This is a genomic window from Actinokineospora diospyrosa (assembly GCF_024171925.1).
GTDB classification, from domain to species: Bacteria; Actinomycetota; Actinomycetes; order Mycobacteriales; family Pseudonocardiaceae; genus Actinokineospora; species Actinokineospora diospyrosa.
Genome location: NZ_JAMTCO010000002.1, coordinates 206,507 through 264,177, shown reverse-complemented (window position 1 = coordinate 264,177; position 57,671 = coordinate 206,507). Strand labels below are relative to the sequence as shown.

At 71.3% G+C, this 57,671-nt stretch carries 51 protein-coding genes and 1 riboswitch (1 of these 52 cut by a window edge); of the genes, 20 read left to right on the top strand and 31 right to left on the bottom strand.

The window, feature by feature from the left end; translation table 11 throughout:
* A protein-coding gene (locus LV75_RS03740) for a PadR family transcriptional regulator (RefSeq protein WP_253885198.1) crosses the window boundary here: on the bottom strand, positions 1-481 show its 5' portion. 137 nt of this gene lie to the left of the window's left edge; 481 of the gene's 618 nt are visible here — the first part of the coding sequence; it begins with the start codon at positions 479-481; its stop codon lies beyond the left edge, outside the window.
* 602 nt (positions 482-1,083) lie between these two features.
* On the opposite strand from LV75_RS03740, the gene ligD reads away from it, so the two are divergent.
* Positions 1,084-2,061: a non-homologous end-joining DNA ligase gene (ligD, locus tag LV75_RS03735; protein WP_253885197.1), complete on the top strand. Its 978-nt coding sequence runs from the start codon at positions 1,084-1,086 to the stop codon at positions 2,059-2,061.
* On the opposite strand, the gene LV75_RS03730 is transcribed toward ligD, so the two are convergent.
* From LV75_RS03730 to LV75_RS03720, 3 genes are all read right to left on the bottom strand, one after another.
* Positions 2,058-2,558: a GNAT family N-acetyltransferase gene (locus LV75_RS03730; protein ID WP_253885196.1), complete on the bottom strand. Its 501-nt coding sequence runs from the start codon at positions 2,556-2,558 to the stop codon at positions 2,058-2,060. The two genes, ligD and LV75_RS03730, sit on opposite strands and share 4 nt — an antisense overlap.
* Before the next feature lie 109 nt (positions 2,559-2,667).
* Positions 2,668-5,136: a PEP/pyruvate-binding domain-containing protein gene (locus LV75_RS03725; protein WP_253885195.1), complete on the bottom strand. Its 2,469-nt coding sequence runs from the start codon at positions 5,134-5,136 to the stop codon at positions 2,668-2,670.
* A gap of 1,398 nt (positions 5,137-6,534) precedes the next feature.
* A complete protein-coding gene (locus LV75_RS03720; RefSeq protein WP_253885194.1) occupies positions 6,535-6,954 on the bottom strand; it encodes a pyridoxamine 5'-phosphate oxidase family protein in 420 nt (139 codons plus the stop codon).
* 186 nt (positions 6,955-7,140) lie between these two features.
* On the opposite strand from LV75_RS03720, the gene LV75_RS03715 reads away from it, so the two are divergent.
* On the top strand, positions 7,141-9,162 hold the full coding sequence (locus LV75_RS03715) for a S9 family peptidase (protein ID WP_253885193.1): 2,022 nt from the start codon (positions 7,141-7,143) through the stop codon (positions 9,160-9,162).
* On the opposite strand, the gene LV75_RS03710 is transcribed toward LV75_RS03715, so the two are convergent.
* On the bottom strand, positions 9,163-9,720 hold the full coding sequence (locus LV75_RS03710) for a GrpB family protein (RefSeq protein WP_253885192.1): 558 nt from the start codon (positions 9,718-9,720) through the stop codon (positions 9,163-9,165).
* A gap of 137 nt (positions 9,721-9,857) precedes the next feature.
* On the opposite strand from LV75_RS03710, the gene LV75_RS03705 reads away from it, so the two are divergent.
* Complete coding sequence (locus LV75_RS03705; protein WP_253885191.1) at positions 9,858-10,058, top strand: hypothetical protein; 201 nt, start codon at positions 9,858-9,860, stop codon at positions 10,056-10,058.
* 157 nt (positions 10,059-10,215) lie between these two features.
* Here LV75_RS03705 and LV75_RS03700 read toward each other — a convergent pair whose 3' ends face one another.
* On the bottom strand, positions 10,216-11,112 hold the full coding sequence (locus LV75_RS03700; protein WP_253885190.1) for a MerR family transcriptional regulator: 897 nt from the start codon (positions 11,110-11,112) through the stop codon (positions 10,216-10,218).
* Positions 11,113-11,152: 40 nt separating this feature from the next.
* A complete protein-coding gene (locus LV75_RS03695; RefSeq protein ID WP_253885189.1) occupies positions 11,153-11,650 on the bottom strand; it encodes a MarR family winged helix-turn-helix transcriptional regulator in 498 nt (165 codons plus the stop codon).
* Between the two features lie 106 nt (positions 11,651-11,756).
* On the opposite strand from LV75_RS03695, the gene LV75_RS03690 reads away from it, so the two are divergent.
* The gene (locus tag LV75_RS03690; protein ID WP_253885188.1) at positions 11,757-12,131 is read left to right on the top strand and encodes a DoxX family protein; all 375 of its coding nucleotides are present in this window, start codon (positions 11,757-11,759) and stop codon (positions 12,129-12,131) included.
* Positions 12,132-12,141: 10 nt separating this feature from the next.
* Here the strand turns inward: LV75_RS03690 and LV75_RS03685 are convergent, their stop codons facing one another.
* On the bottom strand, positions 12,142-13,041 hold the full coding sequence (locus LV75_RS03685; RefSeq protein WP_253885187.1) for an RNA polymerase sigma-70 factor: 900 nt from the start codon (positions 13,039-13,041) through the stop codon (positions 12,142-12,144).
* A 149-nt stretch (positions 13,042-13,190) separates the two neighbouring features.
* Here LV75_RS03685 and LV75_RS03680 point away from each other — a divergent pair, with 149 nt between their 5' ends.
* On the top strand, positions 13,191-13,670 hold the full coding sequence (locus LV75_RS03680; RefSeq protein ID WP_253885186.1) for a carboxymuconolactone decarboxylase family protein: 480 nt from the start codon (positions 13,191-13,193) through the stop codon (positions 13,668-13,670).
* Positions 13,671-14,236: 566 nt separating this feature from the next.
* Here the strand turns inward: LV75_RS03680 and LV75_RS03675 are convergent.
* Together LV75_RS03675 and LV75_RS03670 are read right to left on the bottom strand one after the other, a co-directional pair.
* The gene (locus LV75_RS03675) at positions 14,237-15,439 is read right to left on the bottom strand and encodes a glycosyltransferase (protein WP_253885185.1); all 1,203 of its coding nucleotides are present in this window, start codon (positions 15,437-15,439) and stop codon (positions 14,237-14,239) included.
* 163 nt (positions 15,440-15,602) lie between these two features.
* A complete protein-coding gene (locus tag LV75_RS03670) occupies positions 15,603-16,892 on the bottom strand; it encodes an NlpC/P60 family protein (RefSeq protein ID WP_372504128.1) in 1,290 nt (429 codons plus the stop codon).
* Positions 16,893-17,123: 231 nt separating this feature from the next.
* On the opposite strand from LV75_RS03670, the gene LV75_RS03665 reads away from it, so the two are divergent.
* Positions 17,124-17,603: a hypothetical protein gene (locus LV75_RS03665; protein WP_253885184.1), complete on the top strand. Its 480-nt coding sequence runs from the start codon at positions 17,124-17,126 to the stop codon at positions 17,601-17,603.
* Entirely contained in the window at positions 17,600-19,036 is a 1,437-nt protein-coding gene (locus tag LV75_RS03660) for a flagellar basal body protein FliL (RefSeq protein ID WP_253885183.1), read from the top strand. Before LV75_RS03665 ends, LV75_RS03660 begins: the two co-directional genes overlap by 4 nt.
* A 570-nt stretch (positions 19,037-19,606) precedes the next feature.
* On the opposite strand, the gene LV75_RS03655 is transcribed toward LV75_RS03660, so the two are convergent.
* Positions 19,607-19,960 carry a VOC family protein gene (locus LV75_RS03655; RefSeq protein ID WP_253885182.1) on the bottom strand — a complete coding sequence of 118 codons (354 nt, stop codon included), beginning with the start codon at positions 19,958-19,960 and terminating at the stop codon, positions 19,607-19,609.
* 150 nt (positions 19,961-20,110) lie between these two features.
* Here LV75_RS03655 and LV75_RS03650 point away from each other — a divergent pair, with 150 nt between their 5' ends.
* Positions 20,111-22,957 (top strand): aconitate hydratase, encoded by a 2,847-nt coding sequence (locus tag LV75_RS03650; protein WP_253885181.1) that lies wholly within the window; start codon positions 20,111-20,113, stop codon positions 22,955-22,957.
* 1,554 nt (positions 22,958-24,511) lie between these two features.
* On the opposite strand, the gene egtD is transcribed toward LV75_RS03650, so the two are convergent.
* The 4 genes from egtD to egtA are packed head-to-tail and all read right to left on the bottom strand — an operon-like array spanning position 24,512 to position 28,799.
* Positions 24,512-25,492, bottom strand: a complete 981-nt coding sequence (egtD, locus tag LV75_RS03645; RefSeq protein ID WP_253885180.1) for an L-histidine N(alpha)-methyltransferase — start codon at positions 25,490-25,492, stop codon at positions 24,512-24,514.
* Positions 25,473-26,258: an ergothioneine biosynthesis protein EgtC gene (gene egtC / locus LV75_RS03640; RefSeq protein WP_253885179.1), complete on the bottom strand. Its 786-nt coding sequence runs from the start codon at positions 26,256-26,258 to the stop codon at positions 25,473-25,475. The genes egtD and egtC overlap by 20 nt, the downstream gene beginning before the upstream one ends.
* A 4-nt stretch (positions 26,259-26,262) precedes the next feature.
* Positions 26,263-27,606: an ergothioneine biosynthesis protein EgtB gene (gene egtB / locus LV75_RS03635; RefSeq protein WP_372504127.1), complete on the bottom strand. Its 1,344-nt coding sequence runs from the start codon at positions 27,604-27,606 to the stop codon at positions 26,263-26,265.
* Positions 27,603-28,799 (bottom strand): ergothioneine biosynthesis glutamate--cysteine ligase EgtA, encoded by a 1,197-nt coding sequence (gene egtA / locus LV75_RS03630; protein ID WP_253885178.1) that lies wholly within the window; start codon positions 28,797-28,799, stop codon positions 27,603-27,605. Before egtA ends, egtB begins: the two co-directional genes overlap by 4 nt.
* A 217-nt stretch (positions 28,800-29,016) precedes the next feature.
* Between egtA and LV75_RS03625 the strand changes: the two genes are divergently transcribed.
* From LV75_RS03625 to LV75_RS03590, 8 genes are all read left to right on the top strand, one after another.
* Positions 29,017-29,619 carry a TetR/AcrR family transcriptional regulator gene (locus tag LV75_RS03625; RefSeq protein WP_253885177.1) on the top strand — a complete coding sequence of 201 codons (603 nt, stop codon included), beginning with the start codon at positions 29,017-29,019 and terminating at the stop codon, positions 29,617-29,619.
* A gap of 11 nt (positions 29,620-29,630) precedes the next feature.
* The gene (locus LV75_RS03620; RefSeq protein WP_253885176.1) at positions 29,631-30,803 is read left to right on the top strand and encodes an MFS transporter; all 1,173 of its coding nucleotides are present in this window, start codon (positions 29,631-29,633) and stop codon (positions 30,801-30,803) included.
* Between the two features lie 10 nt (positions 30,804-30,813).
* Positions 30,814-31,386 carry a TIGR03086 family metal-binding protein gene (locus LV75_RS03615; RefSeq protein WP_253885175.1) on the top strand — a complete coding sequence of 191 codons (573 nt, stop codon included), beginning with the start codon at positions 30,814-30,816 and terminating at the stop codon, positions 31,384-31,386.
* A 182-nt stretch (positions 31,387-31,568) separates the two neighbouring features.
* Complete coding sequence (locus tag LV75_RS03610; RefSeq protein ID WP_253885174.1) at positions 31,569-32,891, top strand: hemolysin family protein; 1,323 nt, start codon at positions 31,569-31,571, stop codon at positions 32,889-32,891.
* Entirely contained in the window at positions 32,888-33,937 is a 1,050-nt protein-coding gene (locus tag LV75_RS03605) for a hemolysin family protein (RefSeq protein WP_253885173.1), read from the top strand. Before LV75_RS03610 ends, LV75_RS03605 begins: the two co-directional genes overlap by 4 nt.
* Entirely contained in the window at positions 33,924-34,814 is an 891-nt protein-coding gene (locus LV75_RS03600) for a 3-methyladenine DNA glycosylase (protein ID WP_253885172.1), read from the top strand. Before LV75_RS03605 ends, LV75_RS03600 begins: the two co-directional genes overlap by 14 nt.
* Positions 34,795-35,193, top strand: a complete 399-nt coding sequence (locus LV75_RS03595; RefSeq protein ID WP_253885171.1) for a DUF1801 domain-containing protein — start codon at positions 34,795-34,797, stop codon at positions 35,191-35,193. Before LV75_RS03600 ends, LV75_RS03595 begins: the two co-directional genes overlap by 20 nt.
* 136 nt (positions 35,194-35,329) lie before the next feature.
* Positions 35,330-37,225: a tachylectin-related carbohydrate-binding protein gene (locus tag LV75_RS03590; protein WP_253885170.1), complete on the top strand. Its 1,896-nt coding sequence runs from the start codon at positions 35,330-35,332 to the stop codon at positions 37,223-37,225.
* A 319-nt stretch (positions 37,226-37,544) separates the two neighbouring features.
* On the opposite strand, the gene helR is transcribed toward LV75_RS03590, so the two are convergent.
* From helR to gcvP, 6 genes are all read right to left on the bottom strand, one after another.
* Positions 37,545-39,722: an RNA polymerase recycling motor ATPase HelR gene (gene helR, locus LV75_RS03585; protein ID WP_253885169.1), complete on the bottom strand. Its 2,178-nt coding sequence runs from the start codon at positions 39,720-39,722 to the stop codon at positions 37,545-37,547.
* A 264-nt stretch (positions 39,723-39,986) separates the two neighbouring features.
* Positions 39,987-40,427 carry a ribonuclease HI gene (gene rnhA, locus LV75_RS03580; protein ID WP_253885168.1) on the bottom strand — a complete coding sequence of 147 codons (441 nt, stop codon included), beginning with the start codon at positions 40,425-40,427 and terminating at the stop codon, positions 39,987-39,989.
* Entirely contained in the window at positions 40,424-40,930 is a 507-nt protein-coding gene (locus LV75_RS03575) for a SecDF P1 head subdomain-containing protein (RefSeq protein ID WP_253885167.1), read from the bottom strand. The genes rnhA and LV75_RS03575 overlap by 4 nt, the downstream gene beginning before the upstream one ends.
* 216 nt (positions 40,931-41,146) lie before the next feature.
* Positions 41,147-42,880: a vWA domain-containing protein gene (locus tag LV75_RS03570; RefSeq protein ID WP_253885166.1), complete on the bottom strand. Its 1,734-nt coding sequence runs from the start codon at positions 42,878-42,880 to the stop codon at positions 41,147-41,149.
* A 138-nt stretch (positions 42,881-43,018) separates the two neighbouring features.
* A complete protein-coding gene (locus tag LV75_RS03565; RefSeq protein ID WP_253885165.1) occupies positions 43,019-43,846 on the bottom strand; it encodes an aldo/keto reductase in 828 nt (275 codons plus the stop codon).
* 130 nt (positions 43,847-43,976) lie between these two features.
* Entirely contained in the window at positions 43,977-46,850 is a 2,874-nt protein-coding gene (gene gcvP / locus LV75_RS03560; RefSeq protein WP_253885164.1) for an aminomethyl-transferring glycine dehydrogenase, read from the bottom strand.
* Positions 46,851-47,029: 179 nt separating this feature from the next.
* A riboswitch (glycine riboswitch) is annotated at positions 47,030-47,131 on the bottom strand.
* A 78-nt stretch (positions 47,132-47,209) separates the two neighbouring features.
* Between gcvP and LV75_RS03555 the strand changes: the two genes are divergently transcribed.
* The gene (locus tag LV75_RS03555; protein WP_253885163.1) at positions 47,210-47,989 is read left to right on the top strand and encodes a GNAT family N-acetyltransferase; all 780 of its coding nucleotides are present in this window, start codon (positions 47,210-47,212) and stop codon (positions 47,987-47,989) included.
* 14 nt (positions 47,990-48,003) lie between these two features.
* Here LV75_RS03555 and LV75_RS03550 read toward each other — a convergent pair whose 3' ends face one another.
* From LV75_RS03550 to LV75_RS03515, 8 genes are all read right to left on the bottom strand, one after another.
* The gene (locus tag LV75_RS03550; protein ID WP_308210845.1) at positions 48,004-48,573 is read right to left on the bottom strand and encodes a MerR family transcriptional regulator; all 570 of its coding nucleotides are present in this window, start codon (positions 48,571-48,573) and stop codon (positions 48,004-48,006) included.
* A gap of 306 nt (positions 48,574-48,879) precedes the next feature.
* Positions 48,880-49,353 carry a bifunctional nuclease family protein gene (locus tag LV75_RS03545; RefSeq protein ID WP_054046144.1) on the bottom strand — a complete coding sequence of 158 codons (474 nt, stop codon included), beginning with the start codon at positions 49,351-49,353 and terminating at the stop codon, positions 48,880-48,882.
* Positions 49,354-49,515: 162 nt separating this feature from the next.
* On the bottom strand, positions 49,516-50,229 hold the full coding sequence (gene ftsR, locus LV75_RS03540) for a transcriptional regulator FtsR (RefSeq protein ID WP_253885162.1): 714 nt from the start codon (positions 50,227-50,229) through the stop codon (positions 49,516-49,518).
* Positions 50,230-50,235: 6 nt separating this feature from the next.
* The gene (gene garA / locus LV75_RS03535) at positions 50,236-50,691 is read right to left on the bottom strand and encodes a glycogen accumulation regulator GarA (RefSeq protein WP_253885161.1); all 456 of its coding nucleotides are present in this window, start codon (positions 50,689-50,691) and stop codon (positions 50,236-50,238) included.
* A 143-nt stretch (positions 50,692-50,834) separates the two neighbouring features.
* Positions 50,835-51,215, bottom strand: coding sequence for a glycine cleavage system protein GcvH (gcvH, locus tag LV75_RS03530; RefSeq protein ID WP_253885160.1), 381 nt, complete (start codon positions 51,213-51,215; stop codon positions 50,835-50,837).
* A 104-nt stretch (positions 51,216-51,319) separates the two neighbouring features.
* Positions 51,320-51,937: a cardiolipin synthase ClsA gene (clsA, locus tag LV75_RS03525; RefSeq protein WP_301318593.1), complete on the bottom strand. Its 618-nt coding sequence runs from the start codon at positions 51,935-51,937 to the stop codon at positions 51,320-51,322.
* A 123-nt stretch (positions 51,938-52,060) separates the two neighbouring features.
* Positions 52,061-52,279 (bottom strand): hypothetical protein, encoded by a 219-nt coding sequence (locus tag LV75_RS03520; protein ID WP_253885159.1) that lies wholly within the window; start codon positions 52,277-52,279, stop codon positions 52,061-52,063.
* 136 nt (positions 52,280-52,415) lie between these two features.
* Positions 52,416-52,580 (bottom strand): hypothetical protein, encoded by a 165-nt coding sequence (locus LV75_RS03515; protein WP_253885158.1) that lies wholly within the window; start codon positions 52,578-52,580, stop codon positions 52,416-52,418.
* A 58-nt stretch (positions 52,581-52,638) separates the two neighbouring features.
* Between LV75_RS03515 and LV75_RS03510 the strand changes: the two genes are divergently transcribed.
* Positions 52,639-54,045, top strand: a complete 1,407-nt coding sequence (locus tag LV75_RS03510) for an FAD-binding oxidoreductase (RefSeq protein ID WP_253885157.1) — start codon at positions 52,639-52,641, stop codon at positions 54,043-54,045.
* 37 nt (positions 54,046-54,082) lie between these two features.
* Positions 54,083-54,739, top strand: a complete 657-nt coding sequence (locus LV75_RS03505; protein WP_253885156.1) for an SAM-dependent methyltransferase — start codon at positions 54,083-54,085, stop codon at positions 54,737-54,739.
* Here the strand turns inward: LV75_RS03505 and LV75_RS03500 are convergent.
* Positions 54,728-56,434: an AMP-binding protein gene (locus LV75_RS03500; protein WP_253885155.1), complete on the bottom strand. Its 1,707-nt coding sequence runs from the start codon at positions 56,432-56,434 to the stop codon at positions 54,728-54,730. The two genes, LV75_RS03505 and LV75_RS03500, sit on opposite strands and share 12 nt — an antisense overlap.
* Before the next feature lie 64 nt (positions 56,435-56,498).
* Positions 56,499-57,323, bottom strand: a complete 825-nt coding sequence (locus LV75_RS03495) for a crotonase/enoyl-CoA hydratase family protein (RefSeq protein ID WP_253885154.1) — start codon at positions 57,321-57,323, stop codon at positions 56,499-56,501.
* A 127-nt stretch (positions 57,324-57,450) separates the two neighbouring features.
* Here LV75_RS03495 and LV75_RS03490 point away from each other — a divergent pair, with 127 nt between their 5' ends.
* On the top strand, positions 57,451-57,618 hold the full coding sequence (locus tag LV75_RS03490) for a hypothetical protein (protein ID WP_253885153.1): 168 nt from the start codon (positions 57,451-57,453) through the stop codon (positions 57,616-57,618).
* Positions 57,619-57,671 lie beyond the last annotated feature (53 nt).

Here is a 57,671-nt window from a genome sequence, read left to right as displayed (position 1 = left end):
CCTCCTCGATCAGGAAGACCCACAGCACGCCCTGCGCCTTGGCCCCGGCGATGTCGGCGGTGATCCCCGCCGCCTCGTGCTCGAGCGCGACCAACCGCTGCCCGAGCAGCTCCACGGCCTCCCCCGGCTCGAGCACGCCGAGCAGCGACAGCGCGACGCCGAACTTCGGGTACTCGTGCTCCGGAACGGCGACCAGCTCCCGCATCCAGTCGTAGAGCTCGGCCCGACCGGTGTCGGTGAGCGCGTAAACGGTGCGCTCCGGTCGCGCGGTGTCGCGCACGGTCTCCTGTTCGGCGATGAACCCGGCTTTGCGCAGCTGCTCCACGACCATGTAGAGCGAGCCGCGGTTGTACTTGATGTTGCGGTCCTTGCCGGTCTCCTTGAGCCTGCGCCCCATCTCGTAGGGGTGCATGGGTTCGAGCAGCAGACCGGACAGCACCGCCAACGCCAGCGGATTACCCACCGCGCGTCGCTTGGCCACCACTTCCTCATCTCTAGCCGACACCAACTATCCCGACTCGACTAGTCAGTGTCAACTATTCGTTCCGGACCATGTTCCGCTCAGCCTGACACGCCCCGGCTGTCGAGCTGCTCAGCCCCTTGGTCGGCGCGAACTCCCAGGCGTTCAAGCAACCCCGCGCTGCGATCCGAACGCGACCGAGCCCAGCGGGTCCACCCAAGCTCGACTGCGACGGCAGGCCCTGCCGCGATCACTTCGCACCCAGCGCATCACCGCCACCACCCGCAGCCTTCGCCATAGCCGACCACCCTCACCCCAGGAGGACCCCGCCCGCGCGAACGCCTCGCCCAATCCCCCGACTCCCCCACCGCACCCGCGCTCCGCGCACCCGCGTCGGGGGCGCAGCCCCCACCCTGTCCCGGGGGGCGGCCCCGGTGCCAGTCTACCGGTTCTGGCCTGCGGAGGAAGGGGGTGCGGTTGTCGGTGGACAACGTGGGGGGTTGTGGATAACTCGATGCCCAGGTCGGGGGAATCCAGGGCGAGAAGTTCAGCCGACCGGGGCAGGGGCGCGCGCAAGGCCGAAGTACCTGGCAGGTGTCGCCGACGCTGGTTACGTTGTGGGCATGGCGGATTCCCCGGCGGTCGAGGTCGAGGCGGGTGGGCACGTGGTTCGGGTGTCCAATCCGGACCGGGTGTACTTCCCCGCGAGTGGGGTGACCAAGCTCGACCTGGTCAACTACTACCTCTCGGTCGGCGACGGCATCGTCCGGGCGCTCAGGGAGCGGCCGTGCATGCTGCACCGGTTCCCGAAGGGGGTCACCGGGGACAAGGTGCACCAGAAGCGGGTGCCGCACGGGGCGCCGCCGTGGTTGGAGACGGTGCGGGTGCACTTCCCGCGGTACAACCGGCACGCCGACGAGCTGTGCGTCACGAAGGTGGCGGACGTGGTGTGGGCGGTGCAGATGTCCACCGTGGAGTTCCACCCGTGGAACTCCCGGCGCGCCGACACCGAGCGGCCCGACGAGTGGCGGATCGACCTGGACCCGATGCCCGACTGCGGTTTCGACCGGGTCCGGCGGGTCGCGCACGTGGCCCACCAGGTGCTCGACGAGCTCGGCGCGGTCGGGTGGCCGAAGACCTCGGGCGGTCGGGGGTTGCACGTCTACGTGCGGATCGCTCCGGAGTGGACGTTCGGCGAGGTGCGCCGGGCCGCGCTGGCGTTCGCGCGGGAGGTGGAGCGGCGGGCACCGGACGAGGTGACGACGACGTGGTGGCGCAAGGACCGCGATCCGGCTGCGTTGTTCGTCGACTACAACCAGAACGCCCGCGACCACACGATCGCCTCCGCCTACTCGGTGCGCGGCGTCCCCGAGGCCACGGTGTCCACCCCGCTGCGCTGGGACGAGCTCGACAGCGTGGACCCGCGCGACTGCACCGTCGCCACCGTCCCCGCCCGGTTCGCCGAGCTGGGTGACCCGCACGCGGGCATCGACGACGCGGTCTTCCGGCTGGACACCCTGCTGGAGTGGGCCGACCGCGATGAGCGCGAAGGCGCCACCGACCCCGGCGAGGACGAGGGCGACTCGCAGGACAGCGCCTAGACCCCGAACGCGGCCGGGTACGCGATGACGCCGGTGGGCGTGGGACGCGCGGGGTCGAGGGACAGTGCCATGAGGGCCTCGTCGGGCACGTCGAACGGGGCCCGCACGCCGAACCCGGAGGCCGGGGTGAACCCGAACCGCGGGTAGTACTCGGCGTGCCCCAGGACCACGACGAGGTTCTCACCGAGGTCCCGGGCGGCGGCGAGCGCGAAGCGGATCATCGCGTCCCCTACCCCCTGCCGCTGCCGGTCGGGCCGAACCGAGCACGGTGCCAACGCGAGCGCCGGGTGACCGCCGACCTGGCAGCGGGTCAGCAGGGCGTGCCCGACGACCGCATCGCCTTCGGTCGCGACGATCGAGAGACCACCGATCCAGGCGTTCGGGTCGGCCCGCAGCGCGTCGACGAGATCGGCCTCGTCCGCCGTGGGAAAGGCAGCGGCGGTGACCGCGTGGATGGCCGCGCGATCGTCCGGCGTCTCCGGTCGGGTGATCCACACGGGAGTGCTCCTCGGGTCGAGCGCGGCTCTGACGGCACGACCCTAGGGCATTGCCGCAGTGATCCGGCATGGCAGAGCTTGGGACTCCGGAACGCCTACGATCTCGGCGTCAGTTGTTGTCCTCGGGTGCGTCGTGGCCGTCGCCGGGTTGCTCAGTTAGCTCTACCGTTCCCCGCGCTCCATCGACTCGCACGAGATCCCCGGTGCGCAGTCGAGAGGTAGCGTCGCCGCAGCCGACAACGGCCGGGATCCCCAACTCGCGAGCCACGACTGCCGCGTGCGATAGAGGCGCGCCGACGTCGGTGACGATCGCGGCGGCCCGAGGGAACATTGGCGTCCAGCCGACGTTGGTCGAAGGCGCGACCAGGACTTCCCCTTCCTGTAGGGCCTCGGCCGCTTCCAGCGTGGACACGACCCGCGCGATCCCGCTGATGACACCGGGCATGCCGGGGAACCCGGTGATCACCCCTTCTCCCACCGTCTCCCTCGCTGTCGCGGCCCAGGCAACCGGGTCGAACCGGCCACTGATCAGCGTTGGGTACGGCGGAAGCGACCTATAGAGCCTGTAGGCGGCCTTGCGTGCGGGGATGGCCTTGAGTGGGGCATCGTCACCGGTGAGAACGATGAGGATGTCTTCTATAGGCAGCATGAACAGGTCGTCGCCGTGGCCGGTTAGCTCACCCGCGCGAACGATGAACGCGCGGAACACCGAGAACGTCCGCACCATCTCCGACCGTGCCCGCTCACGACCGCGCCCCACCTCGGCGGCGCGGTCCAAAGCCCGACGAACACCGGGCGCGCGGCGCGGGTGGGCAGCGGCGAACCGCTCCCAGGCCCGCTCGCGTGCCTCGTCCTGCCGGTCCAGCAGCGCGAGCGGGTCGCCGGGGGCGGCCAAGGCGCGGTCGATCCACGCCGGGTCCTCCAGCGGCCGCGGCACCGACACCTCGTACTCGTCGGCACACCGGTGGCCCCATTGGCGCGCGTAGGTCTCCCGGTCGATCTCCCCCGCGCGTAACCGGGCCAAGCCCAGCAGCGGCCCGAGGCTGGCCAGGCCGTCCTCGGCGTTGTGGAGTCCGGTCGTCAGCAGGTCGGCGTCCTCAGGCGCGATCCGCCGCAGTCGAGCGGCGATCCGCTCCCCCGCCCGCGCGGTGCGCCCACCGGCGTCGAGGGTGGCGCAGTCGACCCGCAACAGGGTGTCCACATCGGACCGCCAGAGCGCCAGCAACTCCCCCGCGCTGCCCGTGCGGGCGATCCGCTCGCGCAGCGCCGCGCACCGGCCGGGGGTGCGGGCGAGCAGTTCGGGGAGCCGCCGCCGGAAGTCCCGCCCCTGCCGGGCGAACGGGATAGCGGCCCTGGCGGCGGCCCGCAGCACCTCCCACCGCCCCATCGGCAGTGGCGGGACCTCGACGTCACCCGGGATCCGGCCGAACAACCGCCCGACCGCGCGCCGCGCCGGTCGCCCCAGACCCAGCGCGGAGCCGACGGCCAACGGGACGCTCAGGTTCAGGTAGCCGCGGCCGCCGATGTTGCCCTTGCTCGGGTGCGGGCCCAGCGCGGGCGCGGGCATGCTCCGCACCAGCGACCAGGTGGCCGGGGTCATCACGCTCGGGATGGCCTCGCCCAGGTTCGCCGAGCTCCACAGGTAGTCGCCGCTCAGGGTGTCGTTCCAGACCTCGGCGGCCTGGGTGGTGATCGGCCGGGCCTGCAGCAGGGCGAACCCACCCGCGTGACGAGCCCACTCGATGTCGACGTCCACCCCGTACAACTCCCGCACGCGCGCACCGAGGTCGACGAGGTCGAGGACCTGCCCGGTGTCCAAGGCGGCCGCGCGCCGCAGCGGTTCCGGCACCGGGACGTCCTCAGCACCCGCCGCGGTCGGCACGGTCATGACCACCTTGTCCGCGATCTCCCTACGGACCTCGCCACCACCCGCGACCACATAGACATCCGGCGTGACCCGACCGCCAACAACAGCCTCCCCCAGCCCCCAGGCGGCGTTGACCACAGACTCCCCCGGGTCACCGGACAGCGGGTTGGCAGTGAACAACACCCCGGCCGCAGTGGCGCGAACCATGCGCTGGACAACAACCGCAAGCGCGAGCCCATCCTCGGAGACCCCGTGCCGAGCCCTATAGGCAACAGCCCGGTCGGTCCACAACGACGCCCAACACCGCCGCACCGCGTCGAGAACAGCAGCCGTGCCGACCACCCCGAGGAAGCTGTCGTGCTGCCCGGCGAAGGACAGATCTGCCAGATCCTCCGCAGTGGCCGACGACCGCACTGCGACCGCGCCACCACCGAGCGCTGCGTATGCCTGCTCAACAGCGGTGGCGACCGAAGGCGGCATAGCGGAACGGATGAACGCGGCAGGGTCGCCTAGGCGGGTGTCGGGAAACAGGAAGGCCCGGTAGGCAGCGGTGGTGATGTGGAAGCCGGGAGGCACAGGGAGCCCAGCCCTGGCCAGTCGAGCGAGCGCTGCGCCTTTGCCACCAACAGCGAGCAGATCGGCAGCGGGGTCGTCCAGTGCGAGCACCATGACCTCGGTGGTCGACCGCGTGTCCTGGATCGGGTCGGTCATGGCGACATCGTGGCAGTGCCGAGCCGACAGGTGAACCTTTGGCGGTGAACGGGTCGCTGACTGGTGTGCTCGTGGCTGGCGTGGTGGGCTATCCACAACGGGGCTGGCTGTTCACAGGCCACGATTGCTTGTGTCGTTGTGGTGGGGTGCGTCGGTAGGCTTTATATCGGGGGCTCTTGCGATAGTTGATCATCGGGATGCTTCGTTGTGGTTGGTTATCCACAATGGGTTCGGGTGTCCACAGGCCTCGGTCGGCGCTGCCGTTCTGTCGGTGCTGCTCGGTAGGCTGTGTATCGGGGGCTCTTGTGGTAGATGATCTTGTGGGGCTGGTTGTTGTTTGTCCACAACGGTTCTGGTTGTCCACAGGGCGTTGGTTGCTGGGCCTGATTTGTCGGTGCTGCGCGGTAGGCTGTGTATTTGGGGGCTTTCGGTCAGGTTGATCTTGGCGTAGGCCGGGGTTGGGTGTGCGGGGCAAGGGATTTGGGCCTCCGCCTTCGGCTCCGGTGGACGGCCTCGTCGCCTAGCGGCGACCTCGGCGTGCCGGATCGGACGCCTCGTTGCCTAGCGGCAACATCGGGCCCGATCCGCGACAATGCGACAAGCTCGATGGGGCGAACTTGTTTTGCGCGGGGCCCCTACAACACCCGCGGCAGGACCGCAAAGCAGGGGCCGAAAAGCATGGCCCTGCCGCGAGGCGACGCTACGGGTGTTGTCCCCCCACGCAAAACAAGTCCGCCCCATCGAGCATTTGGCACCAGCGAGTCCGACTGTCCAGGTGCTGGGTAGGTGGGGCAGCCGAGAGCGGGCTGGGTTGGCACCGCCGGGTCCGAGTGTCCAAGTGCTGAACAGGTGGGCTGAGGCGGACCTGACGGGGGGCAGGGTGGCACCGACGGATCCGAGTATCCAGGCGCTGAGCAGGTGGGTTGGGGCGGACCTGACGGCAGCTGGGGTGGCGCCGCCGGGTCAGAGTGTCCAGGGGCTGGGGTGGTGGGTTGGGGCCGGTCCTGACGGGGGCTGGGCCAATGCAGGCTTCCTGCAGTCGGGTGGCCGAATCAGGGTGCGGCCGGACCTCACGGAGGTTGGGCAGGCAGCAGCGAGTTCCTACAGCCGAATGGGTCGATCGGGTGGGCTTAGGCCAGTCTGCGGAGCTGGGCACGAGTGACCAGCGGCTGGGTAGGCCAGGTCCGCACGAGGAGCCAGCACCTCGGCTCGAAGTGTTCAGCGACCCGCAGCGACTTCCGAGTGTCCAGTGGAGGGGCGGGCAGACAACCTCTGGCTCTCAGGCGGTCGGAGTTGAGGTCCGGGGGGCCAGGATGGTCCAGGGACGTGGGCGGGGCGAGGTGGTCTGGGAGTGGAGCCGCGCGCGGCTGTGCGGGGACAGCCGCGCGCGAGGGGGAATCAGGCCGGGCCGAGGTCGGCGGAGGTCCAGTGTTCGGCTTTGAGGCGGAACACGGTTTGCTCGCCCTCCTTCTTCAGGTAGGCGATGTATGCCTCCAGCCGCTCCGGGGCGACGTAGCGGGAGGCCATTTCGCGCAGGTAGTCCTCGTTGCCCACCTCCGCCGTGACCGGGCCTTCGACCGAGACGTAGCGGATTGTGGGCTGTAGGCGCTCGACCAGCAGGGAGAACCGGCCCGCGGCGCGGATCAGGCGGGCCTTGCGCGAGGTGGCCTTGGTAGTGATCCACAGCGTGCCGCCGGGGACGTACTTGTACCAGATCGGGACCTGCAGCGGTGCCCGTCCGTCCTCGCCGGTGACGGCGAGGGAGCCGATGTGCGGTTCGAGGAGGAACTGCTCACGTTCTTCCAGAGTCAGTGGCATACCGCGAACACTACGGCAAATCACCGACAACCCCGGCACCGCAACACTTTCCGACCACGGCTGGACCGGCGTCCGCGCTGATCACCGCGCACAGGGGCACCCCTGAACCCCTCATTCGGGACGTCCCACCCGGTGAGCGGGGGACCTGGCGGGCGCGCGGGGGCGCCGGGTTCGGTATAAGAAGACGTGATCTTCGACGACGCCGGGACCCGGCTGCCCGCGGGGCCGCTGGCCGATCTGGACGCCTTCGTGCGGATGCCGCAACTGGCCGGGCTGTGGCTTTCCCACGACGGCCGCCGAGTGGTGGTCGGGGTGTCGCTGCCCGACGAGACCGGCACCCGGCACATCCGGTCGCTGTGGGAGGTCGATCCGCGCGGCGATCGGGCCGCGCGCAGGCTCACCAGGAGCACCGAGGGCGAGACCGGGGCCGGGTTCACGCCCTCGGGCGACCTGCTGTTCACCTCGGCCCGGCCCGAGCCGGGCGGTGCGGACGGTCCCGCGTTGTGGGCGCTGCCCGCGGCCGGGGGCGACCCCGAGCCGGTGGTGCGCCCCGGTGGCGGCGTGCGGGGGGTGTTGACCGCCGCCGACGGCACGACCGTGTTCGGGTCGGCGCTGCTGCCCTCCGCGCTGGACCTGGAGACCGACCGGGCCCTGCGCGGCAGGCGTGCCGACGCGTGCGTGTCCGCGGTGCTGCACGACGAGTTCCCGATCCGGCACTGGGACCGCGACCTGGGCCCGGAGCGCACCCGGCTGCTGGCGGCCGGGCCGGACGGGGTGCGCGACCTGACCGGGCACGTCGGTCGCGCGCTGGGCGAGGACTGCTCCTGGGACCTGAGCCCGGACGGCCGGACCGTGGTCACCATGTGGGCGGTCGGTGAGCCGGGCGGCTCGCAGCGGCACACCCTGGTCGCCATCGATGTGGCCACCGGCGAGCGGCGGGTGCTGGCCGACGACCCGGACCACGAGTACGACACGCCGCGGATCTCCCCGGACGGCACCCGGGTCGCGGTCGTGGTGCAGCGGCGCAAGAACCCCGACGACCCCGGCGATCGCTGGCTGGGCGTGGTGCCCGTCGCGGGTGGGCCGGTCGAGGCGCTGACCGCGGCGTGGGACCGCTGGCCGCACACCGCGCGGTGGACCCCGGACGGCACGGCGATCGTGGTCGCCGCCGACCACCTGGGCCGCTCCCCGCTCTGGCTCGTCGACGTGGCCACCGGCGAGCCCACCCGGTTGACCGGCGACGACGCCGCCTACACCGACGCCGCCGTCTCCCCCGACGGCCGGTGGGTCTACGCGCTGCGGTCCACCATCGACAGCCCGCCGATCCCGGTCCGGATCGGCCTGCCCGACGGCGAGGTCACCGCGCTGCCCGACCCGGCCGCGGCGCTGGGGATCACCACGGCGGTGCGCGGGCGGCTGGCCGAGGTCACCGCGACCGCCGAGGACGGCACCGCGCTGCGGGGGTGGCTCGTGCTGCCCGAGACCGCCGACGAGCAGTCGCCCGCCCCGCTGCTGCTGTGGGTCCACGGTGGACCGGTGCTCTCGCGCAACAACTGGTCGTGGCGCTGGAACCCGTGGATCGCCGCCGCCCGCGGGTACGCGGTCCTGATGCCCGACCCGGCGCTGTCGACCGGCTACGGCATCGAGTTCATCCGGCGCGGCTGGGGCGCGTGGGGCCAGGCCCCCTACACCGACCTGATGGCGATCACCGACGCCGCGCTGCGCAGACCGGACCTGGACCCGAGCCGGACCGCGGCGATGGGCGGCTCGTTCGGCGGCTACATGGCCAACTGGATCGCCGGGCACACCGACCGGTTCGCCGCGATCGTCACGCACGCCTCGGTGTGGGACCTCAACCAGTCCACCGACACCGCCGACATCGCGCACGACTTCCGCCGGGAGATGACCCCCGAGGTCGCCGAGGCCAACTCCCCGCACCACTTCGCCGACGCGATCCGCACGCCGATGCTGGTGATCCACGGCGCGCGCGACTTCCGGGTGCCGATCAACGAGGCGCTGCGGCTGTGGTGGGCGCTGTCGGCGCGCTGCGCGGACGGGACCGGGCCGCACCGGTTCCTGTACTTCCCGGACGAGAACCACTTCGTGCTGGCGCCCAACAACGTGCGGCTGTGGTACGCCACGGTGCTGGCCTTCCTCGCCGAGCACGTGCTCGGCGAGGAGTGGCACCGGCCAGCCCTGCTCGGGTAGTCAGCCGCCCGCGCGGGCCATGATCTCGGCGACGACCGCGGTCTTGGCCGCGGCGTAGTCCTGCACGTGCCGCCAGGTGCGGGTGGACAGTTCGCGCTTGGTCGCGGCGTAGTGGTCGCGGTCGGCGTCGTTGGCGCGCAGCCAGTCGCGGAAGCGGACCACGCGGTCGGCTTCCGCGCAGCCGTCGGTGAAGATGTGCAGGTTGATGTTGGTGTCCGGGCCCTTGCACAGCCGGTGCTCGAACCAGTCCGGTTCGCGCACGCGCAGGACGTACCCCGCGGCCTCCAGCGCGGGCAGGTAGGCGGGTTCGTCGGCGGAGTCGGGCACCTGCAGCAGCACGTCGATGATCGGTTTGGCCGGGAGCCCCGGCACGGAGGTCGACCCGACGTGCTCGACGCGGCGGGCCACCGGGCCGAGGGCGGCGCGGATGCGGCGCTCCTCCAGCGCGTGCAGCGCGGGCCAGCCGGGGTCGTAGTCGGCGAGGGTGATCGGGGCGTTGTGCGGGCGCAGTTCGCCGACGATCACGCGGCGCAGTTCGTCATCGGTGATGGGGGGCATGGTCGCTCCTTCAGCGGGTCGCTGCTCGAAGGCAGCCGACCAACCTACACGGTGACCCCCGAAAGACCGTCATGGCTTCGCGCGCCGGACGCGGTCTACTGGTGGGACCGGGACCCCCAGCCGCACGAGGAGCCGCCATGCGGCCACGCACCAGGGCCATCGGCGCCGTCGCCATCCTGCTCGCGACCCTGCCGATGTCGACGGCCACCCACGCCGCGAACCGCCCAGCCACCGCCACCCCGCAGGGCAGCACCCGCCCCGCGCCCCCGCCAGTGCCCCACCCCGTCCAGGTCCTCGCGCGCGACTGCCCGCTGCGCGACAGAGCGCCGCTGGGCTGACGCCCACCCGGTCCCGGGGTCAGCGCGGCCCGCGGACCGGTCTCCCAGCCCACGGGCCGCGCTGTTGTCATACCGCCGTCATACCGCGCTGGTCTCCAGCCGCGCCGCTGCTGCAGGCGCTTCTCGGCCTTCCCCGGAGTTCCCCCGGCGCTGTCCGCTAGCCCCGGAGCGCGGCGGCGAACCACTCGAAGGCGGGCACCCTCGGCTCGAACGGCTCCGATCCGTTGAGCACGCCCAGCAGTTGCCAGTACCGCTCGACCCGGCGGTCGCTGAAGACCTCGATCGTCTCCGCCAGCCGCACCCGGTCCTCAGTGGACAGATCAGGGGCGATCCGCCCCAGTACCTCCTGGCCCCGCGCCGACGCCGGGTCGATCCCGGCGGCCTCGGCGGGACCGGCGTGCTCGACCACCAGCGCCGGGTCGTGCGCGACGGCCGGTGCCCCGGTGGCGCCGGTGACCGCCATCTCGCGGACCCGCCGCTGGAAGTCCTCGTCGGCGACCAGCCCGGCCAGTTCGACCCAGGCGTCGACCTGCTGGTCGGTGGGATCGTCCGGCAGCTCGGCTGGCAACTGCCGCATCGCGGTCGCGATGCCCGCCCCCGGCGCGTTCCCCTCGACACCGGCGAAGGTGCGGTCCACGAACTCGTCGATCACGCGCTGCCGCTCGGCGGCGGACAGCCTGGCCATCTCGTGCATCAGTCTCATCTCCTCGGTGGTGCTCGCCCGGCGGGCGACCGAGCGCAGGACCGCCCGCCGCACCCGCAACGCCCGGATCTCGGCGTCGATGGCGCGCGCGTGCGCCGCCGCCACGTCGGCGACGGTGACCTGGCGGCGCAGCACCGCGCGCACCGTGTCCAGGTCCAGTCCCAGCTCCCGCAGCGTCCGCACCAGGTCCAGCCGCGCCACCGCCGCCACGTCGTAGAGCCGGTAGCCCCCGCCGGAGCGCGTGGTCGGCGGGATCACCCCGCTGTCGGACCAGAAGCGGATCGTGCGCACCGACAACCCGGTGCGCGCGGCCAGCTGCCCGATGGTGAACAGCTCGCTCGGATCACCCATGGCAGAAGCGTCCACCCTCCACCGACTGGAGACTCAAGTCCTATTTACCGGCCTGCGGACGGCCGGGCGCGTAGCAGTCCGGGTCGATGGCGCGCATGATCCGGCCGCCGATGCCGGTCAACTGCCGGACCTGGGCCTTGCTCAACGGGTCGAAGACGAACTCGCGCACCGCCCGCACGTGCCCCGGCGCGGCCTCGACGACCTTGTCCCAGCCGTCGTCGGTGAGCACGGCCAGCGTGTAGCGGCCGTCGGCGGGGTCGGGGGTGCGGCGCACCCACCCGCGCTTCTCCAGGCGCCCGACCACCTGGGACAGTCGCGAGAGCGACCCGTCGGCGGCCGAGGCGAGGTCGCTCATCCGCAGGGTGCGCTCGGGCGCCTCCGACAGCGCCGCCATCGCCGCGTACTCGAAGTGGCTGACGCCCGCGTCGCGCTGCAACCGGGCGTCGAGCACCGCGGGCAACCGCACCAGCACGCTGGCGAACGCGACCCACGCCCGCCACTCCCCCTCGTCGAGCCAAGGCGGCTCCTCCGTTGCCATGGCCACGAGTATAGCCGCGCGGCTACCGCCCGATGACTTGAAGCGTGAAGTCAACAGGGCTACGGTTCACTCAACAGTTGAAGTCATCTGAGAGGGTGCCACCGCCATGGACGTGCTGTTGTGGATCATCGCGAGCGTGCTCGCCGTCGCGTTCCTGGCCGCGGGGGCGTTCAAGCTCAGCCAGCCGAAGGCGAAGTTGGCCGCGGCGGGGATGGGCTGGACCGAGGACTACAGCGCCAGGACGATCAAACTCATCGCCGGGCTGGAGGTCCTCGCCGCGCTCGGGCTGGTCCTGCCGCCCGCACTCGACATCGCCCCGGTGCTGGCCCCGCTGGCCGCGATCGGACTGGTGCTGGTCATGGCGGGCGCGGCGGTCGTGCACGCGCGCCGCAAGGAGTCGCAGCTGCTGGTCGTGAACGTCGTGCTGCTGGCGCTGGCCGCCTTCGTGGCCTGGGGTCGACTCGGTCCGTACTCCTTTTAGGACCTTCGACTCAGAACCCTGGGAGAGCTCGACTCAAGGTCGTCTCGTGGTCCATGTGGGACAGTTTGCCGGGGTTGCGCACGGCGTAGAGCCCGGTGATGCGGCCGTCCGCCACGCGCACCGCGACGACCGTGTCGACCTGACCGTCGATGTGGAGGACCAGCGCCGGGAAACCGTTGACCTGGGCCGAGTTCAGCGATGTCGCGCCGATGACCTTGCGCAACCCGCCCACCAGCAGACGGGCGACCTTGTCCGCGCCCACGACCGGTCGCGCGATGGCCTGCTTGACTCCGCCGCCGTCGCCCAGCAGGACCACGTCCGGCGCTAGGACGTCGAGCAGGCCCTGCAGGTCGCCGGTCTCGGCCGCCCGCTTGAACGCCGCGAGCGCCGCGCGGGTCGCGTCGGCGGAGACGACCCCGCGCGGCCTGCGCGCCGCCACGTGCGCCCGCGCCCGGTGCGCGATCTGGCGGACCGCGGCCGGTGTCTTGTCGACCGCCGCGGCGACCTCGTCGTAGTCCACGGCGAACACCTCGCGCAGCACGAACACCGCCCGCTCGGTCGGCGTGAGGGTCTCCAGAACGAGCAGAACCGCCATCGACACGCTGTCGGCCAACTCGACGTCCTCGGCCACGTCCGGCGCGGTCAGCAGCGGCTCGGGCAACCACGACCCGATGTAGGTCTCCTTGCGGCGGCCGAGCACGCGCAACCGGGTGAGCGCCTGCCGGGTGGTGATCCGCACCAGGTACGCCCGCCGGTCCCGCACCTCGTCGAGGTCGACGCCCACCCACCGCAACCAGGTCTCCTGCAGCACGTCCTCCGCGTCCGCCGCCGAGCCGAGCATCTCGTAGGCGACGGTGAACAGCAGGTTCCGGTGCGCTGTGAACGCCTCGGTCGCGGGGTCTTCAGGCACGGGCCGCTCCTCTCGGGTCGCGCACTAGACGTCCGCGGCGGTGGTTCTGTGACTGTGCCGGTGCTCACGCGGGCGGGGTGTCACAGGCCCGGCGCCACCGGCATCCCATGGTCGTCCCGTTGCGGCTCGACGAGTGAGGAACCCACATCATGCGCTTCAACCTGTTCGAGAACGAGATCGCGGGCAAGTTCGCCAAGCGGTTCGCCAACGCGGCCCTGGTGGTCCACCAGTCACCGCTGCCACGGTCGACCCAGGAGTTGGTGTCCCTGCGCGCCAGCCAGATCAACGGCTGCGGCTGGTGCATCGACATGCACACCAAGGAAGCCACCGCCGCGGGCGAGACCCCGGTGCGGCTGAACCTGGTCGCCGCGTGGCGCGAGTCCACCGTGTTCACCGACGCGGAACGAGCGGCCCTCGCCCTGACCGAGGAAGGCACCCGCCTAGCCGACGCCAGCCCCGGCGTCTCCGACGAAACCTGGACCACTGCCCGCACCCACTACGACGACAACCAAATCGCCGCCCTGGTCTGCCTAATAGCCCTGATCAACGCAGCGAATCGCCTCGCCGTAATCGTGCACCAACGCGGCGGCTCCTACGAACCCGGCATGTTCACCGCGGCGGTCGGCTGAGCGGGCACTCGCCCCTAGTCCGCTGGGACTCATTGCGGCGCTCGTCCTCGGTGCCCGCTTCTGACGCACGGGACTCGGGACTCGGGACTCGGCGCTCCACGCTCCCGCGCTCGGGCTCGGGCACTCGGCGCGCGGGGCGCGGGGCGCGGGGCGCGGGGCGCGGCATTCGAGGCTCAGTTCAGGCTCGACACCCGGTCCTCGTCCCCTTCGAGGCTCAGTTCAGGCTCGACACCCGGTCCTCGTCCCCGACGCTTGCCCCTTCGCCAGGCGCCTGTTCCCAGCGCCTTCCTCCCCAACCGGGTGAATCTCCACCCAACGCCCCCGGTTTCCCCAGGTCGCACTTATCCACAACCCCCATCCCCGTCCACAGAAATCCGCCACCCCCCTTCCCACCCGCCACACCGGATAGACTGGCACCGGGGACGCCCCCCGTGGTGTGGTGGGGGGCGGGAGCGCACGGGGAGGGCCTCCGGAACGGCGGGGTGTCGTGACGGGGAGGGCCACCGGGAGTGGGCGGTTCTGAGTCGTGGGGGCGGGTGGTGCCCGCCCCCACGACAAAAGGCCAGCTACACGCCGTCGACGAGGAGTTGGGCGGCGATTGTCGCGCCGTCGGTTCGGATAGTTCGTGCTACGGCGGCTGCTCGGTCCCGGACGCCGGGTGCCAAGGCAGCGGCGAGTGCGGCCGACAACGACTCGACTGTCGGTGTTGGGCCGTCGTGTGCGACGCCGATGCCTAGCTCCGCTACTCGGGCCGCCCAGAACGGTTGGTCCGCGATCAGCGGGACCACCACCTGCGGCGCGCCTGCGACCGCGGCCGTGGTCGTGGTGCCCGCGCCCCCGTGGTGGACGACGGCGGCCACTCGGCGGAACAGGGCCTGGTGGTTGACCTCGCCGACCACGAAGCAGTCGTCGTCGATCGATGTCAGGCCCGCCCAGCCGCTGGCGAGGACGGTGCGGCGGCCTTGGGCGCGGCTGGCTTCGACGGCGATCCGGGCGATGTCCTTCGGGGCGTAGGCGGCCATGCTGCCGAAGCCGACGTACACCGGGGGTGGGCCCGCGGCCAGGAACGCCGCCAATCCCTCCGGCAGCGGACGGTCGTCGGGCAGGATCCACGGCCCCGTCTGCAGCAGGTCGAGATCCGTCATCCCCTCCGACGGGCACAGCGTCGCGTCCGCGGCCAGCCACGGCCGATCGGTGAAGACGTGGTCGCGGACGTTGTCGACCGCGGGCAAGCCGAGGGCGGCGCGATGGCTGTTGAGTGCCGGTCCGTACAAGTCGTTGACGCGTTGGGCGTCTTGTTGCCACAGGACGCGGTTGTCGGTTTCACCTTCCGGGGACGGCGTTCCCGGACGCATCCCCGGCGCGAAATGCCGCGACGGCAAGCCAAATGTGTGGAAGCACGCGTACACGTACCGGATTCCCAGGTTCTCGGCCACATCCCGCGCCCCGGCGGGCATCAACCCGGTCGCCACCACCACGTCACTCCCCTTGGCGACCGCGCCGAGCACCTCGAACCGGGCGGCCACCAGAGCGGGGGCGAGGTGGAACGCGTCCTTCGCCGTCGGGGGTTTCGGGTTTGCCACCACCGAGCGGACGGTCGGCCCCAACGGCACCAGCGGCACACCGATCCGCCCGAGCAACACCGAGAAATCCTCATCCGGCGGCGCGCACACCGACACCTCCGCCCCGAGTTCCCGCAGCGCCACCGCGAGCCCCACCAGCGGTTCGACGTCCCCGCGCGATCCCCACGTCGTCAACACCACACGCACTTTGTGAATCCCCATTTCCCCAGGTCCTGGCTTCAGGTGGGCAAGTGTGGGGTACACCGGGGGCCTTGCCGCAAGCCCCCCGGTCCGCTATAAGTTGAAGGGGGCGGGGAAATGGGGATTCCGCCCATCCACTCTGGACAAACAAGCAACCCGAGTGCGGGGATCAGATGAGGCGCGTCGCGTAAGAGACGATGCCGCCGTAGCGGACGGGCGCGATGCGCACGACGGAGCCGGAGTACGGGGCTTCCACCATCTGGCCGTCACCGATGTAGAGCGCCACGTGGTGGATGCGGCCGTCGGTGGACCAGAACAGCATGTCGCCGGGGGCCATTTGCGACAGCGGCACCTGACGACCCGCGCTGGCCTGGTAACCGCTGTAGTGCGGCAGGCTCACGCCGACCCCCGCGAAGGCGTAGATCATCAGGCCGGAGCAGTCGAAGCCGACTTTCGCGTAATCGCCGAAGGAGTCGGCGACGCCGCCGTCGCGGATGCCCCGGGTCGGACCCCTGCCGTTGCCGCCGCCCCACGCGTACTCCACGCCGAGTTGCGACAGTGCTCGTTCGATCACGGTGCGCGCACTTCCGGCCGCGGGCGCCGCGGCGGGACGGCCACTGGCGGCGCGGCGGGCGTTCTCCTCGTCCTCGCGCTGCTTGGCCGCCAACCACCGCTGGTAGCGGTCGCGCTGGCTCTCCAGACCGCCCACTTCGGCCTGTGCCGCTTCCAACTGCCGCTCGAAAGACGTCCGGTCCGCCAACAACTGCTGCGACCGGGCGAGTTGGTCCTGCTGGGCGCGTTGCGCGGCCGCGGTGGCCTCATCGGCGACGCGCTTGGCTTCCTCGGCCTCCGATTGCCGCTGGGTGGCGACCTTCAACGCCGCGCGAGCGCGCGAATCGGCGTTGGCCTTCTGGGTCCGGGCCCGCTCCATGTGTTCGAGCGCGTCGAGCTCGCTGCCACTGACGGCGTTGAGCAGGTGCGCGCGCTCCAACAGGTCCTCGGGGCTCTTGGCGCCCAGGTACGCGGTGAGCGAACCGACGGTCGTGCCCTGTTTGTAGCTACCGGCGGCGAAATCGTCGAGTTGCTGACGGGCGTCGCCGACGGCTTGGTCCGCACCGGATGCCTCGCGGCGGGCGGCGTCGGCGTCCGACCGGGCCTTGGTCGCCGCCTCCTCGGCCGCGGTCAGGTCGACCAGCGCCTTGTTGGCGTCCTCCAGTTTCGCCTCGACCTCGGCCTGCAACCGCATCAACCGCGATTCGGCCTCGGCGAGCTGGTTGGTCAGCCGACCGACCTCGCCCGCCTTGTCCTTGGCCACGGCGCGGCTCTGGTCCAGCTCGGCGTCGCTGGGGTTGGGCGGCGGGGGCGGGACGGCGGCCGCGACCGCCGTCGAGGTCATCGCCGAGACGAGGGCGACCGAGGTGACCACCAGCCCGAGCGAGAGCGTCCGTCGTACGGCCACCGTTGGATCCTCCCTGCCCGCGGGGCGGCGTCCCCCCGCCCGTGCTGCCCCCGACTGTGCCACTTGGGACACTCACCAACCAGCCGTACCAGCAGAAACATCGTCCTCGGGGACATCACCGCGGCCGGATTCCACGCTGTGTGCACGACGACGGTCGAAAGAGGACGGTCGCACCCACTCGAACGAGGGGGATGTAACCCGGCCGGGAGGTGGGGTGCGAGCATGGTGGGCGTGTCCGAACGGAACTCCCGCGCGCTGCGCACCGCGTTGCCCGCCGCGCTGACCGCGGTCGGGCTGGTGCTCGTGGCCGTCGGGATGTTCCTGCCGTGGTTCCGCTCCGGCGCCGTGCTGCGCGACAGCTTCCAGGCGATCGGTGTCATCACCACCCTGGGGTTCCTCGACGGGACGGCGCTGGAGCTGCTGCTCTACGCCTGGTACGGGGTCGTCCCGGCGATCACGCTGAGCATCGTGTTGTACGCGCTCGGTTTCCGCGTGGGCGCCGCAACGATCGGGGCCTTCCTGGCGATAGTCACTGGAACCGTTTCCGGTGGTGCGACCGTCGAAAGCGGTGGTGGTGGCAGCACACTCGGCATCGCGGCGACCGGACCGACGACAACGCTCATCGGCTCGGCGCTCGCCGTGCTGGGCGCGGTCGGCATCGTGGTGAACGTGCGCAGAGGCGCGAGCAGGATCGCAGGAGGGGAACCGTGACGTATCCACCCGGAGGCGGCGGCCAATGGCAGCCGAACGACCCGTACCAGCAGCAAGGGGGTCCGGGTAGCGGCGGCTTCCCAGCCCAGCAGCAGCCCGGTTACCCGCAGCAGGGGCAGCCGCAGCAGCCCCAGGGCGGCTTCCCGCAGACCAACCCGCAGGGGTTCCAGTTCCCGCAGCAGCCCTACGGCGGCGGGCAGTACGGCTACCCGGTGCCGCCGGAGGCGCCGAAGAAGCGCAAGGGTCTGATCATCGGCGTGGTCGTCGCCGTGCTCGCGGTCGCCGCGGGTGCCGGTGTGACGGTGTGGGCGCTCAACCGCGGCAGCACCCAGGCCGGCGCCGAGAGCCCGACCGCCGCGGCGACCAACCTGGTCAACGCGATCGGCAAGGGTGACGTCGCGGGTCTGCTCACCGGTTTAGCACCGGCCGAGCGCGACCTCATGACGACGCTGAACTCGGAGACGACCAAGGAACTGCAGCGGCTCAACGTCTACAAGAAGGACGTCGACCCGAACCAGATCAACGGCTTCGAGCTCAAGACCGAGAACCTGAAGTTCGACGAGGCGGGTGCGGAGAAGGTCAACGACCACCTGACCATCACCAAGCTGGTCGGCGGCAAGGTCACCATCAGCTCGGACTCCAGCAAGCTGCCGCTGACCGAGGAGTTCATCGACCTCGCGTTCCCGCGCGGGATGACCGACGCCCCGCAGACGCAGACCTTCGACGTGGCCGAGCTGGTCAAGGAGAACAAGGGCGAGCCGATCCGGATCGCCACCGTCAAGGTCGAGGACGAGTGGTACCCGAGCCTGTTCTACACCGTCGCGGACTACGCGCTGGCCAGCGAGAAGCTGGAGTGGCCGAAGCAGGGCATCCCGGCGCGCGGGGCGGCCTCGCCCGGTGACGCGGTGCGCGAGCTGGCCGAGGCCTCGGTCAACGCGGACCTGTCGCGGGTGATCGAGCTGCTGCCGCCGGACGAGATGGCCGTGCTGCACGACGTGGGCCCGGTGCTGGTGGACGCCGCGGGCAAGCAGAAGTCCACCGGCGTGAAGATCAAGAAGCTGGAGACCGAGACCCAGGACGTCGAGGGCGCGACCAAGGTCCTGCTCAAGGAGCTCGAGGTCCAGGCGGACGGCCAGACCGTCAAGGTCACCAAGGACGGCGAGTGCTACGCCGCCGAGGTCGAGGGCGAGCGCGAGCAGATCTGCGCCGACGACCTGGCCACCAAGATCGGCGGCAAGAAGATGGACGCCGGTGCCAAGCAGGCGCTGACCAACCTGGTCAAGGGCATGATCGCCAACACCGGCGTGGTCACCACCGAGGTCGACGGCAAGTGGTACGTCAGCCCGATCCGCTCGGTCACCGACCTGCAGATCACGGCGCTGAAGAGCTTGCAGCCTGAGGACATCAAGGCGCTGCTCAAGCTCGCCAAGTAGTTCCCCGCGCGTTTCCGAGGGCCCGCTCCCCGTGGTTCGGGGGCGGGCCCTCGGCATGTCCCCGCCTGGTCGTCGACGCCCTGACCAGGTACGACTCCGCGCCAGCGAGCCAGCGCGGTGGGCGCTCCTCCCCAGCTAGCCCCACCGCCTGCGAGCCCTCTCCGCCGCGACATGCAGCTCCTCGCGACGCACGAGTCCCCCCGCCACGTCCACCATGCGAGACGCCTCACCCGCGCGTCGCTCTCACTCACCGCCAGCACCTCACGACGCGCGGTTTCCGCCGCCCACTCGGCGCGCATTGCCCTGACCCCACGACGCGCGTTCCTCCGCCCAACACCAGGTCGCCCACCGCTCGCCGCACCCTGAGCGAGCCGCCCAGTGCCCGTCGCCCGCTCGCGAGTTATCCACAACGCCTGAGTTATCCACAGATTTTCGAGGCGGCCGTTTTCGCAGGCCAGAACCGGTAGACTGGCATCGGGGACGCCCCCCGGAGAGGGTGGGGGCTGGGGCGGCGCCGGGGGTGGTCGCCGTGGGGTGAGAAATGGGGGGTGACCTGCGGGTTTGCGGGGATCAGGGGGCTAGGAACTCCAGGCGGTTGCCGTGGGGGTCGGCGGTGTGGAAGCGGGGGCGGCCGGGGATTTCGGCTGGGTCGGCCCAGTGGACGGGGCTGCCCGCGGCGACGAGCACCGCGGCCAGGGCGGCGACGTCGGCGGTGAAGGCGGGGTGGGCTTTGCGGGCGGGGCGGAAGTCGGCTTCTACGCCGATGTGGAGTTCGCCGCCGTCGGGGATGGTGAACCAGCAGCCGCCCCGGGCCGCCAGCAGTGGGGGTTTGGGCAGCTCGGGCCAGCCCAGGACGCCGGCGTAGAAGGCCCGGGCCGCGGCCTCGCCGCCGGGTGGGCAGGCGAGCTGGACGTGATGGATCACATCGTCCTCCTTCGGTGCGCCCCCTTGAAGCGCTATACAGGACAAGCGTACTGTTTGAAGGGTGAGGCCGTCGCTGCGTCCCCCAGCGGGGTGCGCGAGACTCACCGTCGAGTAACCCGGACTGACTTTGCGCCGCCACTGGAGTTGGACGTGACCACACCGAGTAAGGACAGCTTCGGCGCCCGCGCCACGCTGAAGGTCGGGGACGCCTCGTACGAGGTGTTCCGGCTGGACGCGGTGGAGGGTGCCGAGCGCCTGCCGTACAGCCTGAAGATCCTGCTGGAGAACCTGCTGCGCACCGAGGACGGTGCGAACATCACCGCCGAGCACGTGCGCGCCCTCGCCTCGTGGGACCCCTCGGCCGAGCCGTCGACGGAGATCCAGTTCACCCCCGGCCGCGTCGTGATGCAGGACTTCACCGGCGTGCCCTGCGTGGTCGACCTGGCCACCATGCGCGAGGCCGTCACCCAGCTGGGCGGTGACCCGGACAAGGTCAACCCGCTCGCCCCGGCCGAGCTGGTCATCGACCACTCGGTGATCGCCGACATCTTCGGCCGCCCGGACGCCTTCGAGCGCAACGTGGACCTGGAGTACGAGCGCAACAAGGAGCGCTACCAGTTCCTGCGCTGGGGCCAGAGCGCGTTCGACGAGTTCAAGGTCGTCCCGCCGGGCACCGGCATCGTGCACCAGGTCAACATCGAGCACTTGGCGCGCGTGGTCATGGTCCGCGAGGTGCCCGCCGGCACGGGAGGCCGTGTCAGCCAGGCCTACCCGGACACCCTGGTCGGCACCGACTCGCACACCACCATGGTCAACGGCCTTGGCGTGCTGGGCTGGGGCGTCGGCGGCATCGAGGCCGAGGCCGCGATGCTGGGCCAGCCGGTGTCGATGCTGATCCCGCGCGTGGTCGGCTTCAAGCTGCACGGCGAGCTGCCCGCGGGCGCCACCGCGACCGACCTGGTGCTCACGATCACCGAGCTGCTGCGCAAGCAGGGCGTGGTCGGCAAGTTCGTCGAGTTCTACGGCTCGGGCGTCACCGCGGTCCCGCTGGCCAACCGGGCCACCATCGGCAACATGAGCCCGGAGTTCGGCTCGACCGCGGCGATCTTCCCGATCGACGCCGAGACGATCGACTACCTGCGCTTCACCGGTCGCTCCGAGGAGCAGGTGGCGCTGGTCGAGGCGTACGCCAAGGAGCAGGGCCTCTGGCACGACCCGTCCGTCGAGCCGGTCTACTCCGAGACCCTCGAGCTGGACCTGGCGACCGTGGTGCCCTCCATCGCGGGCCCCAAGCGCCCCCAGGACCGCATCGAGCTCACCGACGCCAAGAGCGCGTTCCGCGCGGCGCTGGGCACCTACACCACCGACGTGGCCACCTCCGCGGTCGACGAGGCGGGCGAGGAGTCCTTCCCGGCCAGCGACGCGCCCGCGGTCAGCGGCGGCAACGGCTCCGGCGAGCCCTTCGACTACCACTCGGCCGCGCGCGGCGCCGGGGGTCGGGCCAGCAGGCCGACCAAGGTCACCCTCGACGGCGTGGACTTCGAGCTCGACCACGGCGCGGTGGCCATCGCGGCGATCACCTCGTGCACCAACACGTCGAACCCGTCGGTGATGATCGGCGCGGCGCTGCTGGCGAAGAAGGCCGTCGAGCGCGGCCTGTCGCGCAAGCCGTGGGTGAAGACCACGCTGGCGCCGGGGTCCAAGGTCGTCATGGACTACTACGACCGCGCGGGCCTGACCCCGTACCTGGACAAGCTGGGCTTCAACCTGGTCGGCTACGGCTGCACCACCTGCATCGGCAACTCCGGTCCGCTGCAGGACGAGATCTCCGCGGGCGTGCAGTCCGCCGACCTGGCCGTGGTGTCGGTGCTCTCGGGCAACCGGAACTTCGAGGGCCGGATCAACCCGGACATCAAGATGAACTACCTGGCGTCGCCGCCGCTGGTGGTCGCCTACGCGCTGGCCGGGTCGATGGACATCGACATCACCACCGAGCCGCTGGGCACGGGTTCCGACGGTGAGCCGGTGTTCCTCACCGACATCTGGCCCTCGCCGCAGGAGATCGCCGACGTGATCGCCTCCGCGCTGTCGGCGGAGAGCTTCGCGGGCAGCTACGCCGACGTGTTCGCCGGTGACGAGCGGTGGCGCTCGCTGCCGACGCCGACCGGCAACGTGTTCGAGTGGGACCCGCAGTCCACCTACGTGCGCAAGCCCCCGTACTTCGAGGGCATGGCGATGGAGCCGTCGCCGGTCACCGACATCCGCGGTGCCCGCGTGCTGGCCCTGCTGGGCGACTCGGTCACCACCGACCACATCTCCCCCGCCGGTGCGATCAAGCAGGACACCCCCGCGGGCCAGTACCTCACCGAGCACGGTGTGGAGCGCAAGGACTTCAACTCCTACGGCTCCCGGCGCGGCAACCACGAGGTGATGATCCGCGGCACCTTCGCCAACATCCGGCTGCGCAACCTGCTGCTGGCGGCCGAGAACGACGGCCAGGGCGTGCAGGGCGGCTACACCCGCGACTTCACCCGCGGCGGCGAGCAGGCGTTCATCTACGACGCCGCGCAGAACTACGCTGCCGAGGACACCCCGCTGGTCGTGCTGGCGGGCAAGGAGTACGGCTCCGGCTCCTCGCGCGACTGGGCGGCCAAGGGCACCTCGCTGCTGGGCGTGCGGGCGGTCATCGCCGAGTCGTTCGAGCGCATCCACCGGTCGAACCTGATCGGCATGGGCGTGCTGCCGCTGCAGTTCCCCGAGGGCGAGACCGCGGAGTCGCTGGGCCTCAACGGCACCGAGCTGTTCCTGATCACCGGCGTCACCGCGCTCAACGACGGCAAGACGCCGCGCACGGTGAAGGTCTCCGCGGGCCGCGACGGCGAGGGCACCACGATCGACTTCGAGGCGGTCGTGCGCATCGACACCCCCGGCGAGGCCGACTACTACCGCAACGGCGGCATCATGCAGTACGTGCTGCGCAAGATGGTCAACAGCTGACCTGGTTCTCCTACAACGGGGGTCGCCTTCGGGCGGCCCCCGTTGTCGTCGGCAGGGCGCTCGAAGCCCGCCCGTGGCGTCGGCTATGGACCTTCATGACGCCGGAAGTGGCACAGCACCCTCGGCGGTAACCAGACTTCGCCGAATTCTTCGCGCACCAGCCGTTTTCCGCCGACGACGAAGCCGCTTCGCTTGCAGGCGAACAGCTAGAGCGGTCACTCCGAGCCGGGACTTGCCGTCCATCCTGGAAAGTTCCCGTTGGCGCGTCGGGTTTTCGCTGGCGTGCGGGAGTTCCCGGTGACGGAGTGAGAGTGGTCATACGGAGGTTAGCTCGATCGGCCCCTAAGTGACATCACGCTGTGTCAGGATGGTCTTGGGGGAACGAGGGATTGGGGGATCCTTTGCGAAACAGGAAAATCCATCTGGGTATCGCCGCGTTGGTCATCGCTGGATGCGTTGGCTCCATCACGGCGGGTGAGTCGACCGAGTGCGACCGGGAGTGGTTCAGTGTCGCGGGTGGCCTGTTGGCCGCGTGCCCCGACACCGGCCAGGCCGCCGAGGGGGTGTCGGCTCTGTCTTAAGTGGTCAGTAGGCCCAGGTGGGTCCGCCGGTAGTCGGGGCGGGCCCACCTGGGCTTTTCCAATATATCCAGGAAACCGCGCCGGGGCTCGGCCAAAGGTGGGGTGATCGGGAGTGTGGGTGCTACTCGGGTGGTCCGCGCCCGCGGTTGTCCACAACGTCTGCGGCTGTCCACAGGGCGCTGGTCGCCGCTCCCGGTTTGTCGGGCTGCGTCGATAGGCTGTATATCGGGGGCTCTTGATTCTGTTGATCTTGTAGGCCTGCCTGCGGTTGGTGGCCCACAACGGTTCTGAGACCGACCCCAGCCCACCCGGACACCTGGACGCAGCGGTGCCAACCCAACTGCCGTCAGGCCCGCCCCAACCCACCTGCTCAGCGCCTGGACACTCGAAACGGCCGGTGCCAACCCAGCCCGCCCTCGTCGACGCTGCCAACCCAGCGCCTGGACAGTCGGAGTCGCTGGTGCCAAGTGCTCGATGGGGTGGACCTGTTTTGTGTGGGGGGACGGCAGCCGTAGCGTTTGTGGGGGGCAGGGCCATTCTTTTCGGCCCCTGCTTTGCGGTCCTGCCACGGGTGTCGTAGGGGCCCCGCACAAAACAGGTCCACCCCATCGAGCAAAGCTCGAAAATCGCGGATCGGACGCCGAGGTCGCCGCCAGGCGACGAGGCCGTCCGAACCGGGTCGCGATGCCGCAGGCGAGCCGACCCGAAGGCACCGCACCCCCAGCCACGGCCTACGCCAAGATCAACCTGACCGAAAGCCCCCAAATACACAGCCTACCGAGACACACCGACAAACCGGGAGCAGCGAGCAGCAGCCTGTGGACAACCACCAGGGGGGCGGGCTGGCCCCGCCAGGTCCGAGTGGCCAGGGGCTGAGTCGACAAGGCCGACTCGGTGGGTAGGGCGGAGGGGAAAGGCCACGTCCTCGAAGGTGAGGGCGTGGCCTTTCCCGTTGGCCTTGGTCTGACCAGGGTTAGTCGGCGCGGGCCAAGGACAGGGCGAACCGGTTGGCTTCGTCGGTCCACCAGTGGGCTAGTTCGAAACCGGCGGCGCCCAGTTCGGTTGCTACCCGGTCTCGGCGGAACTTCGCCGAGATCTCGGTTCGGATCTCTTCCCCCTCGGCGAACTCGACGGCGAGTCCGAGCTCAGGAATGGTTGCCGTGAGGGCGCGGCGGGCGCGTAGCCGCATCTCGATCCACTCCTCGTCGGCGTTCCAGAGGGCTACGTGGGCGAAGTCGGCCGGGTCGAAGTTGGCGCCGAGTTCGCGGTTCAGCACGTGGAGCACGTTGCGGTTGAACTCCGCCGTCACGCCCTCGGCGTCGTCGTAGGCGCGGACCAGGGTGTTCTCGTCCTTCACCAGGTCGGTGCCCAGCAGCAGCCACTCCCCCGGCTTGAGCACCGCGCGGATCGCGTCGAGGAACTCCGCGCGCTCGGCGGGCAGGAAGTTGCCGATCGTGCCGCCGAGGAAGGCGACCAGGCGCGGGGGTTGGCCGGGGAGCAGGCCCAGGTGCTCGGTGAAGTCGCCGACCACACCGCTGACCTGGACGCCCCGGTACTCCACTGCCAGGGCTGATGCCGCGTCGCGCAGGGCGGTGGCGGAGACGTCCAGCGCGACGATGTGGGCGAGGGTGCCCGCCGAGCGCAGGGCGTCGAGCAGGAGCCGGGTCTTCTCCGAGGAGCCGGACCCGAGTTCCACCAGGGTGTGCGCGCCGGTGGCGGCGGCGATCTCGTCGGCGCGGGTGGCCAGGATCTCCCGCTCGGCCCTGGTCGGGTAGTACTCGGGCAGCCGGGTGATGCGCTCGAACAGCTCGCTGCCCCTGGCGTCGTAGAACCACTTGGGGGGCAGCGTCTTCGGGGTGGCGGTGAGCCCCTCGCGGGCGTCCTCGGCCAGCGCGCGGGCGGCGTGGTCCTCCGGCAGGTGCACTTCCACGGGATCAAGCCGGGAGTCGGTCATCTGCGTCCTTGTCTGCGCTGCCGAGCGCGCGCACGCGCACGGCGGGAGTCGGGGAGAGGGTGGCGGTGACCAGGCGGCGGTCCGCGACCTGGACCCACTCGGGGTCCGGCGACCACGGTTCCGAGGCCACCACGACGAAGTCGGGGCCGGTGAAGGTGGCCAGCGAGTGCCACCAGGTGGTGGCCGCGATGGTCACGCCGTCGGTGAGCATGAGGTTGAGCCGGGAGTCGGGGGCCGCGGCGGCCACGGCGGTGACCACCTCGGCGAGCGCGTCGTCCACCGGCGCGCCCGCGCGCAGCAGGCGGCGCACCATGGCCCACAGCACCGCGCTGTCGGTCGGCGCGTCCAGCGTCATCAGGTCCACTGTGGACAGATCGGCGGCGAGCGGGGCGATGCTGTCCGGCCAGCCGGTGACCCGACCGTTGTGGCTGAACAGCCAGCGCCCCTCGGCGAACGGCGCGCACGCGGTGTCCACGACCGGCATGCCGACCGTGGCCGAGCGCGCGGCCGCGAGCACCGCGCGGCTGCTGGTGCTCGCCGCGACCTGGGCGAACCCGGCGTCTGTCCACATCGGAACGGCCCGCCGGTAGCGCACCGGTGGGCCGTCGTCGTCGGGGTACCAGCCGACGCCGAAGCCGTCGGCGTTGACCGTGCCCCCGCCGCGCATGTCGGCGGGGGCCCAGGTTTGGCGCAGCAGCCCGCTCGGCCCGTCCAGCAGCCCGGCGATGGGCACGGCGGGACCCAGGTAGCCCAGGTGGCGGCACATGCGACTAGCGCGCCCCGGTCGCGTCGCGGGCGCACCGGAAGCCGGAGAAGATCTGCCGCCGGATCGGGTGGTCCCAGTTGCGGAAGGTGCCGCGCACGGCCGCCTTGTCCGTGCCGAAGGACCCGCCGCGCAGCATCTTGTAGTCGCCGCCGAAGAACACCTCGGAGTACTCCTGGTACGGGAACGCCGCGAACCCCGGGTACGGCTGGAAGTCCGAGTCGAGCCACTCCCAGACGTCCCCGATGAGCTGGCGCACCCCCAGCGGTGACGCGCCCCTGGGGTACGAGCCGACCGGCGCGGGCCGCAGGTGGCGCTGGCCGAGGTTGGCGTGCTCGACGCCGGGATCCTCGTCGCCCCAGGGGTAGCGGCGGGAGCGGCCGGTGGCCGGGTCGAACCTGGCCGCCTTCTCCCACTCCGGCTCGGTCGGCAACCGCTTGCCCGCCCACTTCGCGTACGCGGCCGCCTCGTGGAAGCACACGTGCACGACGGGCTCCTCGACCGGGACCTGTTCCACCACACCGAACCGCGTCCGGACCCACCGGTCGCCGTCCCGTTGCCAGAACCGGGGCGCGGTCAGGTTCGCCTTCTGCCGGTAGGCCCAACCGACCTCGCTCCACCAGGCGGGGTTGTCGTAGCCACCGGCGTCGATGAAGGTCAGGTAGTCGCCGTTGCTGACCGGGACGGTGTCGATGTAGTACGCGTCGACGTGCGTCTGGAACGCGGGGCGCTCGTTGTCCAGCGCCCACGGCTCGGTGGAGGTGCCCATGGTGAACTCCCCAGCGGGCACGAACACCTCACGAGCGCCTATAGGCGCGACTAAGGCGGGATCCGGGTCGGGCGCGTGCAGCACCGGGGCGCCTGTGCGCAGCTGGTGGGTGGCCAGCATGGTCTCGTCGTGCTGCTGCTCGTGCTGGACGATCATCCCGAAGGCGAACCCCTGGTCGACCAGCCGGGACCCGTGCAGCGGCACCCGCTCCAGCACGTCGAACACCTTGTCGCGCACCTCCCCCACGTAAGTGCGGGCCTCGGTGGGCGACAGCAGCGGCAGCGCGGGCCTGCTGGCCCTGGAGTGCTGGAAGGCGTCGTAGAGCTCGTCGATGTCGGAGCGGACCGGCTCGCGGCCGCCGACGTCGCGCACCAGCCAGAGCTCCTCCTGGTTGCCGATGTGCGCGAGGTCCCACACCAGCGGCGACATGAGCTTCGAGTGCTGGCGGACCAGGTCGTCGTCGTCGACCGCGTCGGTCAGCAGGGTGCTGCGGGCCCGTGAGCGCAGCAGCGCGTCGGCGACCCGTTCCCGGACGCGCTCGGTGTCGGTGTTGCTCCCCACGGGCAGATCTGTGCTGGTCACGACTTCCTCCCGTTCGTCGCTTCCGGTGCGTCCAGCGCCTCGCGCAGCGCCACCAGCCGGTCGGTGGCCTGCTCGGCGGGCAGGTGGAGTCCGGCCGCGGCCGGGATCCCCAGGTCGAGCACCCGCCGGGCGGCGAGCGCGAGGTCGGGGTCGGTCAGGCCGAGCCGGGCCGCGTCCAGCCACCGGTCGGCGACCGGCGCGCACACGTCCACCACGGCGTCCACCAGCGCCCGGTCGTCCATCAGCGCCACCAGCAGCGCGGCGGGGGCGATCCAGTCGTCGCCGTCCTGGGCGTCGAGGTAGCGGACCTCGAAGTAGCCGTGCGGGCGGATCGGCGGGAACAGCGTGGACATGTGGTAGTCGAGGTCGTCGAGCGAGGGCGGGTGCTCGAGCGCGCCGTCGACCCAGTCGGCGAAGGTGACCCCGTCCGGGGCGTCCCAGACCCCGTCCGGGCGCCGCACGCACAGCAGCGGGGCGTCGAGCACGTAGTCCGCCCAGGCCTGGGCGGGGTCGTCGGTGACCGGGACCGGTCGGGAGCGGCGCGGGTCGACGCCGAGCACGTGCAGCATCCGCGCCGACGCCCACCCGGTCGGCGCCCCGGCCAGGTCGGGCGAGTTGGCGAAGAGTCCGATCAGGACCGGGCCGAGCGCGTTGAGCGCGGCCCACCGGGTCGGCACGTCGGCCGCCTCGCCGACGTCGAGGCAGACCTGCAGGCCCGCGCTGGCGCACATCATGGTGATGCCGTGCGCGCCGATCGGGGCGAAGGCGCGCTCCATCGCCGCGTAGCGGGGGGTGTCGAGGACCCGGCGCGGGGAACGGTGGGCGTCGAGGCCGGTGCGGCCGAGGACGAGACCCGCGCGGTCGAGGAGTTCGGTGAGGTGGCGGTGGTCGGCCTGCACGGCGTCGACCACGGCGGCCAGGGTCGGTGCGGGGAGGGAGGAGATCTCCACCTGCCCGCCGGGTTCCAGGGTGACCGGGGAACCGGACGGCAGCGGCAGCCACGGGCTGTCCGCGCGCAGCGTGGTCGGGGCGTGGGGACCGAGCGCGGCGGCGAGGTGGTCGGGGTCGAGTCGCCGCCCGGGGTCGTCGCGGTGGTGCACGACCCACTCCAGCTCGACGCCCAGCAGACACGGCGGGCCGTGCTTGAAGCAGACCGAGGCGACGTAGGCCTCGGCCTCCACTCTGGCTCGCAACCGTCGGCGATCGGGCTCAACGGTGTGGCGCGAAGCGGACAAAGGGATCACTCCTTTCTTTCACGCCTTGCCGGAAAACGACGCTACACGCGGCCACCGACAGCCGCACGGACCCGCTGCGCCGAACGGGTCGGGCCGCGGCGGGCGTGATGTGCGCCGCGTACCCAAAACGTACGTACGGATTGCTTCGCCACCGGTCGACTGACACCATCGACGGGTGCCCAGGGTGAGCCAAGACCATCTCGACGCGCGACGGCGCCAGATCCTCGACGGGGCCCGGTCGTGCTTCGCCCGGCACGGGTACGAGGGGGCCACCGTTCGCAGGCTGGAAGAGGCTACCGGACTGTCCCGAGGAGCCATCTTCCACCACTTCCGCGACAAGGAGTCGCTTTTCCTCGCGTTGGCCGAGGACGACGTGCTGCGGATGACCGAGGTCGTCGCCGAACAGGGCCTGGTCCAGGTGATGCGGGAACTGCTCTCGACCACCCCCTCCGGTGGCGGCGGCGAGGCCCTCAACCCGGCCGACTGGCTGGGTACGAGGCTAGAGGTGTCGCGGCGGCTGCGCACCGACCTGGAATTCCGGTCCCGCTGGGCGGAACGGTCGCAGCAGTTGACCGTCGCCACGCGCGAGCGCCTGCTGCGCCAACGCGAGGCGGGCAACCTGCGTGACGATGTGGACGTCGAGGTGCTGACCGGCTTCCTGGAGCTGGTGCTGGAGGGCCTGGTGTCACACCTGGCCATGGGCCTGCCCGCCGACGACATGGACCCCGTGCTGGACCTGGTCGAAGAAACCGTTCGACGACACCGGCGCAGCAGCTAAAGAATCTCCCGATGCGCGCGTACGTGGCGTCAGCCGCTTTCGCCAGGATCGCCGACGAGATGGTCGCGGTGGCGGTCGTCCTGCTGGTCTTGGACCGGACGGGGAGTCCGGCGCTGGCGGGGGCGACGGTGACCGCGTACACGCTGCCCTCCATTGTGTCCGGACCGGTCGTGGGCGCGTGGCTGGACCGGATCGCGTACCGGCGGGCCGTGTTGGGGGCCGGTGGCGTCCTATTGGCGGCCACATGTGTCGGTTTGGTACTGACGGTCGGCAGGGTGCCGGTGCTGCCGTTCGTGCTCGCGGCTCTCACAGGACTCGCGTTGCCACTGACCAGCGGCGGGTACTCCAGCCTGATCCCCAAGTTGGTCCCGGCCGAACGACTGCCCAAGGCCAACGCGGTCGACGCGGCCACCTTCAACATCGGTGCCATCGCCGGGCCCGCGCTCGCCGGGACCGTGGCCGCGGTGGTCAACCCCGCGGCGGCGGTGTGGCTCATCGCGGTGTTGGCGCTGGCCGGTTCTGTGGGCACGTTGTTCCTGCCGTCGGTGCCCGGCGTGTCCCAGGTGGAACGCGCGTCGCTGCTGCGGACAGTCCGGGCGGGACTGGTCCACCTGGTCCAAACCCCTCCCCTGCGTGGCGCGACACTGACCACGGTGCTCGGGTACGGCTCGGTGGGGATCCTCGCGGTAGCCCTACCGCTGCGGATGCAGGAACTGGGCCAGGACCGCGCGGCGGCCGGGTACGTGTGGACCGCGATGGAGATCGGTTGCCTTATAGCGGTGGCCACCCTCGGCAGGTTCATCGCCGGTCCGCGCCCGGAGCTGACCGTTGTCGCCGCCACGGCCTCGTTCGGTGCCCTGATGTTCGCGTGGCCCGCCGTGGACAGTGTCACCTGGACGCTCATGCTCGCAGCGGTCGCCGGGCTCGCGGAGGGGTTGGCGCTACCGGCGATCATGGCGGTCCGGCAGCGGCACTCCCCCGCTGCTCTGCTCGCGCAGGTGTCGACGACGGGCGCCAGCCTCAAGATCGGCACCTACTCGCTCGGCGCAGCGGCGGGCGGCTGGCTCGTCCCGGCGGTCGGCCCGGGCACAGCGATCACCATCACCGCTGGGGCGCAGCTCGGCGCGGCGGCCTTGGGCGTGCTCGCCGGGGTGCGTCGAGCGCGGACCGCGCAAGTCCGCTGAACTGGGCTCCATGGATCTGCGCACCGCCCACGACCGGGCAAGGGACGTCTTCGACCGCGCCGCGCACCGGGTGACCGACTGGACCGCGCCCACACCGTGCGCCGACTGGTCGACCCGGGACCTGGTCAACCACCTGGTGTCCGAACAGCTGTGGGTACCGCACCTGGTCGGCGGCGAGACCGTCGAGCAGGTCGGCGACCGCTACGACGGCGACCTGCTCGGCGCCGACCCGCTCGACGCGTGGACCGCGGCCTCGGCGGTGTCCCGGCTGGCCTGGGACGGCGTGCCGGACGAACTGCCGGTCCACCTGAGCCACGCGACGGTCCCCGCGCGCGAGTACCGCTGGCAGATGACCCTCGACCTCGCCGTGCACGGCTGGGACCTGGCCACCGCGACCGGCCACGACCCGGGGATCGGGGATGACCTGGCCCAGGCCCTGCACGCCGAGTTCGCCGACCAGGTGGCGGACTGGGTCGAGGCGGGGATCTTCGCCCCGCCGGTGCCGGTCCCCGACGCCGCGGGCCCCCTGGCGCGGCTGGTCGCGCTGCTCGGCCGGGACCCCGGGTGGCGTCCGTCTCGTTGACCGGTCACCTTTGCGCGCGCCACGCGGGCCCGGATCGCTCTAGACTGGGCCGGTTCGTCAGGACGGATCCGAGGAGTACGGCTTCCCGTGCGCAAGGCGCAGAAGAAGAGACCGGGCCGCAGTAGCGGGCCGGGAGAGAGTCCCGGCTGCCATATCGGCCCGGAACCCGAGCGGGGTGCTCGGTGACCGGAGTCCTGCTCAGCGTCCTGGGCCTGCTGGCCGTGTGCGCGCTGACCCTCGGTACGGCGCTGTTCGTCACCGCCGAGTTCGCCCTCACCACGCTCGAGCGCAGCCAGGTCGACCGGCACGCCGAGCAGGTGGGCGACCGGCGGGCCCTGGCGATCCAGCGGGCGCACCGCACCCTGTCGTTCCAGCTCTCCGGCGCGCAGCTGGGCATCACCATCACCACGCTGATCACCGGCTACATCGCCGAGCCCGCACTCGCGGCGCTGGTGGAACCGGTGCTGCTGTGGACCGGCATGGGCCGCACCGCGGTGGACGCGGTCGCGCTGGTGATCGCGCTGCTGGTGGCCACGTCGCTGTCGATGGTGTTCGGCGAGCTGGTGCCCAAGAACCTGGCCATCGCCAGGCCGCTGGCCAGCGCGCGGGCGGTCGCGGGCAGCCAGGCGGTGTTCTCCTCGGTGCTGCGCTGGCTGATCCACGGCCTCAACGGGTCGGCGAACTGGATCGTGCGCGGCCTGGGCGTCGAGCCGCAGGAGGAGCTGCGCTCGGCGCGCTCGCCGCAGGAACTCGGCGGCCTGGTCCGCTCCAGCGCCGCGTCCGGGGCGATCGACACCGGCACCGCGACCCTGCTCAGCCGCTCGCTGCGCTTCGGCGACCGGACCGCCGACGAGCTGATGACGCCCCGGGTGCGGGTGCAGGCCCTGCGCGCGGACGCGACGGTGGCCGACCTGATCGACCTGGCCCGCAGCAGCGGCTTCTCCCGGTTCCCGGTGCACGGCGGCGACCTCGACGACGTGCGCGGGGTCGTGCACGTCAAGCAGGTGTTCGGGGTGCCGAGGCAGCTGCGGGCGAGCACGACGGTCGCCGAGCTGGCCCGGCCGGTGCCGACCGTGCCCGAGTCGCTCGACGGTGACGTGCTGCTGGACCGGCTGCGCGGCTCCGGCCTGCAGGTGGCCCTGGTCGTCGACGAGTACGGCGGCACCGCTGGCCTGGTCACCCTGGAGGACCTGATCGAGGAGATCGTCGGCGACGTGCGCGACGAGCACGACCGCGGCGAGGTCAACCCGGTCCGGCCGCTGGGCCGGGAGAGCTGGCTGGTGTCCGGGCTGCTGCGCGACGACGAGCTCGCCGAGGCCACCGGGTTCCGGATGCCCGCCGGGGAGTACGAGACGGTCGCGGGCCTGGTGCTGACCCGCCTGGGCCGCATCCCCGACGTCAACGACGAGATCCGGATCGACGGCTGGCGGGTGACGGTGCTGCGGATGGACCGGCACCGGGTGGCCGAGCTGCGGGTGGCCCGACTCCCGGGGGTGAGCACGTGAGCGACCTGCTGGCACTGGGCGCCACGCTGGTGCTGTTGCTGGGCAACGCGTTCTTCGTCGGCGCCGAGTTCGCGATCATCACCGCGCGCCGCGACCGGCTGGAGCTGCTGGCCAGGGCGGGCGACACCCGGGCGGCCGCGGCGATCGAGGCGGGCAGGCAGTTGCCGCTGCTGATCGCGGGCGCCCAGCTCGGCGTGACGGTCTGCTCGCTCGGCCTCGGCGCGCTCGCCGAACCCGCGATCGCGCACCTGCTGGAGGGCCCGTTCGGCGCGCTGGGCCTGCCGGAGGCGGTCGTGCACGGGGTGGCGTTCGCGCTGGCGCTGGGGGTCGTGGTCACGCTGCACACGGTGCTGGGCGAGATGGTGCCGAAGAACCTGGCGATCGCGGGCCCGGAGCGGGCCGCGACCACGCTGGTGCCGGTCCACCTGGCGTTCTGCAAGCTGGTGCGGCCGCTGCTGGGGATGTTCACCAAGATCTCGACCGCGGTGCTGCGCCGGTTCGGCGTGGAGCCGCGCGAGGAACTGGAGAACGCCTACACCCCCGACGAGCTGGCGACGCTGATCGCCGAGTCCCGCCGCGAGGGCCTGCTCGACGACTCCGAGCACCGCAGGCTCACCAACACGCTGTCCTCGGCGGGGCGCACGGTGGCCGAGGTGCTGGTGCCGCTGGCCGCGCTCAAGACCGTCCCGCACCCGCCGACGGTCGGCGCGGTGGCCGCGGCGGTCGCCGAGACCGGGTTCTCCCGGTTCCCGGTCCGGATGCCCGACGGCACCCTCAACGGCTACGTGCACGTGAAGGACGTCCTCGACCAGGTCGACTCCGACCCGGCGACTAGGGTGGCCTGGTCCCGGGTGCGCGGGTTGCCGGAACTGCCCGCCGACTCCCGGCTCGACGAGGCGCTCGCCGCCCTGCGGCGGACCCAGAGCCACCTCGCCAAGGCCGTGTCGGCCGACCGCGTGGTGCTCGGGGTGGTGGCGCTGGAGGACCTGGTGGAGGAATACGTGGGCACGGTGCGCGACGGGACACACATCGGTGACGGCTCCTGAGGTAGTCCTGCCCGAAGCCGACTGGCACGGGCTGCGCGACGCGCACGTGGCCCGGGTCCGGCGCTGGACCGACCCGCACCAGGAGCGCCGCGTCCGGCGGGAGAAGCACCCGGTGCTGGACTTCCTGTTCACCTACTACTCGCACCGCCCGGCGCACCTGGAGCGCTGGCACCCCGGCCCGGGTGTCGTGCTGGCCGGTCCCTCGGCGGCGGAGTACCTGCGGTGGCCCGCGTACGCCGCCACCGACGCCGGGGTGCGGTTGGGTCCGCTGACCCCCGGTCGGCGGGCGACGGCGGAGTTCGTGCTGTCGTTGCTGTCCGCGACCGCGAGCCGCCCCCCGCGCCTGGGGTGCTTCGGTCTGCACGAGTGGGCCATGGTCTACCGCACCGCCGAGGTGCGCCACGCCGCCTGGCCGCTGCGCCTGGGGTCGGCCGGGACCGACGCGGTGGTGGAGTCCTCGACGATCAAGTGCGGGCACTTCGACGCGTACCGGTTCTTCACCCCGCCCGCCCGGCCGCTGAACACGCTGCGGCCGACCAGGGAGGGGCAGGTCGAGCTGGAGCAGCCGGGCTGCCTGCACGCGACCATGGACCTGTTCAAGTGGGCCTACAAGCTCGACCCGCACACCCCGTCGGACCTCGTGGCCGACTGCTTCGCCCTGGCCGTCGACGTCCGCACGCTGGACATGCGCGCCAGCCCGTACGACCTGTCGGCCCTGGGCTACGCCCCCGTGCCGATCGAGACCGAACGCGGCCGCGCGGAGTACGTGCGGGCGCAGTCGGCGTTCACCGAGCGCGCGGCCCCGCTGCGCGCCCGGCTGATCTCCCTGTGCCGGACCCTGTTGAGCGAGGTGCCTGTTGGAACCGACCACCAGTGACGTCGCCGCGTTCGTCGCGGCCATCACCGACGACCGGCGGCGCGCGGACGCCGACCTGCTGGTGGCCTTGATGACCGAGGTGACCGGCCACCCCGCGGTGCTGTGGGGCACGTCCATCATCGGCTTCGGCTCCCGCCACTACCGCTACGAGTCCGGCCGCGAGGGCGACACCGTGACGGTCGGGTTCTCACCGCGCAAGGCGCAGACGGTGCTGTACTTGACGGGAGAGCTGGAGGACTACGCGGATCTGTTGGGAGCGTTGGGAAAGCACAGCACGGGCAAGAGCTGCCTGTACCTGAAGCGGGTCGACCAGGCGGATCCCGCTGCCCTGCGCGCGATCGTGCAACGGTCTTATGACGCGGCCCGCGCACACCCGTAGGCCCTCGGCGACAAGGCCATCGACGGCGAGTGACCGCTAACACAGGGTGATCACGGCACCGAACTGTCTACAGTGCACCCAGTAACTGGGGAGGACCGCGGCTGGGTTAGCGGTCCATTTGTCGACTGGGGTTGACGTGGCGTTCGTTCGACGTGGTGCTGTGCTGCTCGCTGCCCTCGCGGTGGTCCCGCTCGCGGTCGCGGTCCCCGCGTCCGCGGCGCCGGTCCCGACCTGCGCCCCGAGCGCGGCCGTGTTCGGGGTCGAGGAGAACGGCGACCTGTTCACCTACCCGCACAACGAGCCGGAGACCGGTCTCGCGAGCTGGGGCGCCAAGCGGGTGATCGGCACCGGCTGGAACGCCGGCAACACCCTGGCGGGCCCCAACGGCGTGTTCTACAGCGTGCGCGCGACTGGTCAGTTGCTCCGCTACCGGTGGAACGGTGTCGGCTGGGACAGCCAGAACGGCTCGCAGTCGCGGGCCATCCCCGGCGAGTACTGGGCGGAGCTCGCCCAACCCGGCAACCGGAACCGGATCACCATCGATTCCACGGGCACCATCTTCGCGCTCACCCCCTTCGGGTTGCGCGCGTGGAACTACGAGAAGGACCTCCCCGAAGGCAGGCAGGGCGCCCTCATCGGTGACGCCACCGGGGAGAGCTACGACCACATCGTCGCCACGGGCGAAGGGGTGTTCTACACCGTCGCGCACTGGGACGGGAGCCTGTACCGGTTCCACTACGACGTGACGACCAACCGGTGGCTGCAGTACGCGCAGAAGGTGGGCACCGGCTGGGGAATCTTCAGCCGCCTCTTCTCCGCGGGCGGTGACACGATCTACGCCGTCGCACCCTCGAACAACCCAGACCTGCTCTGGTACCACTACGACAGCGCTTCGGGGAAGTGGGCGAACAGCGGCGCGGCCAAGGCGATCGGCACGGGGTGGCGGTCCCTGCGCGAGGTGAGGGCCGATCCCGCGAAATGCGCTGCACCCGAGCGTCCCGCGCCACCGGCCCGCGTGTCCCTCCCGATGCCCAGCGGGCAGCGCCCGACGCTGCGCCTCAACACCCGGGAGGAGTTCGCCGTCGCCCGGGTCGACGACAACGGTCACGTGCTGGTCGGCACCCAGAACCCGCCCGGCAGCGATCAGATCTCCTGGACCTCGAGCCACAGCGCTGCCCGGCCGTTGACCGGCGCGGTGTCCATCGGCTCCAACGCCTCGGGTGCCCTGCTGGTCAGCGCCCTCGACATCGACGGGACCGTGCGGCAGGTGGTCATCCCGGCCGCGCCCAAACCCGCCACCGCGGTCAACCAGGGTGGCCCGTTCACCGCCGTGGTCAGCCCGGCCCGCAGCCGCTTCAGCGGCGAGGCCGCCGGCGGCACGTCGTTCGCCGTGGACGGCGAAGGTGTGCTGTGGACCGCGCGTCAGCACCCCGACGGTCGCAACGAGCCCTGGCTCAGCACAGGTGTCCAGGTGGGCACGGACTTCACCATCTCAGACACCCCGGCATCGGAGAACTCCTCCATCGTCGCCTACCGCACGCCGACCGGCGAGGTGGAGGTTCGCCGCTTCGTCCCCGGCGTCGGCCTGACAGCGGCACGGAAGGCACCTGGGTTCCTCGTCGTGGGCGCCCCGCAGATCGCCGCGACCAGCGGCTCCACCTATCGCGTCCACCTCACTGCGCGCGGAGTGGACGGAACGATCCGCACCCAGGTCGAGACCCCGACCGGCTTCGCCGGGTGGACCGACATCAGCGGCGGCCGAACGTTCACCGGCGAACCGGTCACGGTGGCCACGCGCGCGGGATTGCTGGAGGTGTTCGCCAGGACGGCCGGGGACGTGGTCGTGCGGACCGGTGAGGTGTCCACCCCGACCGGGTACACCTGGCGCCCGTGGCAAACCGGGGTCGGCACCTCGGTGGTCGACCCCCGGGTGGCGTTGTCCGAGAGCGGAACGATGCGCGTGCTGCTGGTCAGCGCCACGGGCAAGTACACCCTGCCCGCTCTCCCCGCCCTGCCCCCGCTGCCCCGCTAGCCGCGCCCGGGGTCTTGCGACTCAGCCCAAGTAGTCCTGTAGGCCCGCGAGCTGTACCGCGCGGTCCTGCTCGGTCCGGATGTCCTTGCTGTGCAACAGTTCCAGCACGGCCACGGCAAGTCCGACGACGGGTCGAAGCTGACCACCTCGGCCGCGCACAGCACCCAGGCGTCGTCCGGATGACCGCACTCGCGCAGCAGGAGCGCGGCCATCCGGATCGTGTCCGAGATCCTCCACACGGCGGCATGCATGCGGATCTCTTGTTGGAGCGCAGGCAACTCCTCCCGAACCGGGAGGTTCGCATCCACCCCGCCGCTGCTTACCCAGGTGTTCCAACGGGGACAAGCCCGCGCAGGGCCTGCGGCAGCGGCCCTTGGTGCAGCACACCGAGCCTTTGCGTCGCGCGGGTGAGCGCGACGTAGAGTTCGGCCGCGCCGCGGGGGCCGTCGGCGAGGATCTTGTCGGGGTCCACGACCAGGACGGCGTCGAACTCGAGGCCTTTGGTCTCCGAGGCCGCGACCGCGCCGGGGACGCCGGGTGGTCCGATCACGACGCTGGTGCCTTCGCGGCCCGCCTCGTCGCGGACGAAGTCGGCGACGGCGTCGGCCAACTCGGCCGCGGTGACCTGGCGGGACCACGGGGCCACGCCGCAGGCCCGCACCGATTCGGGGGGTTGCACGGCGGGGGCGAAGTCGGCGAGCACGGCGGCGGCGACGGTCATGATCTCGGCGGGGGTGCGGTAGTTCACCGTCAGCGAGCGGTAGACCCAGCGGTCGGGCACGTAGGGCTCGAGCATCGCGGCCCACGCCGTGGCACCGGCGGCGGAGCGGCGCTGGGCCAGGTCGCCGACCACGGTGAAGGACCGCCCGGGACAGCGCCGCATCAGCACTCGCCAGTCCATTTCGGACAGTTCCTGGGCTTCGTCGACCACGACGTGCCGGTAGGTCCAGTCGCGGTCGGCGGCCGCGCGCTCGGCGAGCTCGCGGGTGTCGTGCTCGACGAAGCGCTCGGCCAGGTCCTCGGCGAAGAGCAGGTCCGTGGCGAACAGGTGGTCCTCGTCGTCCATCATGTCCTCGCGGGTGATCATGCTGTCGAGCACCTTGGCGGCGTACGCGGCCTCGGCCTTGCGCTCCCGCTCGGCCGAGTCGACCACCGCCTTGTCCTTGCCGAGCAGGTCGACCAGCTCGTCGAGCAGCGGCACGTCCGACACCGTCCACGCCGTACCGTCCACACGGAACAGCGAGGCGTCCGCACCCGCCGCGCGCAAGCGCTCCGGGGAGGCGTACAGCGACCCCAGCAGGGCCTCCGGCGTCAGCACCGGCCACAGCTCGTCGAGCGTGGCGACGAACACCTCGTCCTCGGCGAGCTCGCTGATGAGGTCCTTGCGCAGCTGCTCCCAACCGTCCTTGTCCGACCGGGTCAGCCAGCCCTTGCCGATCCGACCGATCGCCCGCTCTGTGAGCGCGTAGGTGATGATCTCCACGAACACCGCGCGCGCCTCGTTGTGCGGCAACCCGCTCGCGCGCGCCTCGTCGCGCGCCCACGCCGCGGTCTCCGCGTCGATCCGCCCGGTGACCCCGCCCAACTCGACGGCCACCGGCTCCACCGGCAGCCGCTGCCGGTCGGCGACCGCGGCCGCGAGCACCTCGACGGCCTTCAGCGACCCCTTCAGCCGCGCGACCCCCGGCTCGTCCTCCGCGGTGACCCGCAGGCCGGGCACGAGGTCGCCCGCGGTCATGAACACCACGTCCGACTCGCCCAACGAGGGCAGCACCCGGCTGATGTGGTTGAGGAACGCCGGGTTCGGCCCGACCACGAGCACGCCGTGGCGCTCCATCCGCTCCCGCTGCGTGTAGAGCAGGTAGGCCACGCGGTGCAGCGCCACCACGGTCTTGCCGGTACCCGGGCCGCCCTCGATCACCAGTACCCCGGGGTGCTCGAGCCGGATGATCTCGTCCTGCTCGGCCTGGATGGTCGCCACGATGTCGCGCATGCCCTCGCCGCGCGGCGCGTTGACCGCGGCGAGCAGGGCGGCGTCCCCGCGCGCGTCCCCGTCCGGGCGGCCGAGCACCTCGTCGGTGAAATCGACCAGCGTGCGCCCGCGCGAGTGGAACTGGCGGCGCCTGCGCATGTTCTCCGGACTGGCCGCGGTGGCGGTGTAGAACGACCGCGACGCCGGCGCCCGCCAATCCAGCAGCACCGGCTCGTAGTCAGCGGCCTCGTCGAACAACCCGATCCGGCCGATGTAGCGGTGTTCCCCCGAAAGTGTGTCCAGTCGACCGAAGCACAACCCGTTGTCCGCCACGTCCAGCCGCTTGACCTCCTTCGCCGAGGCGCGCACGTGCACGTCGCGCTCCATCGCCTCCAGGCCGTTCCCGCCCACCGCCGTGGTGTAGCGCCCCCGTGCCCGCGCGCGCTCGGCGTCGAGCCGGGTGTAGAGCCCGGCGAGATAACCCCGCTCGGACCGCAATTCGTCCGCATACCCCTGATTTGACACGTGCCCCTCACAGCGAATAAGCTGATCTCAGATTCGGCGGCTTCTCCACTGGCTTTATCTCTAGCCAACCATGGAGAGTACGCCGATTTTTTGTTGTCCGCCCGCGGTGTTTGTTCGCCCACCCGCTGTGCTCTCCACCCATTGTCGTCCGCCCCCCGACGAGCCAGCGGCGGACAGCGCGGATCGCACAGGCGCAGATTCTGCGGCACCACCCGGGCCTTGCCGCAAGCCCCCCGGTGCGCTATACGTTGGAAGGGGAAGCGCTCAGCCCGCGAGCACGGCCCGCATCCCCGCCACGGCCAGTTGGTCGGCGCGTTCGTTCTCCGGGTGCCCGCTGTGCCCTTTCACCCAGTGCCACTGCACCTCGTGCCGCGCCACCGCCTCCTCCAACCGCTGCCAGAGGTCGACGTTCTTGACGGGCTGGCGCGCCGAGGTGAGCCACCCGTTGGCCCGCCACTGCGCGACCCACTTCGTGATCCCGTTCCGGACGTAGGTGCTGTCGGTGTACATGTGGACGGTCGAGGGCCGGGTGAGCGATTCCAGGGCGCGGATCGGCGCCATCAGCTCCATGCGGTTGTTGGTCGTCTCCTCGGCGGAACCGCCGGAGAGCTCGCGCTCGTGCGCGCCGTAGCGCAGGATCGCGCCCCACCCACCGGGACCGGGGTTGGGCGAGCACGCGCCGTCGGTGTAGATCTCGACGATCACGGGGTGCCGCCGGTGATGTCGGCGGCGAGCTTCTTCGCCGAGTCCTCGGTGAAGTTGCCGCTGATCTGCAGGGACCCGCCGGTGATCGGCGAGGCGATCCGCGGCGCCGAGACGAGCGTGCCGTCAACCATGATCGCCAACTGCTCGTCGACGTGCTCGGTCGTCCACTTGGTGAACAGCGCCGAGGTGGCGGGCGGGAGCTTGATGGTGATCACCCAGCCGTAGTCGGTCTTCTCCGGGCGCACGTCCTCGAACTCGGTGAACTCGCCGATGGACGGGGCCAGGGTGTAGACCGTGTCGTCCGGCCCGATGACCTCGTCCGCGCCGGACACCTCCAGCCCCGGCTTCACCGAGGTGACCGGCCGCAGCTCGACGGGCACCTTGGCCTTCACCGGGCCGCTGCCGGGCTGCTCGGTCGGCGCGCCCGCGACCGGTTCCCCGCCGCACGCCGTCAGCACGAGCAGCAGGGCGGCGACCACCGCGGCGAACATGGTTTTGCGCATGGACGGATCCTAGTAGCACGACCCAGAACGTCGACCGTGTCTCGACCCGCCCACGACGCGCCTGGCGGCGTTGCCGCAAGCGCCCAAGTACACCCAGTACGAGGACGTTGCGGCGCCTTGCCGGCCACGCCGTGGACCCGCCGATACACGGCCAACGCCCTGAGTCGAGCCACTAGGGCCACCCGGGCGACGGCCCGTCGCCGCTCGTCCACAGGCTCAGTCCCGCCCGGTGACGGCCTGCCCGAGCGCGGCGACGACCCCGCGGGCGTCCGGCAGCACGGTCAGCCGACCGCCGGTGGACGCCGCCAGGTCCCGCAGGGCACCGCGGTCCGGGTCGCGGCCGATCGCGATCACGTCGATCGGCACGGATTTGTCCTTCTCCGACACCCGCCGGATGGCGGCTTTGGCCTGGGACAACGACATCGCACCGTCAGCGCCGCCGTCGGTGATGACGACGAGCTGGTTCAGCCGCCCGGGAACGTAACCCTGCACAGCCGAGCGGTACCCGGCGACCACCGACTCGTAGAAGTCCGTGGCCCCGTTGGCGGTAAGTCCGTCAACAGCGGCGTGCACCGAGACGCGCCGGTTGACGACAGGCCCGGTCGGTACCGCCACCGCGTAAGGCTTCCCCTTCTCCAGGCCACGCGAAAACGGCCACAGGCCAAGGGATCCGGACACCGTGTAGTCCGCGTACCCCTTCAGCGCGTCCTTCACCCAGTCCAGCCGGGTGCGGCCGTCGCCGCCGTCGGTGCCCATGGTCCGCGAGACGTCGACCATGATCGTCACGATCCCGCCGCCCTCGACGGCGTTCGCCCAGGTGGTGGCGATCCGCTGGGTGGTGTTCGGGTCGGACCTGGCGAACCCGGGGACGATCTCGGCCCAGGTCATGCCCATCGCCGCGGTGGGCCGCTGCGGCGCGCCCGCCCCGCGCAGGCCCGCCGCGGAGAACTCGCGCTGCTGCTCGGGTTCCTGCAGGAACCGGCGGAACCGGTCGGCCGCCTCGGTGCGCACCGGCCCCACCTCGGGCCCGGTCAGCGCGACGAACGGGAAGTCGGCGACCGGGGTCGGGCCGTCGGCGACCACCTCCCACAGCGGGCGCTTGGCCGCCGGGCGGCCGTCGTCGCCGAGGTTGCGGCGGAACAGGTCCACCTCCAGCGCGGCCACCGCGCCGTACGGGGCGTCGACCATCAGCGGGTTCTCGCCGAGCACGGCCAGCGCGGCCCGCGTCGTGTCCGGCACGTCGGCGGGCTGCGCCTGCGCCAGCGCGGCGAGCGCGGCGCCGACCGGTTGCCTGGCGAGCACGTTCTGGGTCACCGGGCTCTCCTGGGCGACCCCGACGAGGGTGCTCTGCACGGCGAGCGCGCTGGCGGTGTTGGTCAGCGGCGCGGGGAGCGCGACGGTGAGCCGACCCCAGCCCGGCTCGCCGAAGCGCGTCCAGCCGCTGGTGTCGGCGGTGAGCGCGGCCAACTCGGCCCAGCGGAACCGGGCGGTGCCGGTCAGCAGCCGGGCGGCCGGTTCCGGGGCGGCGAGCACGACCGGGCTGGTGGCGACGGGCTCCGGCGCGGCGGCCAGCAGCGCGTCGTCGGTGGCGGCCAACCGGTCGGTCCACAGCGAGGACTCCGGCAGCCACGCGTCCGGGCGGTCGCCGAGCTCGCGGGTGTTCCACTCACCGGTCAACCCGGCGAGCGCGGCGGGCGACTCGGCGGAACTCACGTTGACCCGCACGCAATGCGCGCCGACCACGGTCGACCCGGCGTTCCACCGCTTGGCGGCCTCGCGCACCGGCCGCTCGGCCGACGGGGTCACCGCGACCCGCAACACCTCCGGCCCGGCGGGGCACCCGTGCTCGCGCGCCGCCGCTTGATCGATCCGGGCGCTGATCCACCCCCAGCCCGCCCACCCCAGCACCAGCAGGGAGACCACGCCGAGGGCGATCAGCCCCGGACTCACTCTTGTGCGCCCCCGATGTCGTGCCATCACGTCCTTTCCGCGCGACGGATATGCCGGTCCGTGTCCGCGCCAGGCGCAATGCACTCTATTAGGGGAACTGAATGCGTCAACCCGAGTGACTCGGGATGTTTTTCACCGTTACCCGTTGAACCGCTCCGGGTCCGGGCCGGTGCGCTGCCCGTTCTCCAGGCCCGCCAACGCGATCAGGTCGTCGCCGTCGAGCGCGAAGTCGAACACGTCGATGTTGGCCCGGATCCGCTCCGGGGTGACCGACTTGGGGATCACCACGTTGCCCAGCTGCACGTGCCAGCGCAGGATCACCTGCGCCGCGGTCTTGCCGTGCTTGTCGGCGAGGCCGCCGACCACCGGGTCCGAGAGCAGCTGACCGGAGGCGAGCGGACTCCACGCCTCGGTCGCGATGCCGTGCTCGGCGTGGAAGGCGCGCAGCTCGGTCTGCGGCAGGTTCGGGTGCAGCTCGATCTGGTTGAGCACCGGCACCACGTCGGTCTCGTCGAAGAGCCTGCGCAGGTGCGCGACGTGGAAGTTGGACACCCCGATCGAGCGGGCGCGGCCGTCGGCGCGGATCTTCTCGAACGCCCGCCAGGTGTCGACGAAGGTGTCGCGCGAGGGCGTCGGCCAGTGGATCAGGTAGAGGTCGACCTGCTCGAGGCCGAGCCGCTCGAGGCTGGCGTCGAAGGCGCGCAGCGTCGGGTCGTAGCCCTGGTCGGTATTCCAGAGCTTGGTGGTGACGTGGATCTCCGCGCGCGGCAGGCCGGACTCGGCGATCGCCCGGCCGGTGCCGGTCTCGTTGCGGTAGGCGGCCGCGGTGTCGATGCCGCGGTAACCGGCTTCCAGCGCGGTGCTGATCGCGGCGCCGACGACGTCGTCGGGCACCTGCCACACCCCGAAGCCGACCTGCGGGATGGTGGTGCCGTCGTTGAGCGCGACGGCTGGGACGTTCGGCATGGAGTTCCTTACCGTTGCGGGTTCAGGGATGACACTTCGCCCAACACCAGGGGCACCCGCCATCTTCCCAGGCCGCAACGGGCGGTGGCCCGCCGAGAACCACTCGGCGGGCCACCCTCGACAACGGTGCTCAGCTGCTGTAGGCGTCCAGCGGCGGGCAGGAGCAGACCAGGTTGCGGTCGCCCTTGGCCCCGTCGATGCGGCGCACCGGCGGCCAGATCTTGGGCACGTTGTGCCCGGCCGGGAACACCGCGACCTCGCGGCTGTACGGGTGGTCCCACTCGCCGGTGATCGACGCCGCGGTGTGCGGTGCGTTGGCGAGCGGGTTGTCCGCCAGCGGCCACTCCCCCGCGGCGACCCGGTCGACCTCGTGCTTGATGGCGATCATCGCGGCGCAGAACCGGTCGATCTCGGCCAGGTCCTCGCTCTCGGTCGGTTCGACCATCAGCGTGCCCGCGACCGGGAAGGACATGGTCGGCGCGTGCAGGCCGTAGTCGGCCAGGCGCTTGGCCACGTCGTCCACGGTGATGCCGGTGGCCTTGGTCATCGGCCGCAGGTCGAGGATGCACTCGTGGGCGACGAAGCCGCCCGCGCCGGTGTAGAGGACCGGGAAGTGCTCGTCGAGGCGGCGGGCGATGTAGTTGGCCGAGGCGACCGCGGTCAGCGTCGCGCGGCGCAGGCCGTCGGCGCCCATCATCCGCACGTAGGCCCAGGAGATCGGCAGGATCGACGCGCTGCCCCACGGGGCGGCGCTGATCGGGCCGACACCGGTCGCGGGACCGGCGGTGGGCTGCAGCGGGTGGTTGGGCAGGAACGGCGCCAGGTGCGCGCGCACGCCGATCGGGCCGACGCCGGGGCCGCCGCCGCCGTGCGGGATGCAGAACGTCTTGTGCAGGTTGAGGTGCGAGACGTCCGAGCCGAACTTGCCGTAGCGGGCCAGGCCGATGAGCGCGTTGAGGTTCGCGCCGTCGACGTAGACCTGGCCGCCCGCGTCGTGCACCAGGCCGCAGACCTCGCGCACGGTGTCCTCGTACACGCCGTGCGTGGACGGGTAGGTGATCATGATCGCGGCGAGGTCGGCGCTGTGCTCGGCGACCTTCTTGCGCAGGTCGCCCAGGTCGATGTTGCCGTTGTCGTCGCAGGCCACGACGACCACGCGCATCCCGGCCATCACGGCGCTGGCGGCGTTGGTGCCGTGCGCGCTGGACGGGATCAGGCAGATGTCGCGCTCACCGTGGCCCTGGGACCGGTGGTAGGCGCGGATCGCCAGCAGACCGGCGAACTCGCCCTGGCTGCCCGCGTTGGGCTGCAGGCTGACCGCGTCGTAGCCGGTCAGCTTCGCCAGCCAGTCCTCCAGGTCGGCGATGATCGTCAGGATGCCCTTGGCGTCCTCGACCGGGGCGAACGGGTGCAGGTCGGCGAAGGCGGGCCAGGTGATCGGCTCCATCTCCGCGGTCGCGTTGAGCTTCATGGTGCACGAGCCGAGCGGGATCATGCTGCGGTCGAGCGCGACGTCCTTGTCCGAGAGCGCGCGCAGGTAGCGCAGCAGCGCGGTCTCGGAGCGGTGCGTGGCGAACACCGGGTGGGTCATGAACTCGCTGGTGCGGACCAGCTCGGCGGGCACGGCGTCCGGGGTGTCGGCGTCGAGGGCGTCGACGTCGGCGCTGACCCCGAAGGCCTTCCACACCAGGTCCAGGTGCGCCCGCGTGGTGGTCTCGTCGGTGGCGATGCCGACGGTGTCGGCGTCGGCCAACCGCAGGTTGACCCCCAGGCCGCGGGCGGCGGACACGACCTCGGCCGCGCGACCGGGGACCCGGGCGGACACGGTGTCGAAGAAGGCGGTCCCGGCGACCTCGACGCCGCCGCGGCGCAGGCCCTCGGCCAGCACGGCGGCCAGGCGGTGGGTGCGGGTCGCGATGGCGCGCAGGCCCTCGGGGCCGTGGTAGACCCCGTACATCGAGGCGACCACGGCGAGCAGCACCTGGGCGGTGCAGATGTTGGAGGTCGCCTTCTCGCGGCGGATGTGCTGCTCGCGGGTCTGCAGCGCGAGCCGGTAGGCGGGCTGGCCGTCGGCGTCGGTGCTGACGCCGACCAGGCGGCCGGGCAGCTGGCGCTCGAGGCCCTTGCCGACGGCCATGTAGCCCGCGTGCGGCCCGCCGAAGCCCATCGGGACACCGAAGCGCTGGGTGGTGCCGACGACGACGTCAGCGCCGATCTCGCCCGGCGCCTGGAGCAGGGTCAGCGCGAGCAGGTCGGCGGTGACGGCGACCTTGGCGTCGCGGCCGTGCGCGGTGCGGATCAGCTCGGCGAAGTCGCGGACCGCGCCGGAGGCGCCCGGGTAGGACAGCAGGACGCCGAAGAAGTCCTCGACCGGCAGGCCCTCGGCCAGGTCGTGCACGACGACCTCGATGCCAAGCGGCTCGGCGCGGGTCTCGATGACCGCGATGGTCTGCGGGAAGGTGTCGGCGTCGACGACGAACCGGTTGGACTTCGAGCGGCCCGCGCGGCGCAGCAGCGTCATCGCCTCGGCCGCGGCGGTGGACTCGTCGAGCATGGAGGCGTTCGCGGTGGGCAGCCCGGCCAGGTCGGCGACCATGGTCTGGAAGTTGAGCAGCGCCTCGAGGCGGCCCTGGCTGATCTCCGGCTGGTACGGGGTGTAGGCGGTGTACCAGGCCGGGCTCTCCAGCACGTTGCGCCGGATCACCGGCGGGGTGTGCGTGCCGTAGTAGCCCAGGCCGATCATCTGGGTGAGCACGCGGTTGCTCGCGGCCAGCTCGCGCAGCTCGGCGAGCGCCTGCACCTCGGTGGCCGGGGCGGGCAGGTCGATGGCCAGGTCACCCTCGCGGATGGACTCCGGCACGGCGTGCTCGGCCAGCTCCTCCAGCGACCCCACGCCGACGACGTCGAGGATCCGCGACAGCTCGGCGGGGCGGGGACCGACGTGGCGGTCGGCGAACGGGGTGCCGTGCTCGAGCGCGGCGAGCGGGATCCGGTCGGTCGTCAATGGGGCTCCTCGGGCGTGCAGGGGGTCGGGCCTGGCACGGGCGGTCCGCCCGTGTGGCCCTCCCCCTCTGTCCGTGCCCGAAGGCGCCTGAGAGCTTCACCGCGACCCTGCCCGGGACGCGACTTGCACCTTCGGCGGGGCTCCCCGGTCGTGCCGGCTCGCCCACTTTCCAGAGGCGTCTCACCCGCACGGTCCGTTTGCCTGAGAGGTTCCGGGGAGGATTTGCTCCTTCGGCGCCGTGCCGGTCTGGTGGACCGGCCGGACTCTCCCGCACGGGTTCAGCGACGCGAGTTGAGTCTAACCCGTCCGGGGTGCAATTCGATTGCGGACCGGGTGTGGTTCGCGGTGCACTGCCCACCATGGGCTCCACCTGGGACACCGCGGCCATCCGCGCCGTCTACGACGCGCAGCTGCGCCGTGACCTGCCCCCTTCCGACGGGGCGGCCGCCGCCGAGCGCACCGACCGGCTGACCAGGCACCTCGGGGTCGGGCCGGACGGGTGGTCCGGCGTGCTGTGGTCGTCACTCGACGAGGCGACGGCCGACCGGGTCATCGCCGACACCGTCGCGTGGTTGCGCACGGTCGAGGGCCACGCTGAGTGGAAGCTCTACCACCACGACACCCCCGCTGACCTCGGTGCCCGGCTGGCAGCGGCCGGGCTGGTCGCGGGCGGGGTGGAAGCGGTGATGATCGCCGAGGCCGCCGCCGTGCCCGATTTCGCGCCGCCCGCGGGGGTGCGGCTGGTGGAGGTGTCCGACGACGCTGACATCGATCGCGTGGTGTGGGTGCACGAGGCCGCATTCGGCGAGGACCACAGCTGGCTGGGTCGGCGCATGCGCGCCGGGCTGGCCGAGGGCCTCATGGACGTCGTGCTGGCCATGGCCGGAGATGAACCGGTGAGCGCCGCCCGCACGGCCTACTACCCGGGTACCGAGTTCGCGGGCCTCTGGGGCGGCGGCACTGTCGAAGCGTGGCGTGGCCGTGGGATTTACCGGGCCCTGGTGAGCCACCGTGCGCGCAAGGCCCAGCAGCGCGGGGTGCGCTACCTGCAGGTGGACGCGCTGCCGACGAGCCGCCCCATCCTGGAGCGGGTCGGCTTCACCTGCGTCGCGCTGACGACCCCGTACACGGTGGCCTAAGAGCCCGCGCGCGACTAACCCGCGTTGCGGGCCTTGCGGCGCTGGGTGAGCTCGTCGTCGACCGGGACCTCGACGCCGTCGGCGCGCTCGGCGGGGAACTCGTGGATGGTGCCGCTGATCTCGCGGATGGCGCCGCTGACGGCGATGCCGAACACGCCCTGGCCGCCCTGCAGCAGGTCGACGACCTCCTCCGGCGAGGTGCACTCGTAGACCGTGGTGCCGTCGCTGAAGAGGGTGATCTTGGCCAGGTCGCGCACCCCGCGCCTGCGCAGGTGGTCGACCGCGACCCGGATGTTCTGCAGCGAGACACCGGTGTCGAGCAGCCGCTTGACGACCTTGAGGACGAGCACGTCCTTGAACGAGTAGAGCCGTTGCGACCCGGAGCCGTGCGCGCTGCGCACCGTGGGCACGACCAGGCTGGTGCGGGCCCAGTAGTCGAGCTGCCGGTAGGTGATGCCCGCGATCTGGCACGCGGCCGGACCCCGGTAGCCGACGAGCTCATCGGGCAGCGAGGCGTCCGGGAACAGTTCGCCCTGCTCGCCGCCGACAACGGAGCCAGCCTCGACGGGAACTTCCTCGAACACGCCTGCCTCCCCTCGTCCGACCACCGATGTGGCCGGCGAACGAGACCGCCCGTTCCGCCATGGGGAACGCCTCGGCCGAGCGGCGCACACCTGGGTCCAGGACCGCGGTCGGTGCGGTGGTGGCCGCTGTCCCGCCCCGGGGTGTTTCGCTCGTCTGTGACGGTAAGACGGGGGCGCGGAGAGGTCAACGCGACGCGCGGGGAGGGGGTGGGAGTCGCTGGTGGGGATGGGGTCCGCAGGGCGGTTCGGGGGCCGGTAGCGGTAACGCAGAGTGGTGGGGGACCGTGACCCGTCGGCCTGGGCCTGCTAAGTGTCGGCGCCGCGGAAGTCTTCCGGGGAGACGGAGTCGAGGAACTCGCGGAACTTCTCGACCTCGTCCTCCTGCTCGTCCGGGATGATCAGCCCGGCTTCCTGGAGCACGGAGTCCTCGGCGTGGATCGGCACGCCGACGCGCAGCGCCAGCGCGACCGAGTCGCTCGGCCGGGCGGAGACGCGCACGTCCCCGTCGAAGACCAGTTCGGCGAAGAAGGTCCCCTCGCGCAGGTCGGTGATCCGGACCTGTTCGAGTTCGCGGCCCAGCGCGCCGATCACGTCCTTGAGCAGGTCGTGGGTCAGCGGCCGCGCGGGCCGCACCCCCTGCTGCTCAAGGGCGATCGCGGTGGCCTCCACCGATCCGATCCAGATCGGCAGGTACCGCTCTCCCTCGGTCTCGCGCAGCAACAAGATCGGCTGGTTCGCGGGCAACTCCACCCGCACCCCCACGACGCGCATCTCGCTCATCGGGCTCGCCTCCCTCCGCTCGCTGGGGCATCGGCGTCCCGTCCCATCGAGGATCGCTCATCGCCTAGTTCGACGCTACCCGCCATCTGGTCCCCACGCCCGCCTATCTCACGTCTATTCCGGGATGATCGGTTCACCCCGCGCACCGCCGCGCGCGGGCCGCTACCTGCCGGTGACTCTGCGCAGACCGGCCCTCACCAGTAGCGAGTGCAGCGTCACCGAGAGCGCCGCGAGGTCCTCGGCCGCCTCGTCCGCGCGCGCCCGCGCGGACGGATCACGTTGGCGGAACAGGGGTGTGAGCACCTGCTCGACCAACCCGACCTCGCGGTCGGCCGCGGCGCGGAACGCGCGCAGGTGCCGGGGTTCGATGCCGTACTCGGCGAGCGCCGTCGCGGTCGTGGCGACGGTGAGCGCGTCACCGTCGAACACGCCGTCCGCGGCCGCGCCCAGCAGGCCGTACTGCTCGAGCTCGAGCAGGGTCTGCGCGGTGATCCCGGCGCGCTCGAGCAACTCGTCGCGGGTGAGCCGCGGTGGGGTGCTGGTCGGTTCCGGCGCCACGACGGCGGGTACCGAGACCAGACCGCGCGTCGGGCGGGCCGCCGTCCCCGGTGGCCCGCCCGAGCGGTCGAGCTGTTCCTTGATGACCTTGAGCGGCAGGTAGTGGTCGCGCTGCGCGGCGAGCACGAAGCGCAGCCTGGCCACATCCGCGTCGGTGAACCGCCGGTACCCCGACGGCGTGCGTTCCGGGCTGACCAGCCCCTCCGACTCGAGGAAGCGGATCTTGGAGATGGTCACGTCCGGGAAGTCCGGCCGCAGCTGCGCCAGCACGGCGCCGATGCTCGACCCGACCCGCGGCTGCCGACCGGCGGCCGTCACGCGCCCCTAGGCCCCCGCGCCGGGGCCGGTGAGGAACACCAGGCGGAACTTGCCGATCTGCACCTCGTCGCCACCGGCGAGCACGGCCTGGTCGACCGGCTCGCGGTTGACGTAGGTGCCGTTGAGGCTGCCGACGTCGATCACCACGAACTCCCCGCCCTCGCGGCGGAACTCCGCGTGCCGCCGGGAGACGGTGACGTCGTCGAGGAAGATGTCGCTGTCGGGGTGCCTGCCCGCGCTGGTGGTGTCGCGGTCGAGCAGGAACCGCGACCCCGCGTTGGGGCCGCGCTTGACCACCAGCAGCGCCGAGCCCGCGGGCAGGGCGTCCACACCCGCGACAGCGGGCTCGGGCGCCCGAGCGGCCGCCTGGGCCTCGGGGTCGGTGAGGAAGTCGGCCCGGAAGACCGAAGTCCGCTCCGGAGACTGCTCCGGCGGGACGCCGGGCCCGTCGTTGGTGCTCACCTGAGCTCCTCCTGCTGGTCAGTTGCGCTGAACAGTTGCCAACGTACCGTGCGCGATCAGGCGCCGGACCAGTGGTACCCCTTCGCGGGTGGCGGGGGGCCGGGGACGGCCGGACCAGCGGGTCAAGATCGTCTCACGCGGGGTCAGGCTTCGGTAAGGGCCTGGTAGGCGTCGGCGTCGAGCAGCGCCTCGAGCGCGTCGGGGTCGTCGACCCTGATCTCGATCAGCCAGCCCTCGCCGTAGGGGTCGGAGTTGAGCAGGTCGGCCTGCTCGGCGACCGCGTCGTTGACCGCGACGACCTCACCGCTGAGCGGGGCGTAGAGGTCGGAGACGCTCTTGGTCGACTCGACCTCGCCGATCGAGGCGCCCGCCTCGACGCGGTCGCCCAGCTCGGGCAGCTGCACGAACACGACGTCGCCGAGCTGCTGCTGGGCGTACTCGGTGATGCCGACGCGGACCAGGTCCTCGGTCTTGGTCGCCACCCACTCGTGCTCGTCGGTGTAGCGGAGTTCTTCGGGAATCACTCGGAGCCCTCTTTCGAGACTGGGGAAGGGGTCTGGGTGGGTGTTCACTTGGGGACTGGTGAGCTTGGGACTGATGAGTTCCAGACTGCTGAGTGGCGCAGAGCTTAAACGGCAGGGCTACCGGTCAAGCGCAGCGCTGCCCGTGTCTGCACGAGGTACAGCAAACCGGACCAGATGAACAAGAGTCCGCCCCAGATCACAAAGGCGTAGGCCACCGGGCGAACCACCGAGGCGAAGGTAGAGCCGCCCTGGGCCAATAGCAGCAACGGGAACGCGTACATCAGGTTGAACGTCGCTGCCTTACCGACGTAGGTGACCTCGGGCGGTCCGAACCCGGCCCGGCGCAGCACGAGGATGCACCCGCCGACGAGCACGTCGCGGGCGACCAGGAGCGCGGCGACCCACCACGGCACGATGTCGCGCACCACGAAAGCGACAATCGTGACGAGCGTGTACAGCCGGTCGGCGGCCGGGTCGAGCAGGGCACCGAGGCGGCTGGTCTGGTCGAGCCAGCGGGCGATCTTGCCGTCCAGCCAGTCGCTGAGGCCGCTGAACAGCAGCACGACGAGCGCCCAGCCATCGGCTTTGGGCACCAGCAGCAGGTACAGGAACAGCGGCACCCCGGCGAGCCGGAGCATGCTCAGGATGTTCGGGATCGTCCACACGCGATCCGCGGAAGCCCCTTCTTCCCGCCCCGCCCTCTCTTCCCGCAGCTCAGCCATGCGGGAAGAGTAGGGCAGGCGGACGCCGGGCCTACCCGGCGGCTCATCCCCTCAGCTAATCCCCACTTTTAGCCCCCCAGTTCCCCAGTTGGTCTTGCCGTGCGCCGGTAGGACTGCCTTCGGCTAGTCGTCCCGGCGGTGCGTCCAGCCCTGCCGCTCAAGCGCGGTGGGGCTGAGCGCGGTGGGCCTACCGAACGCGTCAAGACCGACCCAACGGGCCGCTCCCCCGGCGTACTCCAGCACGTAGGCGTGGCCCTGGCTCCAGACGACGCTGCACGGCGCGGTCGGCAGTGTCGGTCCGGATCCGGATCCGGCCTGGTGAGAGATCGTTTCGGTACTCATCGGTTTACCTCCGCTCCGGACGTCGGCAGCCGGGGAGTGTGTGTTAGCTCTCTCGGCGACCGAATCGAACTGAATCGATGCGATCCCACCCCGTGGCAGCGCTAAGCCAGCGGCTTGCGCTGAGGCGGGACTGCTGTCAGGCACGGGCTCCGGCGGCGGTGCAGGCCGGGGCCCGGTGGAGGTCGGGCAGGTCATCGGGGTCGCGACCGGCGATCGACCGGGCCCTCCCAGAGTGGTTGACCACGTGCTGCTCGTCGACCTGTGCCGCGAGCGCGTCGCGCAGGTCGGCGCGGGCTGCCATGTCTGATTCCTTCCACTCGGTTACGTGAAAGGGGTTCCCATCCGGAACGATCCCAACCATGACGATCCCAACGGGGACGATCCCGATGGTGGGGAACGCGGATGACCGGCTGATCGACAGGCTCGTCGCGGTGGTCGGGGCGAGTCATGTCGTCACGGATCCCGATGTGGTGTCGGGGTACGCGACGGATTGGACGGGGCGCTTCACCGGTTCAGCGCGGGCCGTGGTGCGGCCCGCGGACCGGGATGAGGTCGCCGGAGTCCTCCGGGTGTGTCGCGAGCTGGGCGTGCCGGTAGTGCCGCAGGGCGGGAACACGGGGCTCGTCGGTGGCGGGATCCCTTACCGGGGCGAGGTAGTGCTAAGCCTGACGCGGTTGAACTACCTCGGGCCGGTCGACCCCGTGACTCGGCAGGTGACCGTCGGAGCCGGGGTGACGCTGGCTGCGCTATCGGCCCACGCGGCGGATGCCGGGCTGGATTTCGCCATCGACATCGCGTCTCGCGATAGCGCCACGGTGGGCGGCCTCTTGGCGACCAATGCGGGCGGATTGCGTGTGCTGCGTTGGGGTTCTATGCGCGACCAGGTGGCCGACGTCGAAGCGGTGTTGGCCGATGGCCAGGTCGTCGGCGGGGTTACCAGACCGCCGAAGGACAGCACGGGGTACGACCTCGCCAGCGCGTTGGTGGGCAGCGAGGGAACACTCGCGGTGGTCACAGCGGCACGCTTGCGTCTGATTCCCGCGTTCACCGAACGAGCTACGGCGACTCTAGCTTTCGATAGAACAGAGGACGCCATCTCGGCCATCGGGGCGCTGCGCGTTCTGCCGTCCCTCACCTCCACTGAGGTCTTCTACGACGACGGCTTGCGACTGGTGTGCGCGCACCGGCGTGTGTCCCCACCGTTCGCCTCGACGCACTCGACGTACCTGCTCGTGGAATGCGCGGCGGACGAAGATCCCACCGACGCCTTGGGGGCGGTCGTCGAAACGCTTGGCGGACTTCGCGATTCGGCTCTCGCGGTGGACGAGTCCGCGCGACGGGCACTGTGGACACACCGCGAGGCCCACGCCGAGGCGATCAACGCGTTGGGTCCACCGCTGAAGCTCGACGTGGGCGTGCCACCAGCCCAGGCGGCGGAGTTCGAACGGGAGGTCCGCGCGATCGCGGCGGCGGTCGCGCCCACGGCGACCACGATCCTCTTCGGACACCTGGCCGAGGGCAACTACCACGTCAACGTGGTCGGCGCGGGCGAGGCGGAGGAAGCCCTGACCGACCTGGTGCTGCGCGCGGCGGCGGCCAGGGGCGGCACGATCTCGGCCGAGCACGGCGTCGGCGTCGCCAAGGCGCCCTGGCTCGGCTTGACCCGCTCCCCCGCCGAACTCGCCCTCTACCGGGCCATCAAGCACGCCTGGGACCCGGGCGGGCTGCTCAACCCCGGCGTGCTCGTTGCCGATCCGGCAACATAGTTTGCGCGCTCTCCGGTCCGGCCCGCATCATCGGACCATGACTCACCACCACGGGCACCAGCAGACCGAGCCCCGCGACCCCGCCGAGTTCTGGGAGGGCTTCTACGCCGAGAAGGGGCAGATCTGGTCGGGCAACCCCAACGACCTGCTCGTGCGCGAGGTCGCCGACCTGCCACCCGGCACGGTGCTCGACCTGGGCAGCGCCGAGGGCGGCGACGCGGTGTGGCTCGCCGAGCGGGGGTGGCGGGTGACCGGGGTCGACGTGTCGGCGACCGCCATCGCCCGGGCCGCGCAACTGGCGGCGCAGCGCGGCGTGACCGACTCGATCACCTTCGAGCGGCACGACCTGAACGCGACCTTCCCCGAGGGCCGGTTCGACCTGGTGTGCGCCCAGTACTTCCACTCCCCCGTCGAGCAGGAGGGCGAGCGGCAGCGGACGCTGCGCCGGGCGTCCGAGGCGGTGGCGCCCGGCGGGCTGCTGCTGATCGTCAGCCACTACGGGTGGCCGACCTGGATGACCGAGCCGCGCCACGACGTGCACTTCCCCGGTACCGCCGAGGTGGTGGCGTTCCTCAACCTCGACGACCGGTGGACCGTCGAACTGGAGGACGTCGTGACGCGGCCGTCGACGAGCCCGGACGGGGTCGAGGGCACCCGCTCGGACCACGTGGTCCGGGCACGGCTATCCGCGTAGGTCGGGGAAATCGTCCTCGGTGAACTCACCGGTCGCGGTAGCACTACCGCCGTGGATTTCCTTCTCGCGGCTGCGTAGCTCTACCCGGCGGATCTTGCCGGAGATCGTCTTGGGGAGTTCGGCGAACTCTAGGCGGCGGATCCGCTTGTATGGCGAGAGGTGCTCGCGCGCGAAGGCCAAGATGGACCGGGCGGTGTCCGCGTCAGGTTCGTGTCCCGCAGCGAGCACCACATACGCCTTAGGCACGGCAAGACGGATCGGATCGGGCGACGGGACTACCGCGGCCTCGGCTACCGCTGGGTGTTCTATGAGGACGCTCTCCAACTCGAACGGGGAGATGCGGTAGTCGGATGCCTTAAAGACGTCGTCAGCGCGGCCAACGTAGGTGATGTAACCGTCCTCGTCGCGGGAACCGACGTCTCCTGTGTGGTAGCGGCCGTCGCGCATGGCGTCCGAGGTGCGGTCGTCATCGTCGGCGTACCCGGTCATCAGGCCCACGGGTCGATCGGCGAGCGCTACGCAGATCTCGCCTTCAGCGGCAGGTTCGCCGGTAGCGGGGTCGACGAGTTCGATGGTGAAACCGGGCAGGGGCTTACCCATCGAGCCCGGTTTCACCCGCTGGCCCGGGGTGTTGGCGACCTGGACGCTGGTCTCGGTCTGACCGAAGCCATCGCGGATCGTGACTCCCCACGCGCGGGAGACCTGCTCGATCACCTCTGGGTTGAGTGGCTCGCCTGCGCCGACAACCTTGGTCGGTGGCGTGGCGAGCTTGCTGAGGTCGGATTGGATGAGCATCCGCCACACCGTCGGCGGGGCGCAGAAGCTGGTGACACCACAGCGATCCATTTGTGCCATCAACGCCGCCGGGTCGAACCGCGTGTAGTTGTAGATGAACACCGTGGCTTCGGCGTTCCACGGAGCGAAGACGTTGCTCCACGCGTGTTTGGCCCAACCGGGCGAGGAAATGTTGAGGTGGACGTCTCCTGGCTCTAGGCCGATCCAGTACATCGTCGACAGATGCCCCACGGGGTAAGACACGTGGGTGTGCTCGACGAGCTTCGGTCGCGCTGTCGTGCCGGAAGTGAAGTACAGCAAGAGGGTGTCGTCAGCGCTGGTAGGAGCCTCTGGGCTGTAGTCAGCGGACGCTTGGGCCGAATCGGCGTAGTTGAGCCAACCTTCGACGGGTTCCCCTACCGCGATGCGGGTGTACTCGCCTGGGACATCGTCGAACTTCGTTGTGTCGGCTGAGCGGGCCACGACGTGCCGGGCACCGCCGCGGTCGACCCGGTCCCGCAGGTCGGTCGGCGCCAGCAGGGTGGTCGCCGGGATGATCACCGCGCCGAGCTTGATGGCGGCCAGGATCGTCTCCCACAGCTCACCCTGGTTGCCCAGCATCAGGATCAGCCGGTCGCCGCGCGCCACGCCGTGCTCGCGGAGCCAGACGGCGACCTGACTGGACCGGCGGGACAGCTCGGCGAAGGTCCAGCGCTGCTCAGTCCCGTCCTCCTCCACGATCCATAGCGCTAACCGGTCCGCGGTAGGCCCACCGGCGGCGATCACGTCGAACCAGTCCAACGCCCAGTTGAACTCGGTCAACCTCGGCCAGGCGAACCCGCCGCGAGCGGCGCCGTAGTCCTCGCGGTGGTGGAGCAGGAAGTCCCGGGCGGCGCGGAAGGCCAGGCTCGAATCGGCCAAGGCGGCTCCCCCTTCATGGTCGGCGGCGAACCCGCACGAGCCTGCCCCAGGTGGCGCGGGATGGCTACTGGCCGGTGAACTCCGGCGGCCTGCGCTCCAGGAACGCCTGGACGGCCTCGCCGAGGTCCTTGCTGGGCAGGAACGCCGCGTTCCAGGCCGCGACGTAGCGCAGGCCGTCGGCGACCCGGCGCTCGCGCTCGTGGCCGAGCACGTCCTTGGTGCCCTGGACGACCAGCGGCGGGTTGGCGGCGATCTCGGCCGCGGTCCGCCTGGCGGCGTCGAGCGCGGCGGCCTGGTCGGGGTGCACGTCGTTGACCAGCCCGATGCGCAGCGCGCGCTCGGCGTCGATGTCCTTGCCGGTGAGCGCCAGCTCGCGCAGGTGCCCCTCGCCGATGACCCCGCTCAGCCGCTGCAGGCTGCCCACGTCGGCGACGATGGCCACCTTCACCTCGCGGAGGCTGAACTTGGCGTCCGCGCTCGCGACCCGGATGTCCGCCGCGGAGATCACGTCCAGCCCGGCACCGATGCACCACCCGCTGATGGCGGCGACAACCGGCTTGCGGCACGCGGCCAGGGACGTGACGGCGTCCTGTAGCGCGCGGATCTCGCCCAAGAACCGGGTGCGCGGTGCGGCGAGGGCGTCGCCACCGAGCAGCTCGCCCCACGCGGGCATCATCGCGGGCAGGTCGAGGCCGTAGGAGAAGTTGGCACCGCTACCAGTTACGACTACCGCCCGCACCTCCGGATCGGCGTCCAACGCGCCGAACACGACCGGCAGTTCGCGCCAGAAATCCGGTCCCATCGCGTTGCCCTTACCGGGCCCGAGCAGGGTTACCTCGGCCACGCGATCGGACACTTCGACCTTCACCGACACCAGGTTCTCCGTCATACACGGGACACTACTCATCGGTAACCGGGTCGGACACTTCCCCCGATCGTGTGGCGTCGTGATCACCGGGGCGCGGCGGGTGCCGAGGTAGGTTCCTCCGCAAGCCAGATAGCGAGGGAGACTGCGGATGGCGAACCAGAGCGCGATGTCCACGCCGATCTTCGACGAGCTGTTGCGCGAGATGACCGAGGGCGCGACGGCGGCGGCGGACAAGCCGCAGGACGTCGCGCAGCCGCCCGCCACCCCGGCGCCCAAGCCGAGCCAGGGCGGCAGGCGGCGGGCCCGCACGAGCTGACCGGTTGGCACGCGCCCTGAGCAGTGCGAACGCTCCCACGACCGGCGCTTACC

Bases quoted from the DNA above. Each gene is read 5' to 3' on its own strand.
- LV75_RS03695 (WP_253885189.1), bottom strand. From the start codon at position 11,650: ATGGCAACGGAGGAGCCGCCTTGGCTCGACGAGGGGGAGTGGCGGGCG.
- LV75_RS03725 (WP_253885195.1), bottom strand. From the start codon at position 5,136: ATGACCGACCCGATCCAGGACACGCGGTCGACCACCGAGGTCATGGTG.
- LV75_RS03545 (WP_054046144.1), bottom strand. From the start codon at position 49,353: ATGAGCGAGATGCGCGTCGTGGGGGTGCGGGTGGAGTTGCCCGCGAAC.
- LV75_RS03680 (WP_253885186.1), top strand. From the start codon at position 13,191: ATGCGCTTCAACCTGTTCGAGAACGAGATCGCGGGCAAGTTCGCCAAG.
- egtC (WP_253885179.1), bottom strand. From the start codon at position 26,258: ATGTGCCGCCACCTGGGCTACCTGGGTCCCGCCGTGCCCATCGCCGGG.
- LV75_RS03690 (WP_253885188.1), top strand. From the start codon at position 11,757: ATGGACGTGCTGTTGTGGATCATCGCGAGCGTGCTCGCCGTCGCGTTC.
- LV75_RS03515 (WP_253885158.1), bottom strand. From the start codon at position 52,580: ATGGCAGCCCGCGCCGACCTGCGCGACGCGCTCGCGGCACAGGTCGAC.
- LV75_RS03620 (WP_253885176.1), top strand. From the start codon at position 29,631: ATGCGCGCGTACGTGGCGTCAGCCGCTTTCGCCAGGATCGCCGACGAG.
- LV75_RS03505 (WP_253885156.1), top strand. From the start codon at position 54,083: ATGACTCACCACCACGGGCACCAGCAGACCGAGCCCCGCGACCCCGCC.
- LV75_RS03700 (WP_253885190.1), bottom strand. From the start codon at position 11,112: ATGGGTGATCCGAGCGAGCTGTTCACCATCGGGCAGCTGGCCGCGCGC.
- LV75_RS03520 (WP_253885159.1), bottom strand. From the start codon at position 52,279: ATGAGTACCGAAACGATCTCTCACCAGGCCGGATCCGGATCCGGACCG.
- LV75_RS03565 (WP_253885165.1), bottom strand. From the start codon at position 43,846: ATGCCGAACGTCCCAGCCGTCGCGCTCAACGACGGCACCACCATCCCG.
- LV75_RS03615 (WP_253885175.1), top strand. From the start codon at position 30,814: ATGGATCTGCGCACCGCCCACGACCGGGCAAGGGACGTCTTCGACCGC.
- LV75_RS03710 (WP_253885192.1), bottom strand. From the start codon at position 9,720: ATGCCCCCCATCACCGATGACGAACTGCGCCGCGTGATCGTCGGCGAA.
- LV75_RS03490 (WP_253885153.1), top strand. From the start codon at position 57,451: ATGGCGAACCAGAGCGCGATGTCCACGCCGATCTTCGACGAGCTGTTG.
- clsA (WP_301318593.1), bottom strand. From the start codon at position 51,937: ATGGCTGAGCTGCGGGAAGAGAGGGCGGGGCGGGAAGAAGGGGCTTCC.
- egtD (WP_253885180.1), bottom strand. From the start codon at position 25,492: ATGACCGACTCCCGGCTTGATCCCGTGGAAGTGCACCTGCCGGAGGAC.
- LV75_RS03495 (WP_253885154.1), bottom strand. From the start codon at position 57,323: ATGACGGAGAACCTGGTGTCGGTGAAGGTCGAAGTGTCCGATCGCGTG.
- LV75_RS03575 (WP_253885167.1), bottom strand. From the start codon at position 40,930: ATGCGCAAAACCATGTTCGCCGCGGTGGTCGCCGCCCTGCTGCTCGTG.
- ligD (WP_253885197.1), top strand. From the start codon at position 1,084: ATGGCGGATTCCCCGGCGGTCGAGGTCGAGGCGGGTGGGCACGTGGTT.
- LV75_RS03720 (WP_253885194.1), bottom strand. From the start codon at position 6,954: ATGCCACTGACTCTGGAAGAACGTGAGCAGTTCCTCCTCGAACCGCAC.
- LV75_RS03555 (WP_253885163.1), top strand. From the start codon at position 47,210: ATGGGCTCCACCTGGGACACCGCGGCCATCCGCGCCGTCTACGACGCG.
- LV75_RS03705 (WP_253885191.1), top strand. From the start codon at position 9,858: ATGCGGCCACGCACCAGGGCCATCGGCGCCGTCGCCATCCTGCTCGCG.
- LV75_RS03510 (WP_253885157.1), top strand. From the start codon at position 52,639: ATGACGATCCCAACGGGGACGATCCCGATGGTGGGGAACGCGGATGAC.